The 57,284-nt window shown below is 43.8% G+C and carries 58 protein-coding genes (2 of these 58 running past the window's edge); 32 read left to right on the top strand and 26 right to left on the bottom strand.

The features are described from left to right. Positions 1-242, top strand: the end of a protein-coding gene (locus tag AAAH86_RS04310) for a YceI family protein (RefSeq protein WP_343486268.1). The gene continues 283 nt to the left of window position 1, outside the view; the window shows 242 of its 525 coding nt (coding positions 284-525); the start codon falls outside the window, past its left edge; the stop codon is at positions 240-242. A gap of 153 nt (positions 243-395) precedes the next feature. Here AAAH86_RS04310 and AAAH86_RS04305 read toward each other — a convergent pair whose 3' ends face one another. Then, the gene (locus AAAH86_RS04305) at positions 396-767 is read right to left on the bottom strand and encodes a hypothetical protein (protein WP_343486267.1); all 372 of its coding nucleotides are present in this window, start codon (positions 765-767) and stop codon (positions 396-398) included. A 256-nt stretch (positions 768-1,023) separates the two neighbouring features. Here AAAH86_RS04305 and AAAH86_RS04300 point away from each other — a divergent pair, with 256 nt between their 5' ends. Then, positions 1,024-1,986 carry a TerC family protein gene (locus AAAH86_RS04300; RefSeq protein ID WP_343486266.1) on the top strand — a complete coding sequence of 321 codons (963 nt, stop codon included), beginning with the start codon at positions 1,024-1,026 and terminating at the stop codon, positions 1,984-1,986. 8 nt (positions 1,987-1,994) lie between these two features. Here AAAH86_RS04300 and AAAH86_RS04295 read toward each other — a convergent pair whose 3' ends face one another. From AAAH86_RS04295 to AAAH86_RS04245, 11 genes are all read right to left on the bottom strand, one after another. Further along, positions 1,995-2,429 carry a hypothetical protein gene (locus AAAH86_RS04295; RefSeq protein WP_343486265.1) on the bottom strand — a complete coding sequence of 145 codons (435 nt, stop codon included), beginning with the start codon at positions 2,427-2,429 and terminating at the stop codon, positions 1,995-1,997. Then, positions 2,426-2,680 (bottom strand): phosphopantetheine-binding protein, encoded by a 255-nt coding sequence (locus tag AAAH86_RS04290; RefSeq protein WP_343486264.1) that lies wholly within the window; start codon positions 2,678-2,680, stop codon positions 2,426-2,428. The genes AAAH86_RS04295 and AAAH86_RS04290 overlap by 4 nt, the downstream gene beginning before the upstream one ends. 6 nt (positions 2,681-2,686) lie before the next feature. Then, on the bottom strand, positions 2,687-3,961 hold the full coding sequence (locus AAAH86_RS04285) for a beta-ketoacyl-[acyl-carrier-protein] synthase family protein (RefSeq protein WP_343486263.1): 1,275 nt from the start codon (positions 3,959-3,961) through the stop codon (positions 2,687-2,689). Further along, positions 3,951-4,397 (bottom strand): FabA/FabZ family ACP-dehydratase, encoded by a 447-nt coding sequence (locus tag AAAH86_RS04280; RefSeq protein ID WP_343486830.1) that lies wholly within the window; start codon positions 4,395-4,397, stop codon positions 3,951-3,953. The genes AAAH86_RS04285 and AAAH86_RS04280 overlap by 11 nt, the downstream gene beginning before the upstream one ends. Positions 4,398-4,399: 2 nt before the next feature. Next, positions 4,400-5,188, bottom strand: a complete 789-nt coding sequence (locus AAAH86_RS04275) for an SDR family oxidoreductase (RefSeq protein ID WP_343486262.1) — start codon at positions 5,186-5,188, stop codon at positions 4,400-4,402. Between the two features lie 166 nt (positions 5,189-5,354). Beyond that, a complete protein-coding gene (locus AAAH86_RS04270) occupies positions 5,355-6,410 on the bottom strand; it encodes a type III polyketide synthase (RefSeq protein ID WP_343486829.1) in 1,056 nt (351 codons plus the stop codon). Positions 6,411-6,412: 2 nt separating this feature from the next. Further along, positions 6,413-7,126, bottom strand: a complete 714-nt coding sequence (locus AAAH86_RS04265; protein ID WP_343486261.1) for a methyltransferase domain-containing protein — start codon at positions 7,124-7,126, stop codon at positions 6,413-6,415. Further along, entirely contained in the window at positions 7,126-8,253 is a 1,128-nt protein-coding gene (locus AAAH86_RS04260; protein ID WP_343486260.1) for an NAD(P)/FAD-dependent oxidoreductase, read from the bottom strand. Before AAAH86_RS04260 ends, AAAH86_RS04265 begins: the two co-directional genes overlap by 1 nt. Positions 8,254-8,327: 74 nt before the next feature. Then, positions 8,328-9,020: an OmpA family protein gene (locus AAAH86_RS04255; protein ID WP_343486259.1), complete on the bottom strand. Its 693-nt coding sequence runs from the start codon at positions 9,018-9,020 to the stop codon at positions 8,328-8,330. 4 nt (positions 9,021-9,024) lie between these two features. Further along, positions 9,025-9,507, bottom strand: a complete 483-nt coding sequence (locus AAAH86_RS04250; protein ID WP_343486258.1) for a lipocalin family protein — start codon at positions 9,505-9,507, stop codon at positions 9,025-9,027. A 136-nt stretch (positions 9,508-9,643) separates the two neighbouring features. Then, complete coding sequence (locus AAAH86_RS04245) at positions 9,644-11,620, bottom strand: dehydrogenase E1 component subunit alpha/beta (RefSeq protein WP_343486828.1); 1,977 nt, start codon at positions 11,618-11,620, stop codon at positions 9,644-9,646. A gap of 381 nt (positions 11,621-12,001) precedes the next feature. Here AAAH86_RS04245 and AAAH86_RS04240 point away from each other — a divergent pair, with 381 nt between their 5' ends. The 7 genes from AAAH86_RS04240 to AAAH86_RS04210 all read left to right on the top strand — a co-directional run bounded on the left by AAAH86_RS04240 (position 12,002) and on the right by AAAH86_RS04210 (position 18,713). Beyond that, positions 12,002-12,952: a 2-oxoglutarate and iron-dependent oxygenase domain-containing protein gene (locus AAAH86_RS04240; RefSeq protein WP_343486257.1), complete on the top strand. Its 951-nt coding sequence runs from the start codon at positions 12,002-12,004 to the stop codon at positions 12,950-12,952. Between the two features lie 4 nt (positions 12,953-12,956). Further along, complete coding sequence (locus AAAH86_RS04235) at positions 12,957-13,484, top strand: hypothetical protein (protein ID WP_343486256.1); 528 nt, start codon at positions 12,957-12,959, stop codon at positions 13,482-13,484. 6 nt (positions 13,485-13,490) lie between these two features. After that, positions 13,491-13,820 (top strand): translation initiation factor, encoded by a 330-nt coding sequence (locus tag AAAH86_RS04230; RefSeq protein WP_343486255.1) that lies wholly within the window; start codon positions 13,491-13,493, stop codon positions 13,818-13,820. Positions 13,821-13,967: 147 nt separating this feature from the next. Next, a complete protein-coding gene (locus AAAH86_RS04225) occupies positions 13,968-14,900 on the top strand; it encodes a DUF1835 domain-containing protein (RefSeq protein WP_343486254.1) in 933 nt (310 codons plus the stop codon). A gap of 1 nt (position 14,901) precedes the next feature. Next, positions 14,902-15,777, top strand: a complete 876-nt coding sequence (locus AAAH86_RS04220) for a nucleoside phosphorylase (RefSeq protein ID WP_343486253.1) — start codon at positions 14,902-14,904, stop codon at positions 15,775-15,777. A 55-nt stretch (positions 15,778-15,832) separates the two neighbouring features. Continuing rightward, entirely contained in the window at positions 15,833-17,872 is a 2,040-nt protein-coding gene (gene ppk1, locus AAAH86_RS04215; RefSeq protein WP_343486252.1) for a polyphosphate kinase 1, read from the top strand. After that, positions 17,859-18,713, top strand: a complete 855-nt coding sequence (locus AAAH86_RS04210) for a substrate-binding domain-containing protein (RefSeq protein WP_343486251.1) — start codon at positions 17,859-17,861, stop codon at positions 18,711-18,713. Before ppk1 ends, AAAH86_RS04210 begins: the two co-directional genes overlap by 14 nt. Here the strand turns inward: AAAH86_RS04210 and AAAH86_RS04205 are convergent. Both AAAH86_RS04205 and AAAH86_RS04200 read right to left on the bottom strand, forming a co-directional pair. Further along, positions 18,710-19,141, bottom strand: coding sequence for a response regulator (locus AAAH86_RS04205; protein ID WP_343486250.1), 432 nt, complete (start codon positions 19,139-19,141; stop codon positions 18,710-18,712). The genes AAAH86_RS04210 and AAAH86_RS04205 overlap by 4 nt on opposite strands. A 61-nt stretch (positions 19,142-19,202) precedes the next feature. After that, positions 19,203-19,868, bottom strand: a complete 666-nt coding sequence (locus AAAH86_RS04200; protein WP_343486827.1) for a uracil-DNA glycosylase — start codon at positions 19,866-19,868, stop codon at positions 19,203-19,205. Between the two features lie 100 nt (positions 19,869-19,968). On the opposite strand from AAAH86_RS04200, the gene AAAH86_RS04195 reads away from it, so the two are divergent. The 9 genes from AAAH86_RS04195 (at position 19,969) to AAAH86_RS04155 (ending at position 29,219) form a co-directional block, all read left to right on the top strand. After that, positions 19,969-21,006, top strand: coding sequence for a dipeptide epimerase (locus tag AAAH86_RS04195; RefSeq protein WP_343486249.1), 1,038 nt, complete (start codon positions 19,969-19,971; stop codon positions 21,004-21,006). A 206-nt stretch (positions 21,007-21,212) separates the two neighbouring features. Then, a complete protein-coding gene (locus AAAH86_RS04190) occupies positions 21,213-22,250 on the top strand; it encodes a DUF1611 domain-containing protein (RefSeq protein ID WP_343486248.1) in 1,038 nt (345 codons plus the stop codon). 82 nt (positions 22,251-22,332) lie between these two features. Further along, positions 22,333-22,887 carry a hypothetical protein gene (locus AAAH86_RS04185; protein ID WP_343486247.1) on the top strand — a complete coding sequence of 185 codons (555 nt, stop codon included), beginning with the start codon at positions 22,333-22,335 and terminating at the stop codon, positions 22,885-22,887. Positions 22,888-23,030: 143 nt separating this feature from the next. Then, on the top strand, positions 23,031-23,714 hold the full coding sequence (locus AAAH86_RS04180; protein WP_343486245.1) for a fumarate hydratase: 684 nt from the start codon (positions 23,031-23,033) through the stop codon (positions 23,712-23,714). Between the two features lie 94 nt (positions 23,715-23,808). Then, the gene (locus AAAH86_RS04175) at positions 23,809-24,573 is read left to right on the top strand and encodes a DUF3307 domain-containing protein (RefSeq protein ID WP_343486244.1); all 765 of its coding nucleotides are present in this window, start codon (positions 23,809-23,811) and stop codon (positions 24,571-24,573) included. Positions 24,574-24,614: 41 nt separating this feature from the next. Next, a complete protein-coding gene (locus AAAH86_RS04170; protein ID WP_343486243.1) occupies positions 24,615-25,505 on the top strand; it encodes an alpha/beta hydrolase in 891 nt (296 codons plus the stop codon). Beyond that, positions 25,505-27,697, top strand: coding sequence for a DNA mismatch repair protein MutS (locus tag AAAH86_RS04165; RefSeq protein WP_343486242.1), 2,193 nt, complete (start codon positions 25,505-25,507; stop codon positions 27,695-27,697). Before AAAH86_RS04170 ends, AAAH86_RS04165 begins: the two co-directional genes overlap by 1 nt. 270 nt (positions 27,698-27,967) lie before the next feature. Next, positions 27,968-28,609 (top strand): SDR family oxidoreductase, encoded by a 642-nt coding sequence (locus AAAH86_RS04160; protein ID WP_343486241.1) that lies wholly within the window; start codon positions 27,968-27,970, stop codon positions 28,607-28,609. 202 nt (positions 28,610-28,811) lie between these two features. Continuing rightward, complete coding sequence (locus AAAH86_RS04155; RefSeq protein ID WP_343486240.1) at positions 28,812-29,219, top strand: thiol-disulfide oxidoreductase DCC family protein; 408 nt, start codon at positions 28,812-28,814, stop codon at positions 29,217-29,219. Here the strand turns inward: AAAH86_RS04155 and AAAH86_RS04150 are convergent, their stop codons facing one another. The 4 genes from AAAH86_RS04150 to AAAH86_RS04135 all read right to left on the bottom strand — a co-directional run bounded on the left by AAAH86_RS04150 (position 29,220) and on the right by AAAH86_RS04135 (position 33,750). Then, on the bottom strand, positions 29,220-30,392 hold the full coding sequence (locus AAAH86_RS04150) for a flavohemoglobin expression-modulating QEGLA motif protein (RefSeq protein WP_343486239.1): 1,173 nt from the start codon (positions 30,390-30,392) through the stop codon (positions 29,220-29,222). It abuts the gene before it with no gap. Further along, on the bottom strand, positions 30,389-31,213 hold the full coding sequence (locus AAAH86_RS04145; protein WP_343486238.1) for an N-formylglutamate amidohydrolase: 825 nt from the start codon (positions 31,211-31,213) through the stop codon (positions 30,389-30,391). The genes AAAH86_RS04150 and AAAH86_RS04145 overlap by 4 nt, the downstream gene beginning before the upstream one ends. Continuing rightward, entirely contained in the window at positions 31,206-32,237 is a 1,032-nt protein-coding gene (gene gshB, locus AAAH86_RS04140) for a glutathione synthase (protein WP_343486237.1), read from the bottom strand. Before gshB ends, AAAH86_RS04145 begins: the two co-directional genes overlap by 8 nt. A gap of 187 nt (positions 32,238-32,424) precedes the next feature. Beyond that, entirely contained in the window at positions 32,425-33,750 is a 1,326-nt protein-coding gene (locus tag AAAH86_RS04135) for a dicarboxylate/amino acid:cation symporter (RefSeq protein WP_343486236.1), read from the bottom strand. A 120-nt stretch (positions 33,751-33,870) separates the two neighbouring features. Between AAAH86_RS04135 and AAAH86_RS04130 the strand changes: the two genes are divergently transcribed. Together AAAH86_RS04130 and AAAH86_RS04125 are read left to right on the top strand one after the other, a co-directional pair. After that, the gene (locus AAAH86_RS04130) at positions 33,871-34,170 is read left to right on the top strand and encodes a type II toxin-antitoxin system ParD family antitoxin (protein WP_343486235.1); all 300 of its coding nucleotides are present in this window, start codon (positions 33,871-33,873) and stop codon (positions 34,168-34,170) included. Beyond that, positions 34,157-34,450 carry a type II toxin-antitoxin system RelE/ParE family toxin gene (locus tag AAAH86_RS04125; RefSeq protein WP_343486234.1) on the top strand — a complete coding sequence of 98 codons (294 nt, stop codon included), beginning with the start codon at positions 34,157-34,159 and terminating at the stop codon, positions 34,448-34,450. Before AAAH86_RS04130 ends, AAAH86_RS04125 begins: the two co-directional genes overlap by 14 nt. 7 nt (positions 34,451-34,457) lie before the next feature. Here the strand turns inward: AAAH86_RS04125 and aroC are convergent, their stop codons facing one another. After that, a complete protein-coding gene (gene aroC, locus AAAH86_RS04120) occupies positions 34,458-35,522 on the bottom strand; it encodes a chorismate synthase (protein ID WP_343486233.1) in 1,065 nt (354 codons plus the stop codon). A gap of 183 nt (positions 35,523-35,705) precedes the next feature. Between aroC and AAAH86_RS04115 the strand changes: the two genes are divergently transcribed. Further along, positions 35,706-36,611 (top strand): UDP-2,3-diacylglucosamine diphosphatase, encoded by a 906-nt coding sequence (locus AAAH86_RS04115; protein WP_343486232.1) that lies wholly within the window; start codon positions 35,706-35,708, stop codon positions 36,609-36,611. On the opposite strand, the gene AAAH86_RS04110 is transcribed toward AAAH86_RS04115, so the two are convergent. Further along, positions 36,567-39,479 (bottom strand): FAD-linked oxidase C-terminal domain-containing protein, encoded by a 2,913-nt coding sequence (locus AAAH86_RS04110; protein WP_343486231.1) that lies wholly within the window; start codon positions 39,477-39,479, stop codon positions 36,567-36,569. The genes AAAH86_RS04115 and AAAH86_RS04110 overlap by 45 nt on opposite strands. Before the next feature lie 84 nt (positions 39,480-39,563). Here AAAH86_RS04110 and AAAH86_RS04105 point away from each other — a divergent pair, with 84 nt between their 5' ends. Together AAAH86_RS04105 and AAAH86_RS04100 are read left to right on the top strand one after the other, a co-directional pair. Next, the gene (locus AAAH86_RS04105) at positions 39,564-40,058 is read left to right on the top strand and encodes a hypothetical protein (RefSeq protein WP_343486230.1); all 495 of its coding nucleotides are present in this window, start codon (positions 39,564-39,566) and stop codon (positions 40,056-40,058) included. 94 nt (positions 40,059-40,152) lie between these two features. Continuing rightward, complete coding sequence (locus AAAH86_RS04100; protein WP_343486229.1) at positions 40,153-41,265, top strand: TlpA disulfide reductase family protein; 1,113 nt, start codon at positions 40,153-40,155, stop codon at positions 41,263-41,265. A 74-nt stretch (positions 41,266-41,339) separates the two neighbouring features. Here AAAH86_RS04100 and AAAH86_RS04095 read toward each other — a convergent pair whose 3' ends face one another. Continuing rightward, a complete protein-coding gene (locus AAAH86_RS04095) occupies positions 41,340-42,992 on the bottom strand; it encodes a hypothetical protein (RefSeq protein WP_343486228.1) in 1,653 nt (550 codons plus the stop codon). Between the two features lie 111 nt (positions 42,993-43,103). Next, the gene (locus AAAH86_RS04090; RefSeq protein WP_343486227.1) at positions 43,104-43,754 is read right to left on the bottom strand and encodes a rhomboid family intramembrane serine protease; all 651 of its coding nucleotides are present in this window, start codon (positions 43,752-43,754) and stop codon (positions 43,104-43,106) included. A 49-nt stretch (positions 43,755-43,803) separates the two neighbouring features. On the opposite strand from AAAH86_RS04090, the gene AAAH86_RS04085 reads away from it, so the two are divergent. From AAAH86_RS04085 to AAAH86_RS04075, 3 genes are all read left to right on the top strand, one after another. Then, positions 43,804-44,706, top strand: a complete 903-nt coding sequence (locus AAAH86_RS04085) for a lipid A biosynthesis acyltransferase (RefSeq protein WP_343486226.1) — start codon at positions 43,804-43,806, stop codon at positions 44,704-44,706. A 4-nt stretch (positions 44,707-44,710) separates the two neighbouring features. Further along, positions 44,711-45,514 (top strand): helix-turn-helix domain-containing protein, encoded by an 804-nt coding sequence (locus tag AAAH86_RS04080; protein ID WP_343486225.1) that lies wholly within the window; start codon positions 44,711-44,713, stop codon positions 45,512-45,514. A 155-nt stretch (positions 45,515-45,669) separates the two neighbouring features. Then, positions 45,670-46,053, top strand: coding sequence for a VOC family protein (locus tag AAAH86_RS04075; protein WP_343486826.1), 384 nt, complete (start codon positions 45,670-45,672; stop codon positions 46,051-46,053). Here AAAH86_RS04075 and glmM read toward each other — a convergent pair. After that, complete coding sequence (gene glmM / locus AAAH86_RS04070) at positions 46,050-47,438, bottom strand: phosphoglucosamine mutase (protein WP_343486224.1); 1,389 nt, start codon at positions 47,436-47,438, stop codon at positions 46,050-46,052. The genes AAAH86_RS04075 and glmM overlap by 4 nt on opposite strands. Positions 47,439-47,509: 71 nt before the next feature. Between glmM and AAAH86_RS04065 the strand changes: the two genes are divergently transcribed. The 5 genes from AAAH86_RS04065 (at position 47,510) to AAAH86_RS04045 (ending at position 52,116) form a co-directional block, all read left to right on the top strand. Next, the gene (locus AAAH86_RS04065; RefSeq protein WP_343486223.1) at positions 47,510-48,103 is read left to right on the top strand and encodes an acyl carrier protein phosphodiesterase; all 594 of its coding nucleotides are present in this window, start codon (positions 47,510-47,512) and stop codon (positions 48,101-48,103) included. Continuing rightward, the gene (gene ggt, locus AAAH86_RS04060) at positions 48,091-49,776 is read left to right on the top strand and encodes a gamma-glutamyltransferase (RefSeq protein WP_343486222.1); all 1,686 of its coding nucleotides are present in this window, start codon (positions 48,091-48,093) and stop codon (positions 49,774-49,776) included. The genes AAAH86_RS04065 and ggt overlap by 13 nt, the downstream gene beginning before the upstream one ends. 158 nt (positions 49,777-49,934) lie before the next feature. Further along, positions 49,935-50,855, top strand: coding sequence for a hypothetical protein (locus tag AAAH86_RS04055; RefSeq protein ID WP_343486221.1), 921 nt, complete (start codon positions 49,935-49,937; stop codon positions 50,853-50,855). Further along, positions 50,852-51,550 (top strand): hypothetical protein, encoded by a 699-nt coding sequence (locus AAAH86_RS04050; RefSeq protein WP_343486220.1) that lies wholly within the window; start codon positions 50,852-50,854, stop codon positions 51,548-51,550. The genes AAAH86_RS04055 and AAAH86_RS04050 overlap by 4 nt, the downstream gene beginning before the upstream one ends. Before the next feature lie 35 nt (positions 51,551-51,585). Then, positions 51,586-52,116, top strand: coding sequence for a DUF3124 domain-containing protein (locus tag AAAH86_RS04045; RefSeq protein WP_343486219.1), 531 nt, complete (start codon positions 51,586-51,588; stop codon positions 52,114-52,116). Between the two features lie 72 nt (positions 52,117-52,188). On the opposite strand, the gene AAAH86_RS04040 is transcribed toward AAAH86_RS04045, so the two are convergent. The 3 genes from AAAH86_RS04040 to AAAH86_RS04030 all read right to left on the bottom strand — a co-directional run bounded on the left by AAAH86_RS04040 (position 52,189) and on the right by AAAH86_RS04030 (position 56,767). Next, a complete protein-coding gene (locus tag AAAH86_RS04040; protein WP_343486218.1) occupies positions 52,189-54,672 on the bottom strand; it encodes an MG2 domain-containing protein in 2,484 nt (827 codons plus the stop codon). A 218-nt stretch (positions 54,673-54,890) separates the two neighbouring features. Further along, positions 54,891-55,964: a transporter substrate-binding domain-containing protein gene (locus AAAH86_RS04035; protein ID WP_343486217.1), complete on the bottom strand. Its 1,074-nt coding sequence runs from the start codon at positions 55,962-55,964 to the stop codon at positions 54,891-54,893. Positions 55,965-56,005: 41 nt separating this feature from the next. Beyond that, positions 56,006-56,767 carry a LexA family transcriptional regulator gene (locus AAAH86_RS04030; protein WP_343486216.1) on the bottom strand — a complete coding sequence of 254 codons (762 nt, stop codon included), beginning with the start codon at positions 56,765-56,767 and terminating at the stop codon, positions 56,006-56,008. 170 nt (positions 56,768-56,937) lie between these two features. On the opposite strand from AAAH86_RS04030, the gene AAAH86_RS04025 reads away from it, so the two are divergent. Beyond that, positions 56,938-57,284, top strand: partial view of a putative DNA modification/repair radical SAM protein gene (locus tag AAAH86_RS04025; protein ID WP_343486215.1) — the 5' portion only. It continues 928 nt past the right edge of the window; the window shows 347 of its 1,275 coding nt (coding positions 1-347); it begins with the start codon at positions 56,938-56,940; the stop codon falls past the right edge of the window.

Here is a 57,284-nt window from a genome sequence, read left to right as displayed (position 1 = left end):
AAGATGACCATCCGCAGATTCGCTTTAAAAGTGAAAAAGTTGCTTCAGATGACGATAAGCTTATCGTTAAGGGCACATTGACCATGAAAGGCGTTTCAAAGCCCATGACCATTACCTTTCAAAAAAAGGAAAATACGCTGACTGGTCGCTCTTCTTTATATACTTCGGATTTCGGTATCAACATCAAAAAAAAGCGTGAGGATAATCTTGTGAAAATCAAAGTGGTTTTTGATACGAACTAAACCTTTTACTATCCAGTTAAAAGTTAAGACCTTGCAATTTTTATTTCAGCTACTACTTTAGTTTCTATAAATACTTTGGCCACGAAAAGTTATTGGGTTATTCATTAAGCTATTTGGGCATTCCGACTAGATAACCAATAACTTAGTTTATACTCAGTCATCATTGATGACAACAGCTTTTTCGGTCTGCGCTTGTTGCTTTTCCTTTAAGGACATCACAAACTTTTTCAACCGTAATGAAAACGGATTGTGCATCACATCGTGACTCAACTTCTCTTTTTGCCTTTGTTTTAAATCAGAACTTGAAATAAGCCGTAACAAGCGCTCTCGTTTTTTTTTGCTCTGCTCATGGCTCTTTTTTAGGTCAAGCCCAGATATGGCCAACGAGCTGTCAAATCGGTCAATGACATCCAATGAATCTTGTGCTTGTTTTTTTTGGATCATTACCGATTTGGCGGTCACTTGTGCAGTCATGGTGGTCACCCCCAAAATGACAAAAAGGAAAGGTAAAAGTTTCTTTTTCATTAGGTTGATACAGTGTTCTGTATACCAATATATTACATTTCAAAAAAACGACCATATTTTGGAGAAAAATGGGTTGTTCAAAGACGTAAAGTAACCGTGCATCGATTTTTTGTACGACCTTGATAAGCCAGACCTGTTCGTTTGAAAATGTGTATCAGGTCATTTTCTTTTTTAATGCGATACGGAACAGAATTTTGGATTCTTACTTTTGTGCCTTCAAAAATTAGCCAATTGAAAAAGTTTAAATGAGTTCATTATGTGGGTATGGATACTTTTCATTGCCGTTGTCATCGTTTTTCTTGCCCTTGATTTAGGGGTTTTTCACAAGAAAGAACATGTAATTCGAAGCAAAGAAGCAGCGATATGGACGACTGTTTGGGTGTCAATAGCACTGGGGTTCAGCGGAGTCATCTATTGGCTCTTTTCCAACGGGTTGGTAGAAAATCCAACTGGGCTTACCCCCAACAATGCTGTGCTAAAATATGTTACAGGGTATCTGATAGAGCTTTCCCTGAGCATTGACAATGTTTTTGTGATTGCGGTCATTTTCGCTGCCTTTAACATTCCACCCCTATACCAGCATCGGGTACTGTTCTGGGGTATTTTGGGCGCCATTGTCTTTCGGGGGTTGATGATTGTCTTTGGGGTCGCTTTGATCAACAAATTTGAATGGATTATTTATGTCTTTGGAATTTTTCTATTGTGGACGGCCTATAAGATGCTAAAGTCTGATGATACGGATTTCGACCCAAAGAGTTCTTGGATATTTCGGCAAATCAAAAAACTATACCCCATCACAAACACCTTGTACGGCAACTCTTTTTTTGTAAACCGCATGGGAATCACCGCGGCCACCCCCCTATTCGTTGCACTGATCATCATTGAGCTCACCGATGTGCTCTTTGCATTGGATAGTATTCCTGCAATCTTGGCCATCACCGCTGACCCCTTCATCGTGTTCAGCTCCAACATTTTGGCCATTCTCGGCTTGCGTTCCATGTATTTTTTGGTCTCACGGATGTTGGAAAAATTCCGTTATATCAACTACAGCTTGGTGGTCATTCTGGCATTCGTGGGACTCAAAATGCTCTTTTCACATCAAATTGAAATACCAGAGTGGGTTTCGTTGACGGTCATCTCCGTAGCACTGATAGCAGGTATCGTGGCTTCCTTGGCCATCCCCGAAAAAGAACATGAGCTTCCGGTCAGTGGTGAGTGACAAGTGACTTATCCAGTTTGGCCCTTGAAAATAAATCGGTACAATTTGCCGACGGCCCAATTGCCCAATGGAAAATACAACGCAAAGAACAACGCCATGCCCAAGGCAAAGTTGCGTTCGGTAAACAATTGGTCAATGATGTTGTTCGGATACGCATAGGAAGTCCCCAAAACATATCCCCCGAACTCCAACAATCCCATGGCGATGAGTCCGTAGGCATACTGTGTGTGAAACGGTAAACCCCTGAGCAGCAGTGAAATCGGCACCATATAGAGAATGTAACAGGTAATGACCTGCCACCAATAGGTGAATCGCGCGATTTCAACTTCGATGCCAAACTGGTTCATGCCCAGGCCCCAAAGAAAATAGACCACGCAGTACAGGGCAATCAACCGTTTGTCCACATTGAGTTTTTGCTTGGCCCAAGCCAGAAATTCCTTCATTCTTTCTTGTTGATTTTGGTATCAATAATGTTCAGGGCATCCTGCACAGTCTTCATCCCATCCATATCCTCATTTTCCAGTTGAATGTCAAAGGCATCCTCTACATCGAGCACGATATCCACCAAATTAGCCGAATTGATGTTCAACTCTGTCGTAAAATCACTTTCAGGTTTAATGTCATCCACAGAGACATCGTCGGGCAAATACGTGCCCACAATCGCCTTGAGGGCTTCGTAACGGTCTTTATTCATAGTACACTAGTCGCTAAAGCTGCTAAAAATAACACAGGCATTGACATCGCCAAAGCCAAAACTGGCCTTTGCCATAATTTTTGGTGCAATAGTCAAGGTTTTATGTGGAATTTTATTCGGATGGACGAGTTTTTCAATTTCAGGATGCACATCTTCACAATTGATGGTGCCGTATATTTTTTTGTTGTGGATTTGCAATACGGTTCCAACGGACTCAATACTGCCCGCCGCAGCCAAACAATGCCCGAAATTCCCTTTGAAGGAGTTCACATACGGAAACCTTTCTCCGGATAGGTTCAAAGCGGTACTCCAGTTTTCAATCTCGATGGGATCTTTGGCCGTGGCCGTCAAATGACCGTTGATGGTATCAATGGCATTTGTCTCTACGGAAGCATCTCTCAAAGCCCCTTTGATACACTGTTGTACCGCCTCGCTGTTGGGCGCGGTCATGCTGCCCCCATTTCGTTGCCCGCCGCTATTGATGCACCCTCCCAATACTTCGGCATAGATTTTTGCACCACGCTCTTGGGCACTTTGCAGGGATTCCAACACCAATGCCCCTGCCCCACTCCCTGGGACGAATCCCGCTGCTGAGGCGCTCATCGGCCGACTGGCCCTCTCAGGGTTTTCGTTAAATTTTCTGGGCAAAATGCGCATCGCGTCAAAACCGCCCCAGACATACGGACCGCTATCGCTGCAACTGCCGACCAGCATTTTTTTGGCCTTGCCCAATTGTATGCGTTCATACCCCATCAAAATGGCCTCTGTACCCGTCGTACAGGCCGAGGAGTTTGTGGTCACTTGGTTTCCCGCACCGATCATTCCCCCTAAAAATGCGCTGATGCCGCTGGCCATGGTCTGCACTACGGCAGTGCTGCCCAAACGCCTGACCTCACCCGCATCGACCTTGTGAATGGATTCCCGAAATTTGTCGACACCCAAGATTCCGGTGCCGAAAATGATTCCACAATCCCAATCGGGTGTCTTGGTTTTCTCAGCCTCGAAACCTGCATCCTTCCAAGCATCCATCCCTGAAATCACGCCATAAATCAATCCGCTTGCGTTCAATCCTTTGAGCTGCACATTGGTGAAGTAATCATTTAGATTAACAGTTTCAATATTCGGTTTTCCAATAACTTGGCATGAAAAATTGAGCTTTTGCAATTCTGATGAATGTGCAATGCCACTTTTTCCTTCGGAAAGCAATTCATCGAGTGCTTGAAGTCCGACCGCACCAGGGGCACAAACGCCCATCCCCGTCACTACTACCCTATTCATCATCGGTTGTGCTTTTTAGCATGCCCGACAATGTTCCCCTGCAGACCAATTTTTCTTTTTCATTAAACATTTTGACCTTGCATTTCAGTTTCTGAAAGCGATAATACACCTTTTCAGATACCACGGTCACCATCTCATCCGGATAGACAGGCAACAAGAACTCCATTTCACTGCTCGAAAAGGCGATTTGCAGGTTATTTTCAGTGGTCTTATCCCCCAGATAAATTCCCAAACAGACCAAGCCTATCTGTGCACAACATTCGGTCAAAATGACTCCTGGTGTTACGGGTCGGTCCGTAAAATGGCCTCGGTAAAAATCTAAATCCTTTTGAAAGGTATATCTGCCCTTGGCGCCGTTTTCATCAACATGCAGCAGCTCATCCACAAACAAAAAGGGTTTTGAGTAGGGTAATTTGGATATGATTTTAGTAGGATTCATGGTCATCGCAAGCTCTCCCCCCCATCCACTTTGATCACGGTGCCCGTAATCCATTTGGCCTCCTCTTGGCATAACAAAAACACGGCATTGGCGACATCTTCAGGGGTCGTCAACCGCCCACTCGGGTTTCGCCGCAAGGCACTTTTCTTCAGTGCCTCATGCCCGGGAATCATCAGAAACGCCTTGGTTTCTGTCGCGCCTGCCTGAATACAGTTGGCCTTAATGCCCATCGGGGCGAATTCCAACGCAATACTTCTGGTCAAAGCCTCCAAAGTTGTCTTGGCCGCTGAAACGGCCGCATAACCAGGCCATGCCTTTGCGTTGCCCTCACTGGTAAAGGAAATGATCCGCACATCTTTGCTAAAGAGATGGGAATCGACCAATGCTCTGGTCCAATCGTAGAGGCTCAGGGCCATGGCGTTCAACGTAATCTGAAAATCCTGGTGGTTGAGCGTTTCCGCTGTCTCTGAATGCATGGGTTTTAGACTTCCCTTGGCGATACTGTGTACCAACACCTTGATTTTGCCAGAGGCACCCAATAGTTCTTTTATTTCTTCAACGACTTCCGTTCTTTTTTCAGGATTGGTAGCATCCACGTTAAAGCTTTGCAATTGAACCCCATTTGAAGTGATTTCTTCAAAATGCGTTTCAATATCCTCTAAATCAGACTTTCTATCCCTATGAACAATCAAAATATCATATCCGCTTTGGGACAATTTTTTTGCCGTGGCCAAACCCAATCCACTGCTTCCGCCCAATATCAAGGCCCATTTTTGATGTTTTTTGTTCAAAACAAGTTATTTTGAAATTCTATGGATATTGTTTGCCAATTATTTGAAAGTACGAAATATGAAGTTAGAAGTACGAATTAATAATAATTTCGGTTACATCTAAATTGTTTCAGCTAGAATTAGAAGCAATTCTACATTCGTAATTCAAAATTCTACATTTAAAGAATTACCACTCCAACAGCACCCGTTGTGCCGAAAATCCCGGGCCGAAACTCAAAACGAGTCCCTGCTCGCCTTTTTCAAGTTTTTTCTCAAGGAAGCGCTCCAACACATAGAGCACGGTGACGCTGCTCATGTTGCCAAAGGCCCTCAACACTTCACGGGTATCTTCGATAGACTTGCCCAAGTTACCAAACAATTCATCAACGGTCTGCACAATTTTTCTGCCCCCCGGATGAAAAATCAAATGATTGACCTTTTCGATGGAACTGCCATACTTTTTCAAAAATGGATGCACAATAGCCCCAAAATGCGCTGAAATCACCTCGGGCACCGCAGGGTCCAATATCATTTTGAGGCCTGTATTGGTCAAATCAAAGCCCATCAAGTGCGTGGCATCCTCAAAATGGTACATCTCTTCACCGATGATGGCCGGTCCCACATTTTCTTCTTCGGATGACAACAGCACACAGGCTGCACCATCACCGAAAATAGCGGCACTGACCATGTTTGCCATTGAAAAATCATTGAGCTGAAACGTAGCGGTCGGACTTTCAACAGCCACCACCGCAGCGCGTTTGTTGGGATTGCTTCGTAAAAAATTTGTGGCATAAATCAATCCTGATACGCCAGCGGCACAGCCCATTTCAGTGACCGGAAGCCGTACCACATCTTGCCGCAGGCCCAAATCGTTGATGAGATAGGCATCCAGAGAAGGGATCATGATGCCCGTACAACTGACCGTGATGATATAATCGAGCGAATCGGGTGCCCAGCCTTGGGCTTTAAAGGCATTTTGGAGTGCCGTACGCCCCAAGGTTTTCATTTCACGCACATAAATGTCGTTTTTTTCTTGAAAGGAGGTTGCCGTGAACACTTCTTCAATGTCCATGATACCGTATCGTCGGTCAACGCTCGCCCCCTCAAAGATTTTGATGACTTTTCTACGGAATCGCTCTTCTTGCCCACCAAGCCAAAACTCAACAAACGGAAGTATATCTTTTGTGTCGCGTGAATATTTAGGCAATGCCTTTGCGGCATTTACAATGCGAACTTGCTGCATGATCAATTGGGTCGTTGGTTTTGAAGCGTCCATACATAACGGAAGGCCCATTTCCATTTCACTTCATACATAACACCCGGTATTTTCTTTGAAAATGCAATCAACTCAGACTTTTTGAATGCCCGCTTTATGGATACCAAACCATCGTTCTTTGCCACATTGGTCTTCATGAACATCATACTGAATAGCCGAAACAGCATACAGGCCAAGCGGCTTCTTTGCAAATCATTGATGATGACTCCAATTTTTGCTACGCCGAGCATCGTTTTCAGGAGCGACGGAATGGACGAATTTTCAAAATGATGCACTGTCAGCGTGCAAATGACGATATCACAACTGTGATTCTCTGTATTCAAGTGCATGATATTTCCTTTTTGATAAGCAATCTCAGGGAAATTTAAGGATTTTTCCCTCGCCAATTCGATAATATCATCACGAAGTTCGATACCCGAAAAATGACCTCTAATTCCCGCTTTTCTGAACGCGGTGGCCAATGCCCGCAGCATGTTTCCATCGCCGCACCCAGCATCTAAAATCGTATACGATTCTTTTTTTGTCTCATAGACCCAGTCCATCACTTTTTGCACCGTTATGGCGTTGCCGCCCAGCAACCGGTTGGTCTTATTGATATCTTCGAAGACCATTTTTAGCGTTTCGACGCCTATATCCGGAGCATCCATCAGTTCGGTCTCTGTGCTGCGCAGGGTCAAATCCATTAATTCAGTATTGGTTCACCATGTGTTCGTAAAATAAGGTATTGCAGCATCCTTTCTGATTGTGCCAAAGTGCCAATGGCAAATTTTGACAGGGATTTGCTCAGAAGAACAGTCTGTAATTGCCTACCCATCCACAGGCGTTTTTGAAAATTCTTTTTCCATAGTGAAGCATATTCTTTTTCGACGTTTGTAACGGAAAAATTCTGCTGTGCCGAGTGCTTTTCAATGGTTTCAGCAGCAATTTTTGCACTGTGAATGGCCATGGCCATGCCATTACCGCAAAGCGGATGTATCATTCCCGCACTATCGCCCAACATCAGCACGTGGTTTTCTACAGGCTTCTTTTTTTGAAAGGAAATCTGAGCGATTGCCAAAGGCTTTTCGAATTTCGGTCGGGCCTTGGATAGAAAATGGTCTAAAATTGGATTGCTGCCCACTACCCTTCTCGTAAAAGCATCCACACCTTTCTCTTTTTGGAAGCTTTTGTAGGCCGCTAAATAACAAAAGTTGACACTGCCGTCCTCGGTTCGGGAAAGCCCCCCATATCCCCCGGGAAAAGCGTGCAAACCTACAAGATGCGTTTCATGTTCATCGAACACATAATGACACTTGACCCCCAACCATGGGGAATTTTGCTTTATGAAGCTACGATTGAGTTTTGTGTCAAGATTACTGCGCTTTCCGAAGGCCCCCAAAGTAATTTTAGAGGTTAGTTTATGCTGATTTTTTGTGGTGGTGGTGAAGTATTCACTGCCATACTGAACATCTTCCACAGCATCAAAAAGAAAATCCACGCCTGCATGAACACATTGGTCATACAGTGCTTTATCAAAAGTATGACGACTCAAACCGAAGCCACCCAAGGGCAAATGTACTTTTATGGCTTCCCCATTTTGGTCACTCAATTGCAAGGTATCGATGTTGACCGCATTCAAATCACGAAAGCTGATACCCAATTGTTCCAAATAGGGTTTTACCTCATTGGAAACATACTCACCGCATACTTTGTGTCTGGGGTACCGATGTTTTTCAATGACCAGAACGCTACAACCTAATTTTGACAGATGCAATGCTGCCGTAAGACCTGCGAGTCCACCCCCCAAAACAATCACCTCGTAATCGCACATTGTATGAAGATAGTGTATAAAAACAAAAAATCCCGATCGTTTGATCGGGATTCCCATACTAATTTTTAAAGGATTTACCCTTTGGTTTCTTGCATGGCCTCCTGCTTTAGCGCATCGCTGGCCACAATGGCCAGCTCTACCCTCCTGTTCTTTGCCTTGCCCTCACTGGTTTCATTGCTGGCCTTTGGCTGGGTTTCACCATACCATTTTGTGGTCAATCGGCTAGCAGCAATACCTTGATTATTTAAATAACTGCTTACGGATTCAGCCCTGCGCTGTGAGAGGCTCCAGTTGTAATCCTCAGGCCCGGCACTATCGGTGTGGCCTTCAACCAGTACATTGGTTTTTGGATATTCTTTTAAAATATCAGCCAATTTATTCAGTGTTTCCGCTGATGTGCCCTTAACGTTTGATTTATTGGTATCAAAATAAACCCCAGCATCTTCGTTGAAGGTCACGTTGATGCCCTCACCCACACGGGTCACTTCAGCCCCTGGAATCTCTTCTTCGATACGTTCGGCCTGACGATCCATGCGGCTACCGATGTATCCGCCAGCGGCACCACCAACGGCAGCACCGATAATGGCTCCCAATACGGTATTTCCTTTTCCAACATTGTTTCCAATAACACCACCAATGACCGCACCCCCAGTGGCGCCTATGACAGCTCCTTTTTGGGACTTATTGGCATTCTTTGTGGCATTGCACCCTACAACCAGACCAAAAACCACAAGCATGGCAGTTGTTTTCAATATATAGCCTTTCATATTTTTATTTTTTTGAGAATTCGTAAACTACGGTGACGGATTGTCCATCGACCGATACATTAGACTTTAGTGTCATGTTCTGTTCCGTAAGGTTGGCAATGTCAAGTCGATAACCTGCTCCGCCTGAAATATCCTTTCGGTTTTCATCAATGAACTTGAACTGCAATTGACTGAGCCGATTTTCTGGCTCTACGACCGACCACCTAAAAAAGCGGTCGCCGCCTTGACAGAGACTGCCATTTTCAATGGTGTAGCGCCCGGTACTATTATTGTCCCTGAAGAACCAATCACTGCCCTCAAAGCAAATATCGCGGGCATCACCAAAAAGAACGGATTGAAAATTGCCTGTGCTGTTTTCGTACGAAACATTATCCAACGACCAAGTGCCACTGAAAAGGTTTCGTTGTGTTCTGGCAGATTTGCTGACCGTACATGAGGTAACGACCATACAAATTGCGAGGAACAAAACTTTACTAGTTGTTTTCATTATAAGATTTGATTTGTTTGCAGTACATACGTTTGTGCACCGCTGTTTGATGTTAATCGATTGTTAAGATTCAACAAAAATATAGGCTGCGGATGGATGACATTACCCAAAACCGTGGGAATATTGACGCGAATGCTCAATAGGCCAATAGCTCCAGTATTGCCTGTTCAAAACGCTTTCTGGGGAGAAAATTCTCTTCCAAATTCTTGGCAAACGGAACCGGAGTATCGAGGCTTGCCACTCGTTTTACGGGAGCGTCAAGGTGCTCAAAGCAATTTTCCATGACCATGGCAGCTATATCGCTTGCCACTCCACCGAACATCGTATCTTCTTGTAAAATGATAAGTTTGCCCGTTTTTTTTACAGATGCATAAACAGCCTCAACATCCATGGGAACCAGTGTGCGAAAATCAATCAAATCGGCATCAATTTCTGGGTGCTTTTCCAGCGTTTCCAAAGCCCAATGCACTCCCGCGCCATACGTCACTATGGAAATGGCATCACCTTCCCGTATCAAATTGGCCTTACCAAAAGGAAGGGTATAATAATCCGTGGGCACATCGCCATACACGCTACGGTACAATCCTTTGTGTTCGAAAAACAGTACGGGATTTGGGTCATTGATGGCCGTTGCCAACAAGCCCTTGGCATCATCGGGAAAAGCAGGGTATACCACCTTTAGCCCTGGAGTCTTGGAAAACCACGCCTCGTTGGTCTGTGAGTGAAAGGGACCAGCTCCCACTCCCCCGCCACAAGGCATTCTGATGACCACATCGGCGTTTTGACCCCAACGGTAGTGCACTTTCGCCAAATAATTCACAATGGGGTTAAAGCCCGAACTCACAAAATCGGCAAACTGCATCTCCACCACAGCTTTCATACCGTTGATGGACAGCCCCATGGCCGCTGAAACGATGGCCGATTCACAAATTGGCGTGTTTCGCACCCTGCTGCGTCCAAAATCTTTGGTAAAGCCTTCCGTGATTTTAAAGACGCCGCCATATTCGGCAATGTCTTGCCCCACGATGACCAGATTGTCATGTTCTTGCATGGACTGGTACAAGCCTTTGGATATGGCATCCACAAAACGAATATTTTCTTTTTTTTCTAAAGGATTAACTTCTTGATATACAAATTCTTTAAACACATCATCTAACTCTTTTGTTTCATCAAAAGAAACAGCGGCTTCGTCAATGGCAAGCTTTAGATTCTCTTCAATTTCTTGCGAAATCTCTTCTTTTAACGATTCGATTTTAGCACTATTCAGTATGTTTTTCTCCAACAAAAAATTCTCAAAATTTGCAATGGGGTCTTTTTGTGCCCATTCCTCCATCAACTTTTTGGGCACATATTTGGTGCCGCTGGCCTCTTCATGGCCACGCATGCGAAACGTTTTGAACTCCAAAAGCACAGGTCGTGGTCGTTTTCTAATGGCCTTGCAAAGCTCGCTTACTTTTTCATAGACCTCGAGAATGTTGTTGCCGTCAATGATTCGCGACTCCATACCATAGCCCTTGGCACGGTCCGCCAAATGTTCACAGTTGTATTGCTCGTTGACAGGTGTTGATAGTCCATAACCATTGTTTTCAATGCAAAACAGTACGGGAAGCTTCCATACCGAGGCCACGTTCAACGCTTCGTGAAAATCTCCTTCACTGGTGGCACCCTCACCCGTAAAAACGGCGGTGACACGCTTTTTCTTCCGTAGTAAATCCGCCAAAGCGATACCATCGGCCACACCCAATTGGGGCCCCAGGTGCGATATCATACCAACAATGCGATGCTCTTGGCTGCCAAAATGAAAACTTCGGTCACGCCCGTTGGTAAATCCGCTCGCTTTGCCCTGCCATTGCGAAAAAAGGCGGTCCAAAGGCACCTTTCTGGTGGTGAACACCCCGAGGTTTCGGTGCATGGGCAGCACATATTCATCTTTCTTCAACGCACTTGTCACCCCTACCGAAATAGCCTCTTGCCCGATGCCGCTGAACCATTTTGAAATCTTGCCTTGTCGCAGCAATATCAGCATTTTTTCCTCTATCATGCGAGGTTTCAGCATTCGCGCATACAGTGTAATCAGGTCTTTTTCAGTATGGTTTCCGATATGGTATCGCATGGTCTTTTTCAATGGCTTCAAATGTAGTAAAAAGCAAATCGTGGAAACTTAATTTGTTTTGTTGCTTTCTGATTGTTGGAGACTAATCTCACGAATTTTCACTAATGGCCGTGCACGTGATATTTGAACTTGTATTTGCCGTTTGAGTTTATGTTTAAAAGCTGTTTCACTGAGTTTCGCAGAGATGCGCTGAGTTTCACAGAGAAGCCACGGTGTAACCATTCGTCATTCTAAATTCGTAATTTGATGGACACGAATTTTCACGAATTGTTCTTGAGTTTGAATTTTATATTTGAGTTTGTGCTTGAAATTTGAGTTTGTATTTGACACTTGAACTTGCAATTTCATTCCGTACCTTTGATAGCATCAAAAATCATAGCCATGAGTGTCATACCCAGTGTGAATCTAGAGGATTTTGTCTCTGGCGACCCAGAGCGCAAGAAGAAGTTTGTCAAAGAAATCGGTGCCGCTTTCGAGGATATCGGTTTTGTTGCGCTGAGCGGACATTTTCTATCCGATGAATTGGTTGAAAATCTCTATTCAGAAATCAAAAAGTTCTTTGCGCTTCCGCAGGATGTGAAAGAGAAGTATGAAATTGAAGGCATCGGTGGGCAGCGTGGGTACACTTCCTTCGGAAAAGAATCTGCTAAAGGCCGTAAGGAAGGTGATTTGAAGGAGTTTTGGCATTTTGGGCAGTATGTGGATGATGATCCGAAGCTGGAAGCTGAATATCCCGATAATGTGGAAGTCGAAGAGCTGCCCAAATTCAACGAAGTGGGCAAAGAGACCTATCAAATGCTCGAAAAAACAGCAAAATATGTGCTCAGGGCCTTGGCACTGCATTTAGATTTGGAGGAGACCTATTTTGACGAGTACATCAAAAATGGCAACTCCATTTTACGGCCCATCCACTATCCGCCCATCACTGAAGAACCAAAGAATGCTGTTCGTGCCGCAGCCCATGGCGACATCAACCTGATCACGTTGCTTATGGGTGCCCATGGCAAAGGCTTACAGGTTCAAAACCACAAGGGGGAATGGGTAGATGCCATCGCTAGGCCAGACCAACTGATGATCAATGTCGGCGATATGCTTTCACGATTGACCAACAACAAATTGAAGTCGACCATTCACCAAGTGGTCAATCCGCCACGGGAACTATGGGGTACATCGCGGTATTCGATTCCGTTTTTCATGCATCCCATCAGTGAAATGCCATTGAATTGTTTGGATAACTGTGTGGATGAAGACCATCCCAAGCAATTTGCAGATACAACCGCCGGCGAATTCTTGCACGAGCGTTTGATTGAACTCGGATTAGTAAAAAAATAAGATCATGGGAAAAAAGATTACACTACTATTTGTCTGTTTGGGCTTGACCCTGAGTTTGAACGCCCAAGAAAGCAATGACGACTATTTGGAAAAGGTAAAAACTTTAGACAGCACACTGAAAACACTGTACGGGGTCATCTCGGGCGAAAAGGGTGAGGAAAGAAATTGGGAGCTTTTTAGATTTCTGTTCCATCCAGGGGCCAAACTTATTCCCACCGGTAAATCCAAAGAAGGTAATGTTGGCACACGTTTTATGTCACCAGATGATTACATAACAAATTCCAGCAAATGGTTTGTTGACAATGGTTTTTTTGAAAAGGAAATCCATAGAGAAGTAGACACTTTCGGAAACATTACCCAAGTGTTCAGCACATACGCCTCTTTTAAGAGCGAAAGCGATAAAGAGCCGTTCATGCGGGGCATCAACAGCATTCAACTGCTGAATGATGGCGAACGGTGGTGGGTGGTCAATATTTACTGGACATCGGAAAATGAGGAAAACCCCATTCCCGCAGCATACCTCCCAAAATAATTTTCAGTGGATCTACACGACCAACTCAAGAATCTTTTTCCAGACCACGTTCCGAGTGAAAAGCCCGGAAAGAGTGAGCAAAAACCCAAATTCTGGCTGCAAGATGACCCCATCATCTGCAAATATGAAAAGCGCAAGGGCAAGCCCGTGACTATTTTGGAAGGCTACAATGGCGCCGATTCAGACTTCAAAAAGTTGGCCAAAGCACTGAAAACACTGCTCGGGGTCGGGGGAAGCCATAAAAATGAACAGATCATCATCCAAGGGGATTACCGCGACAAAATCATGGCATTTCTCAAAGAACACGGGTTTTCGGTAAAAAGGGTCGGAGGTTGAATTTATGGAATTGGCAAAGAAAGAATTCGAAACATTCAAGATTGTTAAATTTAGTGCCTGAACGCTAAGGTTTTAGATAATTTATTTTTGTTTTTTTGTATTTACCCCTACATTTATCAACCTAACCGACGAAAACTACATCCGAAAATGAAATCACTGTTGCACATTACCAATGGGGACAGTTTCACGAGTCGTTTACAATCACTACCACTTAAAGGAGATATCATCACTTGGCGTGAAATGCTTTGCGAAGGCAAGACATTGAGTAATGTGGGCAGTGAATCGTTCTGGAAAACACGATTCGAATTTCTCAACAAGAATTACAAGGTTTCCAAATCGTGGTTTGTTGAGAAAACCCTGAAAGAATACCGTTCGCTTTGCAACCATAAGCAGCAGGACCAAATCGTACTCTGGTTTGAATATGACCTCTTCTGCCAAGTAAACATGCTGGCCGTGTTGAGTTGGTTAAAAACACATCGCAGGTATGCAGAAATCTCTTTGGTCTGCAGTGGCAACGAAGATGAGACCGATAAACTTTATGGGCTTGCAGAGCTCACCGATGAACAGTTATTGACGTTGTACGAAAACAAAACAATACTCTCGCAGAATGATATTGAATATGCCGACTACGTTTGGCAATTGTACTGCAGCGACAACCCCATCCGTTTAGAGAACCTCAAGGATTACAAAAATTTTCAATTTGATTACCTGTCAGATGCCGTTCAAGCGCACCTCAAGAGATTTCCAGCCATAAAGAACGGTCTCAATAATATTGAAAATAATATTTTAAGGTTGGCCGAGGAAGAAAAACCAAGATCAAAAAAAGAGTTTTTGGGCAAAATACTTGCAAACCAAGGTGTCTATGGCTTCGGCGACACACAGTACGGTCGCTTACTGACTTCAATGAAACCTTTGTTTTCATCGTTTAATCCAGTGAAATTGACCCAAAAAGGCAGGCAGGTACTCGACGGCAAAACAAACTATTACGCTGATATTCGCGATAATGAATCGTATCTGGGCGGCGCATTGAAGTACAGCTTCCTTTACAACTCTGACAATAACAGAATTCTAAAATTATAGTATGCCATTAAGCGAGTCAGAATTGATTCTGAATCCCGATGGCAGCATTTACCACCTCAATCTTCATCCTGAAGACATTGCACAAACCATCATTACGGTAGGTGATCCTGAACGGGTGAAATCGGTTTCGAAGCATTTTGATTCTTTGGAGGTTGCCAAGGGAAAAAGAGAGTTTCTGACCCACACAGGTATTTTGGGTGGCAAGAGAATCACTGTTGTATCCACTGGTATCGGCACTGACAATGTTGATATTGTTCTGAACGAGCTGGATGCCCTGGTCAACATCGATTTTTCCTCTAGAGAGGTCAGAAAAGACAAAATCCAATTAGATTTTATCCGTATTGGCACTTCGGGGGCCATTCAGCCTGATATTGAAGTTGATTCTTTTTTGTTGAGCGAGCATGCCATTGGCCTTGACGGTCTATTGCATTTTTATCAAAGCGAATCAGTCCAAAATGGGGAAATGGGTGCTGCTTTTTCGGTACACTTAGGGCTAGAAGGTGAAAAAATACGCCCGTATGCGGTTGACTCAGACAAAGAACTGGCATCGCTTTTAAATTCAAATCGTATACGATTTGGTATTACCCTTACCAATGCCGGTTTCTACGGTCCACAGAGCCGAAAAATGCGTCTAACGCCCAAGTTTGACGATTTCAACCAGCATTTGGCCTCGTTTCAATACGATGGAAAGAAAATCACCAACCTTGAGATGGAAACTGCCGGAATCTATGGTCTGGCAAAGCTCTTGGGGCATCGGGCCGTCTCATTGAACGCCATTTTGGCCAACCGTGCCTCCGGTGGTTTCTCAAAAAAACCACAGCAGACCATCGACAGTCTCATTACGTACACTTTAGAAAAGATTGTTCAGCACTTTTAGCTTAACATTAGCTTTAAATGCATTGTCGGTCGATTCTATATTTTTGCAAATCCGTATGCAAAAAGGTGCGTTTAAAAATCGTGATGTCAACTGGCTCTACTTCAATGAGCGGGTGTTGTTGGAAGCCCAGAATGAAGCCACTCCCCTATTGGAAAGGCTCAAATTCTTGGCCATATTTTCCTCAAATCTCGATGAATACTTCAAGGTGCGCATATCCCAGATGCGCCAATTGAAATCTGTGGAGAAAAGTCTTAGAAAAAGACTGATCCTCAAGCCCAACAAGAAACTCAAGTTCATTCTAAAGACCGTTGACCGCCAACAACAGCTCTTCGGTGAAACATTTCGGGCGATTTTAAAGGCGCTTGAAGGTCAGGGCATCCACTTCAAAAAGCCGGAGGAACTGACCCAGGACCAAAGAGACCTGCTGGCATACCGATTTACCAAAGAAATGATGGCTGATTGCACCATCCATACAAAAATCAATCCCGACAAATTGCAAGATGGCAGCATTTATATGGTCTGCCAATTTGAGGATGATAGCTATGCCCTTGTGCATGTGCCGAGTGGCAAACACCAAAGATTTACTGGGATACCTGGCGGGGAACATGACTATATTTTTATTGAGGATGTCATCAAGATGAGCCTTTCGCAACTCTTTTTGAATCGAAAGACCAAGCAATCGTATGCCATCAAACTGTCAAGAGATGCAGAGCTGTACCTTGACGATGAGGCAGATACCGAGTTGGCAGAAAAAATATACCAGTCATTGCCGCAGCGCAAGTCCGGCCAGCCCACCCGCCTGTTGTACGATGCCAACATGCCGAAACATTTGCAACAAAAGCTCAGGATCGATTTGCAGTTGGGCGAGGCGGATATGTTTCCCGGTGGAGAATATCATAACCTTTCCGATTTTTTCGGGTTTCAGGGCCCAGAGGATGCAGAACACCTCAGGTACGAGCCAAAACCACCCCTCGACCACCCAGTTTTATCCTACACTGACGATTTTTTTCGAGCAATTTTGGAGAAAGACAGGTTGATACATCCGCCCTATCAGTCCTTTGCCGTTGTGGAGCGATTTTTCGAAACTGCTGCGTCGGACGCCGATGTGACCTGCATGATGATTTCACTGTACCGAATAGCAAAATCATCAAAACTTACCGATGCCATTTTAAAAGCACTTGACAACGGTAAAAAGGTGGTCATTTTTGTAGAGGCGCAGGCCCGCTTCGATGAAAAGAACAATATTGAATGGGGCCGCACTTTTGAGGAGAAAGGGGCGCAAGTGGTCTTCAGTGTGCCGAACATCAAGGTGCATTCAAAAATCGCAATGGTTGAGCGATTACAAGACGGTGAAATAATGCGTTATGCCTTTATCGGCACTGGAAATTTCAACGCCAAAACGGCGAAAATCTATTGTGACCATGGTCTTTTTACCGCAAATAAGAAAATCACAGGTGATCTGAACCAAGTTTTTTTACTACTGCAACGCGAATTGATTGCGCCGAAGCTCAAATACCTATTGGTGTCGCCCTTTACGACAAGAAGCACTTTTTTGGAGCTGATACACAATGAGATCTTCAATGCCCAGGCGGGTAGACCGGCCAAGATTACGGCCAAGATGAACAGTCTGGAAGACTCGAAAATGATTGAGGCACTGTACAGGGCCAGTGAGGCCGGGGTCGAAGTACGACTGTTGGTGCGCGGGTTCTGCTGTCTGATACCAAAAACAAAAGAGGTGTTGCCTGAATGTGGCAAACCCATTTACGTGACCAGTATCATAGACCGTTACTTGGAGCATGGCAGAATTTATCTCTTTGAGAATGATGGGGATGAAAAAATGTACATTGGCTCGGCGGATTGGATGACACGAAATTTGGATAAAAGAGTCGAAGTATTGGCCCCCATCCTCGACCCAAACGTATTTGCGGAACTAAAGGATATTTTGCAGCTGCAGCTCAACGATAACGTGAAGGCCCGAGTCATTGATGCAGAAGATTCGAATACATTGGTTGAAAAAAGGAACAATGAGCCTGAAATCAGGTCGCAATACGCTATCTACGAATACTTAAAGGCAAAGCTGGATGAAGACCATTAGAATTATTGGTGTGCCCGAGCATTTTAACCTTCCATGGCATTTGGCCATTGAAGAAGGGGCTTTTAGAGACCGTGGCATCGATTTGCAATGGACGGACATTCCCGAAGGCACGGGACGCATGTGCCAGATGCTTGAAAAGCAAGAAACCGATTTGGCGATTATTCTTACCGAGGGCATCCTGAAGAGCATAGCAGAAGGCAATGCCGTGAAGTTGGTGCAAGAATATATCGCTTCACCCCTGCTCTGGGGCATCCATGTATCCTCAGAAAGCGATTTTAAGGCCTTAGAACAGCTCAAGAACAAAAAAGCGGCCATCAGTAGGTTTGGCAGCGGAAGTCACCTTATGGCCTATGTAAATGCCCGAAATCAGGGTTGGAATACCGATGCCCTTTCCTTTGAAGTTGTCAATAATTTAGATGGTGCTGTAAAGGCACTTTCAGAGGGCAAAGCGGATTATTTCATGTGGGAGCGTTTCACCACAAAGCCTATCGTTGATAAGGGAGTATTCAGAAGGTTGGGCGACTGCCCTACCCCCTGGCCCTGTTTTGTGATTGCAGCTACCGATCAATTTATCGAAAATTCATCGAGTACCTTGAGGCACGTCCTTGAAATCATCAATCTGTATACCCGTGAATTCAAGAGCATCCCCAGCATTGATCGTACGTTGGCCAATAGATATGGGCAACAACTGGAAGACATTCAACTTTGGCTCTCAAAAACAAGATGGAGCCAACAACAAATCAGTGCAGCTACCATCAATGAAGTCTATGATATGCTGACCCTGTTGGATTTGGTCGAACAACGCAAAAGTGCCAAAGAGGTGCTGTTTAACGTTGATTAATCTTGTTTTTCGGCCAAAAAGTTGGGAAAATGCCTGTTGATCACCTTTCTAAATTGGTCGTCGGATAACGGTTTTAGAAGGCATTCCTTAACGGAAGCATACTTCAAAGCCCTTTTCTTCACCTCGTCTGTGCTGTGGATGGATAGTACGGCCAACAACACTTTTTCCTTTTGAGCATCGCTGAATTCTTTTTCATAAGCCTCAAGAAATTGCCATCCGTCCATGATGGGCATTTCAATATCCAAGACCAAGAGGCAATTGCCAAAACCCGGGTCGTCTAAGTGCGCCCTTAGAAAATCTAGGGCCTCTTCACCATTATCAGCTGTGTTAACCTCAAGTTCAGGAGTCAGGTTTTGTAGAAAAATCTTATTAAGGAAAATGGTGGTCTCGTCATCGTCCACCATCAATACTGAGTTTAATTCGGACATAGTAGCGTTTTTGTCTGATTTCTTAAGGCAAACGTAGTAATTTTCCGATTATTTTGTAAACCTACCAATTGATTTCTTCCTTTCCCATGCCCCTGAGCAACTGATTGGCCTTGCTAAAATGCTGGTTTCCGAACCAAAGTCCACGATTGGCGCTGAGTGGCGAAGGATGGCCCGATGTCAATATGTGGTGCTTGCTTTGATTGATGAGCACTGCCTTTTTCTTGGCAAATCCGCCCCAGAGTAAAAAAACAATGCCTTCCAACGTATCAGAAACCGTTCTGATGACGCCATCTGTAAAGGTTTCCCACCCTTTGTTTTGATGGCTTCCTGCCTGATGTGCCCTGACGGTCAGGGTGGCATTGAGCAAGAGCACGCCCTGTTCGGCCCAGCGTTCCAAATTGCCACTTTTCGGATAGGGCACACCAACATCCACCTTAATCTCCTTAAAAATATTGACCAATGAGGGGGGGTGCGGAATACCGTCCTTCACCGAAAAACAGAGTCCGTTGGCTTGATTGGGCCCATGATAGGGGTCTTGACCGATGATGACCACTTTCGTATCGTGAAAGGTACAGTGGTCAAAGGCTGAAAAAATATCCTTTCCCTTGGGATAACAGGTATATTGCCGATACTCCTGCCTAACAAATTCGGCGAGTTGTTGAAAATAGGGCTTTTCGAATTCTGGTTGTAAGTGGGTTTTCCAGCTGGGGTCAATGTTCACGTTCATATTCTCGGGTGTTTCCACAAAAATAATCCTTGGCCCACTTTTTTCTTGAATTGCTCACGAAATTAAAATACATTCGATGGCATTGAAATCGAAGTAGTGTATGAAAGTTGCATTCAAGCAGGTGTATTTAAAAAAGAGGTTTCCCTTACGGATAAGTCGTGGGGTTCGAGACGGACAAACCAATCTTTTTGTGTCCGTTACCAAAGATGGTCATACGGGATGGGGCGAAACATCGCCTGGCGAAAGTGAAGGAGCCGCAACCGCCGAGGAAGCCCAACGCCAACTGGAAGCTTTTTTGGCAGAAAATGGCAATCTCGAGATGCCTCATATCGTATACGATTCTGCATCGGAACACGGATTGGCCCCATGTGCACTGGCCGCACTGGATATCGCCCTGTGGGACCTAAAAGCAAAGCAGGCCCAAATGCCACTATACAGATTGCTGGGTTTTCCCAAGCCCACAAAACCTACTTCCATCACCTTGGGAATCATGAGTCCTGAAGAAGCACGGGAACGTTTGCCGTTGATTCTGGAAGAAATGGACATCAAAACCCTAAAAGTCAAGTTGGGCAATCCCGAAGGTATCGAAGCTGACAAAGCCATGTATCAAGAAGTATTGCAATACCATAAAAAACACCCAATTTCCATACGGGTCGATGCCAATGGGGGTTGGAATGTCAATGACGCGAAGCACATGATGCAATGGTTGGCCGAACGCCACTGCGAATATGTGGAACAGCCCTTGGTCGAGGGGGGCGAAGCAGACCTTCCCCAGCTGTTCAAGAACAGACCCTTGCCGATTTTTGTGGATGAGAGCTGCCGTTTTGCCACGGACATCCCAAAATGGGCCGATAATGTCGATGGTGTAAACATGAAGCTGATGAAATGTGGTGGCATTACTGGCGCCTTGCGTATCATTGCTACGGCACATGCCCATAAACTCAAAACGATGATTGGCTGTATGGGTGAAACCTCCATTTCTATTGCGGCGGGCGCCGCAGTTTCGGGTATGCTCGACCATATTGACCTGGATTCACACCTGAATCTGAATCCCGATCCTTGCGAGGGTGCACCATTGGTCAATGAAATCACAATGCCACTTGATGTTCCAGGCCATGGAGGAAAGTTTAAAAGTTAGAATGTTGAAATACGAAGTATTAAATATGAAATGCGAAGTATGAAATGGGAAATTGGGAAATGGGAAGTGCTAAATCTGAAAAACAAAAAAATTGTCCCTTTAAAATGTACACGGTTTGATTGGAACTTTGGAAAACGTGATCATTGTCCCCTTGAGGGGACAGTCCGCCACAGGCGGACAGGGGTGTCGTATAAATAGCAGTCAAAATGTTTAATTCAAGCCAAAAAATCTGCATCTATATGGAAGGCGCGCTCGACAACGACTCGGGCAAGATGGGCTTTGGGCTCATGCGCTTCTCAAAACACCCCATTGTTTGCGTTATTGATTCTCATTATGCGGGTAAAACGGTTCAAGAAGCTGTGGGATTATCGTATACGATTCCTGTTGTAGCTACTGTGGATGAGGCTGTTGCGATGCATTCAGAAATTATGGTATTGGGTATCGCTCCCAGTGGTGGCAAGTTCCCTGAAGAATGGGACAAACCCATCAGCCACGCCCTAAAAAACGGACTTTCATTGATCAACGGACTGCACGACGACCTCAATAAACGCTTTGGGCATCTGCTAAACCACAATGTTATTTGGGATGTTCGAAAACCCAAGCCCTCCTACCCCATCGCCACGGGCAAAGCGGCTCAGTTAAAGAACAAACGGATTCTGATGATCGGTACCGATATGGCTGCGGGCAAGATGACTGCTGGTCTCGAACTCTATGCTGCACTCAAAAAGAAAGATATTAACGTAGGTTTTGTGCCCACGGGACAAATCGGTATCACGTTGATGGGCAACGGCATTCCCCTTGATGCCATTAAGGTAGACCAAGCAGCGGGCGCGGTTGAAGAAGCCGTGTTGGAGCAAGCGGACAAAGACATTGTCATCATTGAAGGACAAGGGTCCTTGGCGCACCCAGGAAGTACGGCTACCCTACCCTTGATACGGGGCTCACAGGCGACCCACTTTATTTTGTGCCACAAAGCCTTTCATGACCATTTGCGTTATCCCGTCTCGCATGTGCCCATTCCCCCATTGGATGAGTTTATCAAACTCAACGAGGCCGTGGCCAACGTCTGTGGGTCGCAACAGCAAGCCAAGACTATTGGCATTGCCCTGAACACTTATGGTATGGACGCAAAAACCGCCCAAAACAAAATTCATGATATACAACAGCTTACTGGTTTACCAACAACCGATGTGGTACGGTTTGGAACGAAAGAGTTAAGTCAAGCAATTCAAGGCGTCATTTAATTTTAATAAATCATCAATTAAGTTGAAGATCTAACGACCAAATTAAAATTTTGATGTTCTTTGTCATAATTAGCTTGCTATTATGAAGATTCTTAAAATTTGGGCATCAAGCGTTTTGCTGTTGAGTTCATGTACGACTTCTGATACAGAAAATGTTGAAGTAGAGAATAGGCTGGACACCCTTCAGGAAGAGTTATCAAATCCTGATGACGACATTATAGTAGAATCGTTCAATCTGCATAAAAACTCATCGATTGCTCTTGATGATTATGGCTTTGCGTACATTACCACGGGAAAAAAATTGGTTTTTGAATACTCCTACTATTTAGACCCTGCGCCAAGTTGGGTTGATGATGAGAATACTGAAATTATAGTTTTTGAAGTCGACCCTGCACTTGAAAATTTTGTTTTTCAAAATAGCGACTTGATTTCCAGTAGTACCTTTTTTACAAATCTATGTTTTTGCATTGTTGATAAAAGTATTGCAATAGAAAACGGAAAAATCCAAGGCTTAAATGTTGGTACTGATGTTTGGGAATTGGATATCAATGTAAATTTTGAAGAATTTAATTATTCTACAGAAAAGTTCGAAGAAAGGAATATTACTATAACAGGGTTATTCTCTTTAGAAAATTAGTTTCAATTCTTTTAAGACATGCCCTATTTCATAAGCTTGCTACAAAAGCATAAGCTCTCAGGCTTATATCAATTATTTATAAGCTATTAAACTTATATTTATATTTTATAAGTTCTTAAACTTATATTTTGTATCTTTGCCGTATGAACTATATTGTCATATCAGGTGATGTGGTGGCTTTTACCAGTCTATCGAACGCACAAAAAGAAGTTTTGGAGGCCCGTTTGCGGTCATTGAACATTGCTTTGGCTATGAAATTCAACACCTATGCACGCTTGGTCAAGGGTGATGCCTGGGAGTGCGTGGTGCCCAATCCCGAAGATGGACTTACAGTGGCCCTATTGGCTAAAAGCTGGGTGAAATCGTTTACCGTTTCCCCCAAGGATAAAGAAAATCGTCTCAAGAACTTTGAAGTCTATGGCATCCGTTTGGCCATCGGGTACGGGCCATTAAAACGTTTTGACCCTGAACGGGGCATCATCGATGGGGAGGCCATCTATCAATCGGGCCGTAAGATCAATGAAGAAGGCAGCCATGGCAAAGAACGGGTCGTCATCAAGAATACGCTGTTCTTTGAATCAGGCAATTCCGCACTCAACCAAGAAATGGAGCCGTTGATGGCCTTGCTAGACCATACCATCAACAAAGCGACCGAAAAACAGAGTTTGGTACTCTATCACAAGTTGTTCGGCAAGAGCGAGCAGGCCATTGCCGATGAACTGGGTATTTCACAATCTTCGGTAAACCAGCACTCTACAAGCTTGGGATGGAACGCCATTGAGAAGGCAGTAGTGTTTTTTCGTGCTAGAATGGCAGATATGACTTAAATTGAGGTAGTTAATCGTTAAAAGTTAATAGTTGCATCCCAATAACGATTAACCAATAACTATTAACTTAGATTTTCTCAATTACAATGACACCATGACCTTAACCCAACTGTTACTACTACAACTCCTCGCCCACCTACTCACCGATTTCACCTTTCAGTCTGCCAAAAATGCGAAGGACAAGAATGAAAAGGGCTTTAAGAGCAGCTATCTGAAATGGCACGTGCTTGTTATGTTCGTAACCTCTTGGGTGCTTTCGTTCCAAATCAAGTTTATATTCGCTGCACTATTCATCGCACTGACCCACTGGTTGATTGATGGATTTAAGCCTATGGTGGCCAAAAGCAAATGGGTGGGCAAATACGCCTTTTTTATCGATCAGGCCCTGCACCTACTTTTTCTGGGGGTCACGGTGCTCGTTTTTGCAAAGTGGGTGCCTTTGGAGCCGATTGTGGGCATTGAGATTCCCGAGGCATGGTTGGCCATTTTGATTGCCTTTGTCTTTTGTGGAAAGACCACCAATATTCTCATCAAAGAAATCTTTTTGGTATTCGATTTAAAGCTAACCAATGGCGTAGCAGCTGAAAATCCCGAACGGATGGAAGACCTCCCCAATGCAGGTAGGGTCATCGGACTAACGGAGCGTTGGCTGGTGCTGGTTTTTGTATTTATCAACCAATTTTCTGCTATTGGTTTCCTATTGGCGGCAAAATCCATTTTACGCTACCGAAGTGAGCAAGAGGAGGGTTTTAATAAAACGGAATATGTGCTGATTGGCACCTTGTTGAGTTTTGCTTTTGCTATTGGAGCGGCCATTTTTGTTAAACTACTCTTTCACCCCGGAGGTATTGGTAATTAGTATCTTTGCAGCTGCCTAAAAGGTCATAAATACATTTCGAAATGCGTTTTTTATACTTTCAATTCTTTCTCCTCATTTTCTGCGGCCTTATTTCCGCACAAGAATTAAAGCAAATCAATGACTTGGCCTATGTTCAAGAGGGAGATTCGTTGCAACGTTTGAATCTGGTGCTTCCTGAGGCATGCAATCAATGTCCATTATTTATCTGGATAGGTGGCGGCGCATGGTCGTATGGTGACAAGGATATGGAAATGGACTTGGCAAGACAATTTGCCACTAACGGAATTGCCGTGGCGAGTATTGGCCACCGTCGTAGCCCAGCAACGTGGCGAAATGCTGAATTGGATGAGGGCATACAGCATCCCGAGCATATCAAAGATGTGGCAAAAGCAGTAAAATATCTGTTTCACAACTCCGCTGAATATGGTTATAGCCAAGATCGTTTTTTTATAGGTGGATATTCCTCAGGGGCACATCTGGCCGCACTTCTTGATTTAAATAAAACTTATTTGAAGGAAGTTGGGCTGCCGCAAAAGCTTTTCAAGGGGGTGGTTCCGATTTCCGGAACGTACGATATTGTCGACTACCACCAAACCTTTAAAAATGGCGGTAATCCTGAACTGGCCGTTTTGCATGTGGAAGCCGTTTTTGGGGATTCAGAAGCTAGGTTTTTAGAAGCCTCGCCCATACAATATTTAAAGAGCCTTCAAAGCCCGATATTGTTCATGAGCGATGCCACTATTGCAAAATATACTGAACATCTTGAAAAGGAGCTTGAAAAAACACCCTTTACCAATTATCGTGTGATTTATGATAAAGGCCGAAGCCATGGCGAATTATGGCAGCACCTATCAAAAGACAAGGTGAGTGAACATCGAAATCACATTGTCGACTTTATTCTAAACGGAAGATTACCGAGTTCAGTCAAATAATGGGCCAAATACACACCAAAACGCTTCAAGACCTTGAATTTCCTACCGTGCTCGACCACTTGGTCGGTCGCTGCAATACCGAATTGGGCAAAAAGTCCGTAGCTGAGATCAAGCCCATCGATGACAAAACGGAACTCTTCAAGGTGCTGGGGCAGACTTCAGAGTACCTTTCCTCCTACACCAATGAAAATCGCATTCCCAATCACGGATTTGATGCCATCAATGGCGAATTGAAATTGTTGAAAATTGAAAACACGGTGCTGGAGGTTTCTGGATTTCGCAGAATCGCTTCCTTGTGCAACACGGTGGCCATTCATAAAAAATTCCTCAAAAAGTTTAAGGAGTACTATCCGTTGTTGTTCGAACTGACGGAAGCTTTGGAAGAGAACACTGCCATTCCCGAAGAGATTGGCAATGTTATCGACAAATTTGGGGAGATACGCGATGATGCCTCCGTTTCTCTGAAGAATATCCGCAGAAGCATCAATGAGGTCCGATCAAAGATAAACTCCAGTTTCAACGGCGCATTGCAGCGTTACCAGACAGCAGAGTTTTTGGATGAAATCCGTGAATCCGTGGTCGAGAACCGCCGTGTCTTGGCCGTGAAGGCGATGTATCGCAAGAAAGTACGCGGTACGGTCATGGGCAACTCCAAAACGGGAAGCATCGTGTACATCATTCCAGAGGCAACGCTGTCACATACCCGTGAGCTGAACAATTTGGAGTACGACGAAAAGGAGGAAATTCAACGCATTCTTCTCCAACTTACAAACTATATACGCCCCTATTCCGAATTACTTGCCACGCATCAAGACTATTTGGCACACATTGACATTACGGCGGCAAAAGCCAAATATGCTTCTGAGATGAATGCCATACTGCCCGAAATCAATGAAGAGAAGCGGCTGGAACTGATTGATGCCTATCATCCCCTGCTCTACCTTTCCAATGAGCGAAAAAATGAAAAAACATGGCCGCAAACCATCGAACTGCATCCCGAAAACCGGATTATTGTTATTTCAGGCCCCAATGCGGGAGGAAAAAGTATCACCTTAAAGACCATCGGACTACTTCAAGTAATGCTTCAATCAGGACTTCTAATCCCCGTTCATGAAAGGAGTTCAGTGTGTTTGTTCGAAAAGATTTTGACGGATATTGGCGATAACCAGAGTATCGAGAACCACTTGAGCACGTATAGCTACCGTCTGAAAAACATGAACCAATTTTTGAAGAAGTGCAATGACCAAACACTTTTTCTCATCGACGAATTTGGTACGGGTTCTGACCCAGAACTCGGGGGTGCCTTGGCAGAAGCTTTTTTAGAGGTTTTTTACGAACGTAATTCCTACGGGGTCATCACTACCCACTATGCCAACCTTAAATTATTGGCCAACGAACTGCCTCACGCCACCAATGCCAACATGTTATTTGACAATAGAACGCTCGAACCGACCTTTAAACTAGTCTTGGGAGAAGCGGGAAGCTCATTTACGTTTGAGGTGGCCCAGAAAAACGGTATTCCCTACTCCCTCATCAACAAGGCCAAGAAAAAGATAGACCGCGGCAAGGTTCGCTTTGATGCCACCATCTCAAAACTGCAAAAGCAGCGCAGCAAAATGGAGAAAACGGGCTCACGCCTTCAAGACGAAGAGGCAAAGGCCCGTGAAGAAGCAGAACGGCTGGAAAAACTCAATGCCAAGGTCAAATCAAAACTGGAGAACTACCAAGAACTTTATGACCATAACCAGCGTATGGTTCATTTGGGCAATAAGGTCAGCGATGCCGCAGAAAAGTATTTTCATGACCAGAAGAAACGCCCATTGATCTCTGAGTTGCTTCGCATCGTAGAAACGGAGAACAGCAAACGAAAGAAAACCTCTGCGAAGGAAGCAAAAGCCAAGAAAGCGGAAAAGAAACAAACTGCAAACGAATTACAGCAGAAAATCGTCAAGGTCAGGGAACAGAAAAAGGTGGAAAAGAAAAAAGCCATCCAAAAAGAGCAGAACAAGCCCAGACCCGTTTTTAAGATTGGTGACCGCGTGCGCATGCATGATGGCAAGGCCGTTGGCAGCATTGACAGATTGGAAAAAAATAAGGCCGTGGTCAACTATGGCATGTTTACCACCAATGTAAGCGTGGATCAGTTAGAGTTGGTGGCCCCTTCCAAACCTTCTCCCAAGGGGAAGGCCTGAATTTGATCATACCGTAAATTCAGGATTATATTATTATTGTCTTTTCGAAATCAGTAAAGGGATTGAGAAATCTCATCTTAGCCTTAGTTCGGATAGTGCGATGCTCATAAAAAAGAAATTGCAGCTTGACAAAGAGACAGATTTGACCAACTTCTTGAACACCCTCTAACAAAAATCAAGCTTTACGTTCAAATACGTTAAGATAAAAACCATTCTCGGCCATAGATTGCAAACATTCGTACTAGTTTACACACAATAAAAAATATGAATATGGAAAATATATTAGTGGCTGGTGCAAACGGGAATACCGGGAAGCAAATAATAAATCTTTTGGCCAAGTCTCAATATTTTAAACCAGTTGCCATGGTGCGTGAGGAATCACAAATAGAGCAATTCAAGATTAAGGGAATTGATGCAGTGCTGGGTGATTTGGAGAAAGATATATCCCACACCGTAAAAGGTATTGACAAAGTCATATTTGCTGCAGGTTCAGGGGGTAAAAAAGTAGTTGAAGTTGACCAAGAAGGTGCCAAAAAATTAATTGATGCCTCAAACAATGCAAACATCAAAAAGTTCGTAATGTTAAGCTCGATGGGGGCCGATGAACCAGGACAGGCCAATGAGTTACAAGAATACCTACAAGCCAAGCACAATGCCGACGAATACCTCAAAAAAAGTAATCTTAGGTACGCCATTGTAAGGCCTGGCTCCCTCACCAACGACGACGCAAAAGGTACAATTGAAATAGCCAAAAAACTTGGCCACAGAGGAGAGATAAGTCGCGCTGATGTAGCCCAGACCTTGATCTGTTCATTGCATGATAATGGTCCATCCGATAAAACGTATGAAATCTTGAACGGAGAAACCTCAATAAGTGAAGCCCTAGATTCAATGGTGTCAGAGGAAAAATGAAAGGTTTGCCACTTTGACCATGACCGTAAGACCAACCTTGGCCCCCTGAATTGTTGGGCAGCCTGCGTATACTGGTTTTTCTTTCCGCTCCGTCGTATCTTTGCATTGTGGATGAATAGATTCCCGTGTCCGCTTAAGGCGGACAGGTTCGCGGGATTGGGAATTTGAACAAAGATTTCCATCTTCAAGGAAATGAAAATTTATGGCTGACTCAAAAAAAATCATACTTTTTGACGGGGTCTGTAACCTCTGCAACGGGGCCATTCAATTTGTCATCAAGCGTGATAAAAAGGATGTCTTTCGCTATGCTGCCCTGCAAAGTGACATCGGTGAACAGCTCATCAGAGAACATCAAATTGATACCTCAAAGGTAGATTCCATTATTTTGATAGAACCGGGCATGGCGTATTATGTCAAATCAGATGCCGCTCTGGAAATCGCCAATGAGTTTGGCGGACTTTGGAAGGCACTGCAGGTTTTTAAATGGATTCCGAAGAGTTTTCGAAACATCATTTATGATTTTGTGGCCAAAAACCGCTATAAGTGGTTTGGAAGAAAAGACCAATGCATGATTCCTACCCCAGAATTACAGGCCAAGTTTTTGGGATGACTATTTCAGATTATTTAGGATAAAGTCCAGCGTACTGTTGGTGTTCAGTTTTTGGTCAAAAGAATGGCTTTTATGGGTTATTTTTTGAACCAACCCCAGTTTTCGCAAGTATTTGATGTTTTCCACATCATCCAAAGAGACTTTACCCATAAAAAGCACTTCCATGTTTTCTTCTTTCTTGTAGCACTTGAAGATTTTTCTGAGCCCGCTAAGATATAACCTGTCTTTCGTGAAACCCCCACCTCTGTGGGCTCGAAGGGTTATTGAAAACGCCTCTTCGCGATCCAATTTGTACTTGTTGTGAATCAAATCAAAGGTGTCAGCAAAGCTGTATCCCTTAATAAGACTATCCGAAGCCATGACCCTGTGGGCCAGTTCTTTCAGCCGTTTTAGTGTAAGCGCACCGCCCATGTACTCGCTCAAGATGGCAAGCCCCTCTTGGGTCTCCACATTTTTGGGCATCCCGTTTGAAAATATCTTCAAAGGTTGTTCCAACCCATTAAAAGTCGTTACCAAGTGTACTCCGATTTCGTGGTTCGCCAAGGTCAGCAATTGGTTTTTGCTGAACTTGCTGTTTTTTTTGATAATCAGTGTTTTTGAGCTGTTGCTTACCATGGCATCGGCAGCAATATGGGTTGAAAAGCGCACCTGTAGGGGAAAATCATACTGTTGGGAAAATTCCATGAAATATTCCTTGGCTTCCAGTGGTGTGAACACCTTCTCCATATCCATCGAAAGTGGCTCATCTTCGTAGTGCAAAATAAATTGGGCATTCTGCACGTCTTTTTCCGTAGGTGTGCCATACACACTGAGGGAGTTGTAATAAAAACGCTTTCCCTTGCCAATTGTCTCAATGCACTGAATCATGTTTGAATAGTAGTTGATGACGTCGGTATACATTTTCCGAACGGTATCATCTTGAATCCTTTCCAACCGTTGGGCAAAAAAGAGCCGCTGTAATTTGAAGGGGTTAAATTTGACCTTTGGGTACTTAAATTCAGGCTCAATGCTATATTTGGAGGCAAAAAAGCGGTGCTTCTCTTTTTCAATGTTCTGCGGATTCACATAATTCAACAGCTCGATGCGTTTGACCAGTCGGTCAAGGTTCGCGTCGATTTCGAAAAGGTCGGCATAGTATTGTTGCAGTGCCTGTCGCTCTTTTTCTTCTATCATGGGGTGCTCGTGAATTCTTTGACTTGCAAAGGTATCAAATCTCGCAATTGGTTTTCTACCGATTGCACCACTTCTGGATAAATTACCTCTGAAAGCTCATCACAATACACTTTTGCTATTTCAGTGGCCAAAACAAGGGTTTTATTAAAATTCTGGGTGATGTATTTTAGAAAATAGCCGTTTCCTTGGAAGGTGTCATTGATTTTTGAAGTGGATTTGATTTCGTTTGGCAGTTGCATCTGCCCTAATTTTATGCTCCAGTCATGGGCAATTTGGCCAAAACGGTCATTGTCAATATTGGCCGTACCCAGATTCCACGTGGGCACTTCCCTCTCCCAGCGCTTCCAATTGTAACTGTGCATATCGAACACCAGTACTTTTTTGTGGAGGGATTCCAATTTTGAAATCAGTGTGTTGACCACCATATAAAAAGCCCGATGTTTTGCTTGGCTCATATCGATCTCTTTGGTGGCCAAAGGATTCCTCCACAATTTTTTCCCCCAGGCATCCTCATAGATGGCGGTTTGAGGGGCGCGATTCAGGTCATATTCAAAACGACTGTCCATTCCAGCAATGACTATGGGGTGTGTTTGTACCATTTGCTTGGTACAGGGATCCTCTTCATACCAGCGTTCGTATTCCGTATGGATACAGTTTTCCCAAAGGGATTTTCTGAATTGATGCCCATCATGCACCGCGCCACAGACATAGGGTACGTATTCTTCGATTTTTAGGGTAAAAGAATAGTCAGAAGAAACGGCTTCAAAAGTTTCCCCCTTTTCAATCTTATCGATGATCTCGGCAACGGGAAGCTTAAGCATCCTCAACCTCTTTTCGAAGTCGTGAGCGCCTATCAAAAGCCTGTAGCTTGTCCAAGACCTTACTCTCAATGAAATCGATGACCTGACATTGGATCTTGGTCTTATAGACCTTGTTCATATAGGTAATCCCACCTGGGGACATCACATTGACCTCTACCAATTTGCCGCCAATGACATCAATCCCCACAAAATAAAGTCCATCTTTGACCAATTTTGGGCCAATTTGCTTGCACAATGCTTTTTCATGTTTGGTCAAGGAGTGTTTTTCAACGGATCCCCCCGCCGACACATTCGAACGGTGGTCATCATTACCGGGTCGCCGCCGCATGGCTCCAATCGGCTCACCGTTCAACAATAAAATACGGATGTCACCTTCATCAGCACCTTCAATGTATTCTTGAAGTATAACGTAGTTGGATGTTCCATCTGAGTTGGTTACATAAAAGTCTAGCAATGATTTGATATTGCTCATTGCAGACTTCTCTATGAGGATGACCCCTGAACCCCCAAACCCGTTCAGTGGTTTTAGAATCATCTTTTCCGCTGGGGATTCCTTGATCTGTTTGACCAAATAATTCTTGTTCTTGGAAACATGGGTCACAGGAATGATGTTGCTGTGGCTATCGCCAAAAGCCGCCGTGTAGAGCTTGTTGTTTGCTTCCCGCAATCCCTGAAGGGAGTTGACAATAAAGACATCGTCTTTCACGGAATCCAAAAAATTGAGCATCAAGGGGTCCAATGGCGGATTGGCGCGCATAAAAATGACGTCAAAACCTGCCAGTGGAAGCATTTCTTCACGAATAGTGGCCTGTTTGTAAAATGATTTAAGGCTGCTGGGCACTTTATCCAATCGATTGATGACCGTACAAAAAGCCGAAGTGACACTGTTTCGTATGGTCAAGTTTGCTGGAGTACAGATTGCCACCCCGTGGGTGCGCTTTACGCACTCGTGAATCAGTGCAAGGCTGGTGTCGTTTTCTGGGTCGATTTCTTCCCATGGGTACATTAGAAAACAGATGTTCATGGCAGTTGAGTTAATGGTTAAAAGTTAATGGTTATTGGGGGAAGTTCAAAAATCCATTGAAATTATTAGCATAAAATATGTACATATTCCTGGATTTGGATTATCTCTTTTAAATAACATTCCCGATAGGGATATAATTTTTTATATTCCCTGAAAACACTATTAACTAATAACTTTTAACCAATACCTACTTCACTTCTTCATAGTGGTCGTCCCAATTTTTCACCTTGGGCTTTCCAAGTTTTCCAACTGATTTGGCCACCATCATTGATACGGTAGCATCACCGGTCACGTTTACAACCGTACGGCACATATCCAACGGCCTATCGACCGCAAAAATCAAGGCCAGACCAATGGCCAGTTTATCTGCCGGAAAGTTGATGGATTCCAGTACAATAACCAACATGACCATGCCCGCCCCGGGTACGGCGGCCGAGCCAATAGAGGCCAAAAGCGCAGTCAATACAATGGTCAACTGCCCTGACAAATCTAACGGAAAGCCGAGTGCCTGGGCGATGAATACTGCTGCCACACCTTGGTAGAGACTGGTGCCGTCCATATTAATGGTGGCTCCGACCGGAAGCACAAAACTGGAAACCTCTTTGTCAACACCAATATGCTCTTCAACCCGCTCCATGGTCACCGGTAAGGTGGCGGCACTTGAACTGGTTGAAAATGCCAGCAATTGTGCCGGACTAATCTTGCTCAAAAACGTCAACGGATTATAGCGTGTAAAGGTCGAGACCACAATGCTGTAGAAAACAATCATCAACAAAAGGCCCAAAATCACCACCCCAGAGTATTTCAACAAAGCCAACAACAGTTCAGGGTCACTAGATGATACCACCACGCCCGCCAAGAGGGCAAATACGGCATAGGGTGCCGTGAGCATGATCAAATCGACCATCTTGAGCACCACTTCGTTCAGGGAATCAAAAAAGGCTTTCAGCGGCTTTGAATCTTTTTCACCGATGAGCAACATTGAAATGCCCAGAAAAATAGCAAAGAAAATGACCTGCAGCATCAAACTGTTATCGGTCATCGCATTGAGGGCATTTTCAGGCACCATATCGACCAAAAATTGTAGCGGCCCGCTTTCTTTTTGGCGCGAGGCCTCTTCCAACTTATCGGTCACTCCTTTGTCGGTAGCGTAGGTTTCCGTCAATTTATCAATCGTGTCTTGTGAAATGCCTTCGCCAGGTTGTATGGCATTGACCAAAAGCAACCCAACGGTTATGGCAACCACGGTCGTACAGATATAGATGACAATCGTTCTGAGACCGATATTCCTGAACTTTGAGATGTCCTTTAAATCAGAAATACCTTTGATGAGCGATGCCAAAATCAAGGGAATGGCAATCAATTTCAACAAATTCACGAAGATGGTCCCGAACGGAGTAATCCAATCCGTTACAAAATCACGACCCCAATCAGGATAGGTCATGACAAATCCGAAAACAATGCCCAGCAACATTCCAATCAGGATTTGCCAATGCAGTTCCAATTTTCGCATAGTTTAGTTTTGTGTGGTAAGATACTTTTTTAAATACGAAATGAGAAATACGAAGTTTGAAGTAGGAAATACGAAATGAGAAGTATGAATGATGATTCGGGAAAGACAAAAATTTAATATATGATTACGGATACAACTGGTGCAAATATTAGCTATATTGCACCATATTTTCAAATCATGGATACCATAAGAAAATCTATAACCTTTACAAACCAACAAGACAATTGGATAAAATTGCGTGTTCAGAGCGGAGATTTTACTAATGATAGCGAGTACATTAGGGATTTAGTCCGCAAAGACCAACAAGAAAACGCGAAACTGTTGGAACTTAAGAATGCAATTGATATTGGTTTACAAAGCGGAAATAGTCCACTAAAAGTTTCTGATATCATCCAACAGGTTGATAGTGGCAAACTATAAATTATCCTCACAGGCCCAATTCGACCTAGTCGGCATCTATAAGTACGGAATAAAATATTTTGGGCAACAACAAGCTGTTTCGTACTTGTATGAATTAGAGGATTTTATGCTTGAATTGGCAACTAGGCCAGAGCTGGCAAAAGATGCGTCAAAACTAGGTGAGACATTAAAGTATTACAACTTCAAAGCACACGTCATTTTCTACTTTCATGAAGATGGTGATGAAATTTTCATTATCCGAATACTTGGAAAACGGATGGACTTTGTTCAACACCTTTAATGTTCGCCTAAACCTTATTCGTTCTTGCCATCAACACATAATCTGCCAAGACTAATGCCGTCATGGCCTCAACAATCGGCACTGCGCGCGGCACCACACAGGGATCATGCCTTCCTTTACCTTGGGCTTGAACTTTTTCACCATCTTTGTTGATGGTTTCATAACCCTGTAAAACTGTCGCCACGGGTTTAAAGGCCACACTGAAGTAAATATCCATACCGTTGCTGATACCGCCCTGAACGCCTCCGCTATAGTTTGTAGTGGTGGTGCCATCTTCGTTGAACTGGTCGTTGTGTTGGCTACCCTTCATTTTCACGCCACCAAATCCGCTACCATATTCAAAACCTTTGACCGCATTGATGGAGAGCATGGCCTTGCCCAACTCGGCATGAAGCTTATCAAAAACAGGTTCGCCGAGTCCGATTGGTACATTTTGTGCCACGCAGGTAATCACACCTCCTATGGTATCCCCTTCTTTTTTGATGGATTTGATATAATCCTCCATTTTCTGGGCCATTTCAACATCAGGGCACCGCACGGGATTGGACTCAATCTTTGAAAAATCCAGTTCTTGATACGGTTTTTCCAATTTCATTGTACCCACTTGTGAGACAAACGCATGGATTTTGACTTCCTTTAGAAATTGCTTTGCAACGGCCCCGGCAACTACCCTACTCGCCGTCTCACGTGCCGAACTGCGCCCGCCACCACGATAATCACGAAAACCATATTTTTTATCATACACATAATCGGCATGTGAAGGGCGGTACGAATCCTTGATATGGGAGTAATCCTTTGACTTCTGGTTGGTATTGTGAATGGCAAAGCCTATTGGCGTGCCCGTGGTCTTTCCTTCAAAGATTCCAGAATAAAATTCAACGGTATCGGGTTCTTTACGCTGGGTCACAATGGCTGATTGTCCGGGCCTCCTTCGGTCGAGGTCCTGTTGTACCACTTCGAGATTCAATTCAATGCCAGCTGGGCATCCATCAATGATTCCACCAATGGCCTTGCCATGTGATTCGCCGAATGTGGTTAGTTTAAAAAGGTGTCCGAAAGTATTCCCTGCCATCTAAAAGAATTAGCTGTAAAGGTAAATCTTATAATTTTTCTATGAAACACGTCCGCTTAATGTTAAAATAACATTTGGTATAAAAAGTACAGTTATAATTTACAATATGCTCATACAGACTTAGCGTAGATTTGATTATAAGTTTATTCCCACGCCTTTATTTTGCATGTTAAACCACGTAGTTTGAAAAAAAGGAAGATTGAACTGGCCATAATATCAGATGTACATTTAGGTACCTACGGCTGCCATGCGGATGAACTCATCGCCTATTTGAACAGCATACAGCCCAAAAAACTGGTCTTGAATGGCGATATCATCGACATTTGGCAATTCAGTAAGCGGTATTTCCCCCCGTCACATCTAAAGGTGTTGAAGAAAATCATCGGTTTGGCATCCAAAGGCACCGAGGTACACTACATCACGGGCAACCACGATGAAATGCTGCGCAAATTTGCGGACACCCAAATCGGAAATTTCAAGATTGCCAATAAATTGGTGCTCAATCTGGATGGAAAACGTGCCTGGATTTTTCATGGCGATGTATTTGACGTTTCCATCCAAAATGCAAAATGGCTGGCCAAGCTCGGCGGTTACGGTTACGACATCCTTATTCTAATGAACAGGTTTGTGAATTGGTGGCTCGCCCGTATGGGCAAGGAGAAATATTCCCTATCCAAAAAAATAAAGAACAGTGTCAAGGGTGCAGTGAAATACATCAATGATTTTGAGAATGTAGCTGCTGAACTTGCCATTGAGAACGGGTATGACTATGTGGTCTGCGGACACATTCACCAACCCAAGAAAGAGCTTATTGAAAACAAATACGGTAAGACCGTCTACCTAAATTCAGGGGATTGGGTCGAAAACCTCACGGCTCTTGAATATTCGTTCAAACGTTGGAAGGTCTACCAGTACAACCACGATAAATTGTCACCGTTCTTTGCTGATGAGGATATCAAAGAAATGGATATCAACGAGCTCATTGCCTCAATAACCGACAAAACAGATATCGATATTGAGTTTGATGAAGAACCTGGGGAAGCCTCACCCAAGAAGGAGGGCCTCTCTCAAGATACTGACGGGGTGTAGCGCTTTTTTGCCCGTACCATCATAAATCTGGTGCCTACAACTCGTGCCATTTGCAGCGATGATGGTATCTTCGGAGGCTTTTCTTACGGCTGGAAACAGCTTCAACTCCCCGATTTGCATACTCACATCATAATGTTCATGTTCATAACCGAAAGAACCTGCCATACCACAGCAACCAGAGGGAATGATAGAGACGGAGTAATTGGCAGGAAGGTTAAGCACATCAAAGGTCACTTTTTGATTTGACAGTGCTTTTTGATGGCAATGCCCGTGAATTTTAATGGTTCTGGCCTCGTCGGTAAATTTTGAAGCATCCAAATTGCCCTTTGTGACTTCTTGCGCCAAAAACTCCTCCACCAAAAAGGATTGTGCGGCCAACCGTTCTACTTTAGACGTGTTAGCAACCAATCGTCTGTATTCATCCCGAAAAGTTAAGATGGCCGAAGGCTCCAAACCCAATATGGGTGTCTGGGAATCTATAATTTCGGTTAAGTTTTGAAGGTTTTCTTGTGCCAATCGCTTCGCTTGGCTTAAAAAGCCTTTTGAGATATGTGTGCGGCCGCTTTCTGCAAAAAACAATTTCACATCATACCCCAGATATCGAAGCAGTGTAATGGCATCTTGCCCCACTGCAATATCCAAATATTGGGTAAACTCATCAATATAAAGAACGATTTTATTTTTTGTAACTTCTTGATTTGAAAATCTTTTAAGGTATTTATCAAAATCAAAACTATAAACTTTTGGGAAGCTTCTTTTAGGTGCCACACCGACTGTTTTCTTCAGCAAATTTGACAAAACCTTTGAGCCGTATACAGCGTTGGTGACACTTGCCATTTTACTGCCAAAGGCATTGAGTTTTGTATTGTAAGCAAAAAGTTTGTTGCGCAATGAATATCCATTTGCTTCTTGATACTGGTACTGAAACTCTGATTTTAATGCAGCCACATCTACATTGCTGGGGCATTCTTTGGCGCAGGCCTTACAGCTTAGGCATAAATCGAAAACTTCTTTTAACTCTTTATGGTTGAATCGATTGGCACTGTTCGAATCGGTCAAAAACTCACGCAGCGCATTGGCACGGCCCCTTGTGGTGTCTTTTTCATTTTTGGTGGCATGGTAACTTGGGCACATGGCCCCAGAAAAGTGATGGGTCTTTCGGCAATCACCGCTTCCGTTGCATTTTTCAGCGGCCCGTAATATACCCTCGTTATCAGAAAAATCGAGCAAGGTTTCAATTTCAGGCTCTTTTCTGTCTACTTCATACCGAAAAGCGGCATCCATGGGATAGGCATCCACAATCTTTCCAGGATTCAATATGCCATTGGGATCAAAACAACTTTTTAACCGTCTAAAAAGTTCATAATTCTTTTCACCTACCATCATGGGGATGAATTCTGCCCGTACAATACCATCGCCATGTTCACCACTAAAACTACCCCCGTATTTTTTGGTCAAGTTGGCAACATCGGTGGTGATAGCTCTAAAAAGTTTGACATCCTTCTTCTTCTTAAGGTCAAGTATAGGCCGTAAATGCAGCTCGCCCGCCCCGGCATGGGCATAGTAGACCGCTTTTTGCCCGTAGTGTTCCATGATTTGTGAAAACTCCAGAATAAAATCCTTTAAATCTTCCAAAGCGACGGCGGTATCCTCGATACAGGCCACTGCTTTTCGGTCACCCACCATGTTGCCCAAAAGTCCGAGCCCAGCTTTGCGAAGCTCCAACGCCTTGTCAATTTCATCACCATGCAAGACTGGGCTTGCATAGCTTAATCCAGATGTTGTAATCGTATCTTGTAGTTTGAGAAGTTCATTTTCTAGTTCCAATTGTGAAGTTGCTCTCACTTCAAGCATCAAAATGGCCTCGGGGTCACCATTGACGAAAAATCGGTTGGCCTGCTGTTGCAGGTTGTTTTTGGTGCAATCCAAAATCACCCTGTCCATCATTTCACAGGTGTATAGATTATGCCGCATGACCGAAGCCACATCGGTCAGGCAATCTTTCAGCGTGTGGTAATGGGTGGCCACCATAGCGGAAACTGGAGGCGGCAAATCATCCAACTGCAAGATGATTTCTGTGGTAAACGCCAAGGTGCCCTCGCTTCCGCAGAGCAGTTGGCAGAGGTTGATATCGTTTTCTTCGGATGCAAATAGCGAACTGTCCAATAGCGCATCCACGGCATAGCCCGTATTTCTGCGATGTATCTGGGGTTTGGGGAATTGGCTACGGATTTCCTCTTGTGCTTCTTTTTTCGAGAGTTCATCGTAGAGCATCTTGTAAATTTGGCCCTCTAAAGTCGCTTCTTTTGTTTTTTGGTGGAATTTTTCTTTTGAAAGGGACTGAAACACAGCTTCACTACCGTCAGCCAAAATCGTTTTCAGGGCAACCACCTTATCCCTTGTGACCCCATATTGAATGGAAGTCGTGCCCGAAGAATTGTTGCCGACCATGCCCCCAATCATGCAGCGATTAGAGGTAGAAGTATTCGGCCCAAAAAAGAGACCGAACGGTTTTAAATACCGATTGAGCTCATCACGAACCACCCCAGGTTGCACGATGACTTGCTTCTTTTTTTCATCGAGGTGCAAAATCTTGGTGAAATGTCTCGAAACGTCGACCACAATGCCTTCGCCGACACACTGCCCTGCCAAAGAGGTACCTGCAGTTCTTGGAATAATGCCTACACCATTCCCATTGGCAAAGCGAATGATTTTTTTGAGGTCTTTTTCGGATTTGGGAATCGCTATGGCAAGAGGAATCTTGCGGTATACCGAGGCATCTGTGGCATAGAGCGCCTTTGTCAGACTATCGGTTTGCAAAGTGCCTTCGAGGTCATTTGAGAGCGATTGCAACAACGATTTATTCAATTCGGAACAATTTTTGAGCCAGAGAATGAGTTATACAAAAAGCTGAACAAAGCTATCTTTAAATTTTAAACAAAAGAACAACTTATGAAGTTTACCACATTTTTATTTCTTGCTTTTTTATTTGCAACAGCCACTTTAAGTGCGCAAAGCATCTCAGAACATACCTTGGGCCTACGACTGGGAGACAGTGACGGCTTTGGTGCTGAAATTTCGTACCAAAAGTCTATTGGGCGGTTGAACCGGGCCGAATTCAATTTGGGCTGGCGCGATAGCCGTAATTTTGATGCCTTCAAATTGGCCGGGGTTTACCAGTGGGTCCATAATCTGGATGGAGGTTTCAATTGGTATTATGGTGTTGGTGGCGGTGTCGGCAGCGTTGATTTTGAACCGAGACCCGATGACAATGACGATGATGGCCTGTTCGTGTTTGCTGCCGGCGATATCGGCATCGAATATGATTTTGATATCCCGTTGTTGCTGTCACTGGATTTTAGGCCCGAAATAGGATTGGTGGGCTATGATGGCTTCAATGATAATTTTGATTTCGATATCGCACTGGGCATTAGATACCAATTTTAGAAATCCTTTCGATAAAACCCAAGCCCTTAATATCTGTTAAGGGCTTTTTTTATACGCTGTGCAATCAGTACCTTTGCCGCTCAAAAACAATGAAATGACAAAAAAGTTAACGGCATTATTTTTTATTGGCATGCTCATCACGGCATGTTCCACCAAGTCAGAAAGCTTTGTTTTAAAAGGTGATTTTGAAGGTGAACTTGAAAATGGCACCAATGTGTACTTAAGGACATCCGATTCGTTGAACCAAATTGTGGATGTTGATACCGCCCAGACGCTAGACGGCACCTTTCAGTTTGAAGGAAACCAAGAAATACCCCATTTGCATTATGTTTTTGTTGATGGAACGCGGGGAAACATTCCCGTAATACTTGAAAATGGAACGATTGAACTCACCTTTCACAAAGACAGTCTAGAAATGGCCACCCTTGAGGGCACGGTACAGAATGAGCTTTTTATGGGCTTTTTGGAAGAATCAAGAAAGCACCGTGACATGGTCTTAGATATGCAAGACGATATTCGAAAGGCCTCAGCAGAGCGTGATACCGTTGCCATGAGTTCATTGCGGGATGAATACTTTGAATTGCAGCAAAAGGCCAGGGACTTGAATGTTGACTTTGTGAACGAAAATCCCAATGCGTTGATTTCAGCCTTGATTTTAGAGAATTTGATGCAAACTAAGGCCATACCCAACAAAAAAATAGACTCATTGTATCAGACCCTGACCCCAGAAATCAAAAAAACCCAACCTGCAAAGAACATTCAAACCCAGTTGAACAGGTCGGTAGCCACCAATATTGGGCAGAAAGCCCCAGATTTCTCAGGCCCTACCCCCATGGGTGACAAAATAGCATTGAACGACGTAGAGGGCAAACTGGTATTGGTCGATTTTTGGGCTGCTTGGTGCAGACCATGCCGTGCTGAAAATCCCAATATCGTTTCAGTATATGAAAAATACAAGGATAAGGGATTCAATGTGTTGGGAGTTTCTCTTGACAGAAAGAAAGAAGATTGGGAAAAGGCCATTATCAATGATAGTCTATCTTGGAGCCATATCTCGAATCTAAAATATTTTCAGGATCCTATTGCCCAATTGTACAATATCAACTCCATTCCAGCCTCCTTTTTGTTGGATGAAAATGGAGTGATTGTTGCAAAAAACCTTCGCGGCCCAGCCTTGGAGGCAAAAGTTGCTGAGCTGATCCAGTGAAAACATTAGGATACCAAAAAAATGAAAAGCCCCGAATGAATCGGGGCTTTTTGGTTTGGTTACGTTAGTTTGGCTTAAAATTTATCCTGTACGTCATCAAATGTTCCCATGACGGTCACATTATCACCACGTTCAACATTTCCAAAGATATTTACACGTGAATCACTTCCGATAAACTCTAGTGTTGCTCCATCTTCAAGAACAAGGTCACCGTAGATGGTCAGACTTCCTTCTACTCTGAAGGTGCCATTTTCGCCCACGGTCAAATTTCTTCTTCGACTGTTTCTGGCCACTATCAATGTACCGTTCATCTCTAAAGTAGCGTCGTCGCCTATGTTGACTCCATTTCGAACCGTCCAGGTGCCGCAGATCAACAATTCACCATCAACGGTCAATGAACGAAGTCTTTTTCCTCTATTGCCACTATTATAGGCGTTTTGCTGACCACTATTTACCGATAGGTTTGAAGAACCCCTATACTCTTGGGTCGAAGCACATTCGCCATCAAGGCTATCGGAGGGCTTGTTCATCTTAATGATTTGAAGACCATTTCGGCCTGAGGCAGCAAAGATGTAATCTCCTTTTGACTCCACATAGTTGATGGAGCCGTTCAGCTTAATGATTCCGACTAAATCGCTACCTGCTGCAGCGATACCGTCAGACAGGCACAAACCTGCACCACCGTTGGCCATCAAAAGAACATCTTCATTAACGGCAACTGCGTTGGTCACGATATCTGATTGTGCTACATTGTCAGGATTGATAGGAATGGCAACCCGTTCTAGAAAAGAGCCTGTGTTCAAGTCATAGACCCCTGCACCTGCATCACCTTCAGATACCATCACCTTGGTAGGTGAAATGGCCAAGGTTCGTTTATCAGCCACCCTAAAGTCTGCATCAATCGGAATGCTCGAAAGCTCAGCCAAATTGTTATCAAGAATTCGAACACCGAAATCGGCATCCAACAATCCTATTTTATTGTCGCGCACATCAATAGAGCGTAAATCGGTGTACGAGGCATCATCAATGGCTTCCATCGTATTTTTATTGTATCGGGTCACAAAACCGTCTTTACCACTGGTCACGATGACCTCATTGCCATTGGTCTCAACGTCCGTGGCAACAAATCCTTCCTGAAAACCATACAGAATACCTGCGCTCAGGTTAAACCTTCCGTTTTCGACCTTAATTTTAGCCACAAAAGAGTTCGCTGTAGCTAAAACCGACTTTTCAGAATCTACACCACCAGCTGCATATACATAGCCATCTTCATACTTTACCGAACTGATGTCAGCATTGGTGTAGTATAAACGTCCACTCACATACGGACTGTTCGGGTCGGCTACATTGACAATATCGATTCCACCGGCATATTTCGCATCAACGGTATTGTACGACACATACGCAAAATCACCATCTACATGAACATGGGATGCTGTTAGATTTTGGGCGTTGGTATATGAAGGTGGGGAAATTTGGGCCACCAAAGTAAGCGGATAATCGCCCGCCTGCTCATCAGCAAACCGCGCAAATTTTCCTGTAGTCTGGTCTTCACTGAAGATATCCAATACTCCGGCATTGTCCATTGACAAACTGTTATCAAGCACTGATTGGTTAGTTTCCACTTCTATGGAGTCTTGATCGGTCTCAAAAATGACCGTCTCGTCAGAACAGGAAACATAGAGCAAAATAGTGGCACATAAAAATGCAGATAGGATACGTTTCATAACTTAAGCAGGTTATACTAAAATTCGACCCCGAAAATACATTGGTTCAGCAGCTTGCGCCTAACTTTTGTTGTCAAATGCCCTTACTTTGTTGTAAGAAAAATACCCGTGTCAGATTTTTCCTAACTTTTGGAGAACAAAGAGCGCCAAAATGGGAAGTGCCAATAGAATGACCATCATGGTCTGGTCAACGAGTAGCGAGGGTCTAAATAGCAGGGTAGTGACATAGCCCCCGACAGCACCGCCAAAATGTGCCGTATGGCCAATATTGCCCAAGCGATTTTTCATTCCGTATATGGAGTACAGCAAATACCCGATACCCAAAACATAGGCTGGCAAGGGAATTGGAATGAACAACAGCCCCAATTGCATGTCTGGCTGCAGCAGAATTGCGGAAAAAAGAATACCGGTGACCGCACCACTTGCCCCTACCGCAGAATAAAAGGGTTCATTGCGGTGAAAATAAAGGGCCAATAGACTACCGGCGAGCAGACTGATAAGATAGATGATCAAAAACTTTATGGGATTGAACCATGAAATCACCACATTGGCAAAGAAATACAGCGTGAACATATTGAAAAACAGGTGGGCAAAGTCCACATGAAGAAAACCCGAAGTCAGGGTACGTTCTTTTTGCCCTCCCAAAATCGCACCGATATTAAACTTGTAACGTTCAAAAAACGAAGCATCGTTCAATCCTCGTAGGGTTACCAAAACATTTGCTGCGATAATGGCTATGGTAGCAATGTGCAAGTTGTACATGGGCACGGTTTGGGGTCAAATATAGCTATATTTGCGCACACGTTTTACTATGCAATTACTGGGTTATATTATCGCTTATCCTTTATTATGGCTGGTCTCAAGACTTCCGTTTCGATTACTCTACCTGCTTTCTGATGGCGTTTATTTTTTGGTCTATCGTGTTTTCGGATATCGTAAAAAGGTGGTTCGGGGCAATCTCAAATTGGTGTTTCCAGAAAAATCCCAGAAGGAAATCCTATCCATCGAAAAAAAATTCTACAGGCATCTATGCGATATGTTTTTGGAAATGATCAAGACCATGAACATGACCAATGAAAAGATGTTGGGCAGGTTTCATGTGACCAACCCAGAATTGATCAACGGCTATGCGGCGAACAATCAAAGTGCGGTATTGCTAGCCGGGCACTATGCAAGCTGGGAATGGCTTCTGGGCATCAACACTAAATTGGCCCCCAAAGCGATTGCCATCTACCAAAAGGTAAACAACAAATATTTTGACAATCTTGTTAAGCGAATTCGCGAAAAATTCGGCACAACATTGATTCGTACCAACGAATCAAGAGAAATCATTGCCAAAATGGCCGACAAGCAACAAACTTTTGTGTTGGGCATTGCAAGTGACCAATCCCCTATGTTGAACAGGCAACGCCATTGGGCAGAATTCATGGGAATCAAAGTGCCCATTCATGTAGGGGGGGAACAACTGTGCAAAGCACATAATCTGATTCCTATATTCTTAAGGGTCAGAAAACTCAAGCGGGGGCATTACGAGGCCAGTTTTGAAGTGCTTTTCGAAAATCCGCAAAAAATTCCTGACTATGAAATTTCTGAAGCGTTCATGGATAAATTGGAAGAATGTATACGTGAAGCCCCTGAATATTACTTCTGGACGCACAAGCGGTGGAAACACAGGGATAAAATACCTGCAGAACTTCAAAAAGCAAAAGCTTGAACCGGTGCAAAATTCGATACGCCAACTTTTCATTCCCTCACAGCCAACCATACGGTCTTCTGAAAGGTCAGTACAATACCATGAGGTGCTGCCAGCCAAGCCATTACTTTCGTTTATATACTGCTATTGGCGTTTGCGTACTACACAAGCTATAAAAAACGGGTTCAATTATCGTGTAGTGGCCGATGGATGCATCGATATTTTTTTCTCATTAAAATCTCCCAATGAGAGTTTTGTGATGGGGTTTTGCAAGAAGTACACCCAATTTGAACTTGATGAGACCTTTGATTACATCGGTATCCGTTTTTTGCCTACCATGTTTCCGCAAATATTTGGCATTGATGGTAGAGCACTGAGCAATCGTTATCTGAAATTGACCGATGTAATTCCGAAAGTGGCCACATTCATCGAGGATTCGTTTGATGTTTCAAGTGATTTCAGTGAAATAGTGGTTAAACTCGATATCTTTCTAATATCTCAGATCAAGAGTGCCTCATTTGATTGGGACAATAGACTCTACAACGCTTTGGGCACCATTTTTAAAAGTCAGGGCACATTGAACATTGAAGCGTTGGATACCGGAATCAGTCAACGTCAGCTCCGAAGAGTTTTTCAATATTATATTGGCGACTCCCCCAAGACTTTTGCCAAAGTGGTACGCTTTCAAAACATCTTAAAGGCAAAGCCCTCGACCAAAAGCCTTCGCGAGAACAAACTGTTCTTTGATGTCGGCTTTTTCGACCAATCTCATTTTATCAAAGACTTTAAAAAATTCTACGGCGTCACCCCTACCCAGGCCTTTCGGTAGTTTTGTCCGTTTTTTACTATTTGCCATCTTATCTGGCCCATAGTTTTGTGTCAATAAATTCTTTGGTCATGAAAAAAATTGTCACAATCCTAATGTTTAACCTCATCTTTTTCGCCGCCTTTGGCCAAGGTGAAAAAGATGCAAAATCGATCACCATGAAAATGAATGCTGGAATCATCACTGAAAAAATGGAAGCAACCAAAAGGTTCTACACTGACGTTTTAGACTTCGGTGTCACTTTTGAAAATGAATTTTATCTGTTGATGCACACGCCAGGCCATCAGGCAGAGTTGAGCTTTTTATTGCCCAACCACCCCACACAACAGCCCATTTTTCACACACCGTTTGAAGGTAAGGGCATGTACCTGACCATTGAGGTCGATGACGTAGATGCACTGTATGCGAAAATCAAGGAAAAAGGAATCGCCATTGCTGTAGAAATTCGTGATGAGCCTTGGGGCGACCGTCATTTCTCAATCGTAGATCCCAATGGCATCGGTATTGACCTGGTACGGTACACCGCACCTACGGAGGATTAAAGTCCCGCAACTTCTTTAATCTCTGAAATAATGCGATCGGCCAGACCATCTGCTTCGGTTTGGCTTTTTGCTTCCGTATAGATTCTGATAATGGGCTCGGTGTTCGATTTTCTCAAATGCACCCAATTCTCGGCAAAATCGATTTTGACGCCATCGATGGTTGAAATATCCTCGTTCTTATATTTTTCTGCCATTCCCTTAAGAATACCATCCACATCCAAATCAGGCGTCAATTGTATCTTCTTTTTGGCCATGAAATAGCTGGGATAACTGGCACGGAGCTCCGAAACAGTGCCCCCCTTTTCAGACAACAACATCAAAAACAAGGCGGTGCCCACCAAAGAATCACGGCCATAATGACTTTCAGGATAGATGATACCTCCATTGCCCTCACCCCCGATAATGGCATTGGTCGCCTTCATTTTGGCCACTACGTTTACCTCGCCCACAGCGGCAGCCTCATAACTGCCCCCATGCTTTTCGGTAATGTCTCTCAACGCCCGTGAAGACGAAAGGTTCGAGACCGTGTTGCCCTTGGTCTTGCCCAGCACATAATCGGCGCAAGCGACCAAGGTATATTCTTCGCCGAACATTTCGCCCTCATTGTCAATAAAGGCCAAGCGATCTACATCGGGATCTACGACAATGCCAAAATCCGCTTTTTCTTTGACCACCAATGCACAGATGTCGCTCAAATGTTCCTTCAAGGGTTCGGGATTATGTGGAAAATGCCCCGTTGGCTCGCAATACAGTTCGACCACTTCAACACCCAATGCTTCCATTAGTTTGGGGATGGCGATTCCGCCCGTGGAATTCACACCATCAACGACAACTTTAAACTTCTTTTGACGTATCGTGTCCGTATCTACAAGTGAGAGATCCAGCACTTCATCCACATGAATGTCGATATAGGCATCGTTTTTTGTGATTGTGCCCAAATCATCGACTTCAGCAAAATTGAAATTTTCCCGTTCAGCCAATTCGAGGATTTTTGCCCCTTCTTCCGCATTCAAAAACTCCCCTTTTTCGTTCAAGAGCTTAAGGGCGTTCCATTGTTTTGGGTTGTGGCTTGCAGTCAAAATGATTCCCCCGTCTGCTTTCTCAAGCGGTACTGCGATTTCAACCGTGGGTGTGGTTGACAACCCTAAATCCACGACATCAATTCCGAGTCCGACCAAGGTCGAAACGACCAAATTTTGGATCATTTCACCAGAAAGCCGGGCATCACGACCGATGACCACCATCAATTTTTCCTTGTCCGTGTAATTTTTTAACCATGTGCCATAGGCAGCAGCAAACTTCACCGCATCAATGGGTGTTAGGTTGTCCCCTGGGTTCCCGCCGATGGTGCCGCGAATACCTGAAATGGATTTGATAAGCGTCATGTGTTCAAAAAGTTTGTGCAAATATATGGGGATGGATGGGATTCTATGTTTCGTCTTTGTAAATTCCGCTTGTGAACTTTCTGGCCCACATCTATCTTTCTTTTGACGATTCCCAAATCACTTTGGGCAATTTTTTTGCCGACCACATCCGTGGCAATCGTTTCAAGCACTATCCTGAAAAAGTACAAAAGGGCATCATACTGCACCGTGCCATCGATACGTTCTCAGATGCGCATCCCATTGCAAGGCAAAGCAGTAAACGGCTTCACAAAAACTACAGCCACTACAGCAGGGTCATCGTCGATATTTACTACGATCATTTTTTGGCGAAAAATTGGAAGCAGTACTCCCCCATTCCCCTAAAAACGTATGCTGAACGTTTTTATGACCTTTTGGAAGACAACTTTGATTTGCTTCCGTTGGGCACCAAACGCATGATGCCCTACATGATTGCCGACAACTGGCTGTACAATTATGCAAATTTGGCGGGAATCTCACGGGTATTGAACGGCATGAACCGACGTACCCAGAACCGTTCAAAGATGAACTTTGCCATTGTTGACCTTGAAACCCATTACACTGAATTTGAAAAAGAGTTTACCGCCTTTTTTTCGGAATTGATTACCTTTTCGCGAATAAAATTTAACCAACTATGCGAAGACTGATACTTCTAGTCCCTTTTGTATTCCTGATTCTTAACTGTAAAACAAAACCTGCCGAACCTACGGGATTAGTCACTGAAAAAGCCATGGTGGTCTCCGCCCGTGAGGAAGCCTCAAAAATCGGGGCCGATATCTTGAAAAAAGGTGGCAATGCCTTTGACGCCATGGTGGCCACTGAACTGGCACTTGCTGTCGCTTACCCATTTGCTGGAAATTTGGGCGGCGGGGGTTTTATAGTATATCGCAAAAATGATGGTGATGTAGGGGGATTGGATTATCGCGAAAAAGCACCGCTCTCAGCACACAAGGATATGTATTTGGATTCATTGGGCAATGTGATACCAGATATGAGCACCGTCGGGGCAACCGCCGTGGGCGTACCCGGTACGGTGGCGGGAGTGATGGAAGTACACCAAAAATTTGGTTCGTTACCCTTAAAAGAAATCATGCAACCCGTAATCGACTTGGCAAAACGAGGGGTCGTGGTCACGGAAAAACAGGCCAAGCGTCTTGAGAGCTACAAAGAACGTTTTATCGAGGTCAATGGCGAGTACACAAAATTTGCCTTGGGTTGCATTCCTGGCGATACCATTAAATATCCAAACCTGGCCAAAACGTTGGAAATAATCATGGCCAAGGGCCATGATGGATTCTACAAAGGTGAGGTGGCCCAAAAATTGGCTGCCTTCGTCCAAGAAAGGGATGGATTCATCACCGAAGAAGACTTGGCCAAATATGAGGCGGTTTGGCGGCAGCCCATCGTATTCAATTACAAAAATTTACGAATCATTTCAATGAGTCCGCCAAGCAGTGGCGGGGTGACCATCAATCAAATCTTTAAAATGATCGAACCGTATGACATTGGTGATTATGGCCATAATTCCATTGAAGCTATACAATTGTTCGTCGAGGCGGCGCGTCGTGCCTATGCCGACCGTAATTTTTTCTTGGGAGACCCCGATTTTGTTCAAATTCCTTTGGATGTACTATTAAGCCAAAGCTACCTCAAAGAGCGTATGGCCGATTTTTCCTTCGACAATGCGACACTATCCTCTGAAGTGTCACATGGTACTGTGGAGATTGTTGAAAGTATGGAAACCACCCACTACTCTATCGTTGACACCCACGGCAATGCAATTTCTGCCACGACCACCTTAAATGGTGGCTATGGTTCCAAACTGTACCATCCTGAATTGGGCTTTTTTCTGAACAATGAAATGGACGATTTTAGCGCCAAACCAGGGGTGCCCAACATGTTCGGCCTTATTGGTGCCGAGGCCAATAGCATCGCTCCCGAAAAACGGATGTTGAGCAGTATGACCCCTACCATTGTTGAAAAAGAGGGCAAACTTTTTATGGTGGTGGGTACCCCTGGTGGTTCTACCATCATCACCGCAGTGGCCCAGACCATTTTGAATGTACACGAATTTAATCTAAGCATGCAAGAAGCGGTGAATGCCCCGCGATTTCACCATCAATGGTTGCCCGATGCCGTAATTTTCGAGCCTGAAGGGTTTTCTGGGGAATTGAAAAACGAACTGAAATCGAAAGGCTACATCATCAACGAAGAGCGCACCCCCATTATCGGTAAGGTCGATGCCATTCGGGTGCTTGAAGGTGGCCGATTGGAAGGTGGTGCCGACAAACGTGGTGATGATACCGCTGTTGGTTTTTGATTCATTCACTCCTTGAGGAGCGTGGCCGCCGTAGGCGGACGGGAGGTGTTACTCAAAAAAGTAAAAAAATCAAGTGTCAAGCTCAAACACAAATTCAAAAATCAAACCCAATTTGTGATAATTAGTGCAATTCGTGTCCATAAATTTATTTTACTCGTGTGAAAAAATTTGATGTCGTCGTTTTGACCGATAGTCGTTATGTCAATCCAACTTCCAACGAAGCATATATTGAAAACCTGCTCCTCGAAGACCGCCTCGTGGTCGAATCACTACAAAAAGTGGGACTAAAAACCCTTCGGTTATCGTGGGATGACCCCGATTTTGACTGGTCAGAGACAAAATATGCCCTTTTTCGAACGACATGGGACTATTTTGACCGCTTCAATGAATTTTCAGCATGGCTGAAAAAGACGGCAAAGGTGACCCGATTTATTAATTCTGGAACGCTTATCAAATGGAATATTGATAAACACTATTTGTTGGATTTACATGCGAAAGGCATCAACATCCCCACAACACTGGTTGTAGAAACCGGTACCAAAACCACATTATTGAAGTCCATCCAAAAAGCAAAAAAAGAACTGGATTTCAATGGCGAAGAGTTTGTTTTGAAACCCTGTGTGGCCGGTGCGGCACGGCATACTTACAAATTCCACGAGTCAGACTGGCAAGAACATGAAAATGTGTTTCAACAATTGATTGTGCAAGAGGCCATGATGCTACAAGAATTTCAAAAGAACATTGTTTCAAAAGGTGAAATATCGATGATGGTGTTTGGTGGTACCTTTACCCATGCCATTTTGAAAATTGCCAAGCCGGGTGATTTCAGGGTGCAAGATGATTATGGCGGTACGGTGCATGAGTACCATCCAACAGAAAAAGAAATCCGCTTTGCAGAGTCGGTCGTAAAGGCTGCACCTGAGCTTCCCATATATGCCCGGGTCGATATCTTTGAAGACAATAATGGAAAGCTGGCCTTGGCGGAACTCGAAATCTTTGAACCCGAATTGTGGTTCCGTTTTAATCCCGAAGCAGCAGCCATCATGACAAAAAATATTAAAAACCGTTATTTTTCATGAAACGCTTCCTAAAAATTTCAGGAATACTTTTGGGCGCGGCAATTCTTGCCTTGGTCATTTTTCTTTGGATAAAACACGAACCGCTACCACAAGGTACCGCTGGCCCAAAAGCCGATGGCCTTGCCCAAAAAATGTTGACCGCATTGAACCATGATGCCTACAAAAGCACACGGTATCTGGAATGGTCATATCAAGGCGGACGGAACCAATATGTGTGGGATAAAGATATGGGGCGGGTTCAGGTACGTTGGGCCGACCATGTAGTGCAGTTGAATCTGGTGAACCCACAAAAGAGTGTCGCAAAGACCCATGAAAAAGTATTATCAGGAGAAGAAAAAACGGATAAAATCGACACGGCATTGAAAAATTTCAACAACGATTCCTTTTGGTTGGTGGCGCCGTACAAAGTGTTCGACAAAGGAACACAGCGCAGTATCGTCACCTTGGATGATGGCAGCGTAGGTTTGCTGGTCACCTACTCCAGCGGTGGCACTACCCCGGGGGACAGTTATCTTTGGCTATTGAATGAAAATGGCTTTCCCTATGCGTATAAAATGTGGGTGGAGATCATTCCCGTTGGCGGACTAAAAGCCACTTGGGACGATTGGATCATTACCGAAAGCGGGGCTTACCTGCCCAAATCACATGATCTGGGGCCGCTGACACTCGATATGGGAAGCGTCAGGGGCTACTGACTTTTTTTGGCCAATAATTATAGTTACCTTCAAACATGATGAAAAAATCAATTTATAGTATAAGCTTCTTTGTTTGCTTTGCGCTATTAATGGCATCTGTCTCTTGTCATCGGGAACCAAATGCAACAAAACCAAAGTCCACGGATTTTTCTTCAAGAATTAGCCCCATTCCCCAAAAAGACAGTCTCGAACACGGATTCTCCTATCTTTCCATCTATTCGCAGATTTACAGTTTTTCGGAATCGACTCAGCACGAGCTAACGGTTACGGTAAGCCTCAGAAATACGGATGAGCATAACTCATTTTATCTAAAAAGAGCTGATTATTTTGATTCGCATGGTGATGGCATCAAAAAGTACCTGAGAAATAGTATCGAAATTCAACCCTTGGAAACACTGGAAATCATTATAAATGAAAATGATATTTCTGGCGGCACTGGAGCAAATTTTCTTTTCGAATGGTTTTGCCAAAAAGGGGCTACAGAACCCATTTTTGAGGCAGTCATGATTTCTACCAAAGGACAACAGGGACTATCTTTTACCACAACTGCAAAACGAATTAAATAAGCACTCAAAGCTCAGAGAGGCCAAATTCTGCCAGAATAACCGTTACTTCTTAATTTCTACTAATTTATAATATTATTCCACCACAAACTGAAACGTTGCTGTAATAGGCTTTCCGTCTGTGGTTAAGCCTTCTACTTCCACAAGATAGTTACCTGTATTATCACCAGTAAAAAAACTAATGGGTGGTACTGAAGTGGGAGTCAAGTATATTTCGGGCTTCCAGAACAACGTAGTGCGATAATCAGGGCGACGAACACCTGTGGTCGGTTTAGAGTAACTCGGTGAATAAAATTCCCTAGCCTTGTAAAATCCTGGGATAGTCACTGTGGTAACCCCAGGTGACTGTTCTTGGTCCAACACCAAATCCAATCCCTTTCCTCTATCGGTATAAACGGCAATAACGCCGTTCGCTCCCTTTACACCATAAATTGACGCAGCGCCTCCAACCAAAAGGTCAACAAATTTCACAGTTCGCGGATTTATATTTTTCAATGCATCGAGTGGAACCTGTACCCCGTCAAGTAAATAATGTGGCTCTGTATCCAACTGAATACTATGGAGCCCACCTCTGACCCTAACTTTTTGGCTTGTTTCAAAATTGATAGTCTCAGCGCTATAATCCCCTTTTACCTGTACCCCTGGCAGAGTGTTGATAATGTCCAACACATTCAATCGTTCAAAATTTTTGATGGAATCCATGAAAAGTCTTTGGTCGGGTTTGCCGTGCAAGGTAATGGCATCAATTTTTTCATTGATAATTTCCAATTGGGTTTTTGGTTTTTCACCTTTGAGTACGACTCCTTCCAAACGTGTTATCGGCGAAGCTTCTTTAAGCTTAGCCTGATTACGGATATTTTCAAAATATTCATTATCCAAAATCGATTCGCTTGAAGCCTCTTGGACAATTTTATCACTGTTCGGAATGTTTTCAGGCCAAGGTGAATCGACCAAGATTGAAATGTTCTTCGCCTTTTTCTTGTTCTTGACATACGGATTGATTGCGTCCAATATGATTTTTATACTATCCTGAAATGCAAAAGGTCCAAAACTGAAATCACCGCTGACATTGGAGTTTTTTTGTTCTTGGTACATGCCCCCTTCTTCAAAAATACCTAAGGTGACCTGTACAGCTCTTGGTGACTTGATGTCATCATAACTGGTCGTCTTACCTGTTATCTCGATGCCCTTCTCGGGGCTATGATATTTTGATGGATTGACAGTACCATCCAACAATTGTTTCCATGTAAAGCGCCGCCATCCATGGGTCATCATCAGGGCATCCAACGCCAACCTTCGTTTTTCTGAACTGTCTTTAAAAAAATAACTTGGATTAGGTATATGGCCCTTTACATCAGAATCCAGCAACAACCAGCTTTTGATATCAGTTTCATTTATTCCATCAAAATGGTTTTTACCAATATTGAACACAGTCATCGAAAAGTTGCCCCCCAATTTTTTTCCATTAATGGTGGATAGGGCAACATCTAAATTGACCTTCTCACGTTTACCATAGTTTTTAGAAGCCGAAGTAACGGACAGTTTCACATCATTTTTCGGATTGTCAATAAATACCAAGCGTTCACAAATCGGCTCTCCCTCAGCAGTGAACAACGTAAAATGGGCAACACCGTCACTAAGGCTGTCGGTCAACAGCTTCAATGAATATTGCCTATTATCATTGGCTTTAGCCACATACTTAAAAAACGGATTGCCCCGTAAATGACCTAAAAGCACTGTGCCTTCAAGTCCGTCTATAGTGTTGGAATTGACCCGTAAAATCAAATGATCACCTTTATTTTCAACGCGAAGCACCATGCCTGATGGTAATGCACTTGGCAAGACATATTCCAAGGTGTCACCTTTAAAAGGAATGGCGGCATAGTATTTTTTATCCAAATCCGGAACAAATCCGCTGGTGCCAAGACCAAATTTATGGGTATTGATTGTTGCTATGGAGTCTCCTTCCCCATTCACAATCTTACCCCTTAACGTAACATAATTTCCCGAGGAATCGGCCGCCTTGATTCCGATAATGTTGAACAATCCAGCGACTAAATCGCCTCCTTCGGGGAAAAATTGAACATCGGGGCGCAATCCGTCCAAACCCATTTTATCGGATTCTAGAATAGCTGCATTTTTCTTGACGGCCCCAACCCAAATCTGTATGTCTTGCTGAAAAAATACAGGTTCTTTTTGATTGAACATGTATTTGGTATACGAACGCAGTGTATACTTTCCTTCACTAAGATTTTGGTCAATCACTAAATCGCCATGTGCAACCCCCTTTCCATTTGTATTCAATACTTTCTTTACGACAGGTCTATCGATGGCATCTAGTAGCTCTACATAGACCACATTGCTTTTGGTGCTTGCCAAATGATGTACCCCATCGACCAAATAGGTTTTGAACCAGATGGTATCTCCTGCAACATAGAGATTCTTGTCAGTATGCACATAGATTTTTTCAGGACTATCTTCTTTTACATACCGTTTAAGTTTGTCAACAATGCTGTCAAAAACAGAATTTTGTTGATATGGGATTTGAAATGCAAGCAATAATATTGCTGTTATAGCAAATATTGATTTCCTAAATGAAGAATTTGTCATTTTCTTAAATCCCATTTGAGGTTACGCGTGACAATTAATGACCAAAAAGGCAGCGAATATGTTGTATATCAAGAATTGTCATCATTTTTAAACTTAAACTAATTTCAAATGGATAGGGTAAACTCCGAAGAAAACTTACGCAGAAAAACCAACTAAAAAACTTTTGGTCAAAGTTCAGAGAGGCCAAACTCGGCCAAAATCACCGACCATTGTTGGGTTTCCATAATCTCAAGAATACGTTGCGAAATGGCCTGCTCCAGTTCTACGGCATCTTTTTTGATTCCAAAGGCGTAGAACTGTACATCAAACTTTAGGGGCAGCACCTCCAGTTTTTGAAGACTCGAATCTTTTTTGATGCGATAGCGAAGTATCGGGGCATCATAAATAAAAGCATCCAATTTATTGGCCTGCAATTCTTTTAGACCCGGCACCACACTCGAATATGTTTTTATATCCTTAAAGAAATGGGCATGAAGAAAATCATCAGATTCTGAACTTCTGATGGTGCCTACCCGACGTTCTTTAAAATCACCAAAGTCGGCTGCCTCACTATTCAACTGATTAACGGTAAGGCTTGAGGCAATACTTGCCGTAAGCCCAGAAACAAAAAGCAACCCACTGAACATCAGCCCTAAAGCGGCGATTTTTCCCATGCGTGTTTTTGGGGCCTTGTCACCGTAGCCCACAGTGGTCAATGTGACCACCGACCACCATAGTCCGTCCCATAGTCCTTTAAAACCAGGTCGAAAATGTTCGGGATTCTTCCGTCGTTCAAACATCCAAGCCAAAATTCCGAAGAACAATAAAATGATGAACAGCACGAGAAATCCCCGTAAAAAATTGACCTGAAAAAAAGAGGTTACAAACTGTTTGATTTTTTGGAAAGAAGATTGTTTGGCCACCACAATGGTCGAATGTGAAGCATAGAACGAATGGGTGAACTCCATTTCCTTGCTACGGGCACTGGTAATGGTCAACGGATTGATACTGACATCTATCTTTCCCGCTTTCAACGAATCCAACATCCCAGAAAACTGCATGGGCACCAGCTCATATTGCAAGTTTAGGTCTTCTGCGACGCGTTGCCATAACCAAATATTGATGCCTTCCAAAATTTCACCTTCTTGAATGATGAATGGAGCTGCTCGCGTATAGCCAACCCGTAACGGTTGAATCGAGTCTTGGGTAAAGGCAAGAGAAAAAAAGGAAAATAGAAAAACGAAGCAGAACGGCTTTTTCATGTTGTAGAGAGGTCGGTTAGCCCTTAAAGATAGGCAATCCGCTAATTTTTCACCTGCCCTACCTGACGTTTCAGCTCTTCCATTGATTGTTGTAATTGTTTCAGCAAACCGCGTTCAGATGAGGCATTGACATCAAAGGTAAGCTTGCTGCTCACTTCCCACATCTCTTGAATTTGAAAGGGTTTGATGTCATAAGGAGGATAGCTCTCGTTCAGCGAAACCAAGGTGACATTGTTCGAGTTGGGCCGTTTCTCAATTTTTTTGACCATTACGGAGTCTTGCAACACGACCACATACATTTTATTGGGGCTTACATGGTCAATATGCTCAATCGCACGGGCCATCACCCAATCATTGGGTTTCAGATTTGGCAACATGCTGTCGCCTTCCACCTGAAAGCCCCGATAGGTAGCATTTCGAAATTCGGGAATCGGCAAATCAAAGGCCGGTAATTGTTGATACCAGCTTGTGTCGGCAATGTTCTGCGGATAACCTGCAGCTGCCTTGGCATTGACCAACACCATATTGTCGTTTTCTTGGCTGTCGACCGTGACCACTTTAGGAATCACGCTGGTTCTTGAAGTATCCAAATGTTTTTGGTCGCTTTCGCCAAACAACCATAAGGGATTAATTTTATACTGTCGCAGCAATTCAGAAACCACCTTGCCCGAAAGTTTGGTTCGCCCGCGTTCAATATCTGCAGTGGTGTTCGACACCCCCAGATTTTTGGCAAACTCTGCTTGGGTAAAGCCCAAATCCCTTCTGATTTCGGCAAAGCGTTTTATGGTAAGTTCGTTTTCCATAAATCTTGCACTTCTCTTCATTCCCGCAGAGGCGGGAATCCACCTAAACAAGAAATCCAATAAATTCTAATCTTTATCAAATATATTGATTTTGGATTATTTCCAAAAATATTTATGGATTATTTCCATTTATTGGAATATTTCCATAATTTTGAATGGAATATTTCCAAATGAACTTCGAACGTATCAAAGAAAAGCTGAATATCCTTGCCGACGCTGCCAAATACGATGTTTCGTGCGCCAGCAGCGGCAGCGACCGAAAAAATAAGGGCAGTGGCTTGGGGAATGCTTCTCGAATGGGCATTTGCCATAGTTATACCGAAGATGGCCGTTGTGTTTCCCTATTAAAAATATTATTGACCAACCATTGCATCTACGATTGTGCGTATTGCGTGACCCGCAAGAGCAATGACGTGAAACGGGCCGCCTTTAAGATTCAAGAGGTGGTTGATCTGACCATCAATTTTTACCGCCGCAATTATATCGAAGGGCTCTTTTTGAGCTCTGGGATATTCAA

This window comes from Allomuricauda sp. d1, from assembly GCF_039592695.1.
Classification (GTDB): domain Bacteria; phylum Bacteroidota; class Bacteroidia; order Flavobacteriales; family Flavobacteriaceae; genus Flagellimonas_A.
The sequence above is the reverse complement of the archived record's forward strand: the minus strand, read 5'-3'. Positions and strand labels throughout refer to the sequence as shown.

What these genes read in the sequence shown, in the direction of transcription:
- AAAH86_RS04305 (WP_343486267.1), bottom strand. Translation starts at nt 767, where the DNA reads ATGAAAAAGAAACTTTTACCTTTCCTTTTTGTCATTTTGGGGGTGACC.
- AAAH86_RS04300 (WP_343486266.1), top strand. Translation starts at nt 1,024, where the DNA reads ATGTGGGTATGGATACTTTTCATTGCCGTTGTCATCGTTTTTCTTGCC.
- AAAH86_RS04295 (WP_343486265.1), bottom strand. Translation starts at nt 2,429, where the DNA reads ATGAAGGAATTTCTGGCTTGGGCCAAGCAAAAACTCAATGTGGACAAA.
- AAAH86_RS04290 (WP_343486264.1), bottom strand. Translation starts at nt 2,680, where the DNA reads ATGAATAAAGACCGTTACGAAGCCCTCAAGGCGATTGTGGGCACGTAT.
- AAAH86_RS04285 (WP_343486263.1), bottom strand. Translation starts at nt 3,961, where the DNA reads ATGATGAATAGGGTAGTAGTGACGGGGATGGGCGTTTGTGCCCCTGGT.
- AAAH86_RS04280 (WP_343486830.1), bottom strand. Translation starts at nt 4,397, where the DNA reads ATGAATCCTACTAAAATCATATCCAAATTACCCTACTCAAAACCCTTT.
- AAAH86_RS04270 (WP_343486829.1), bottom strand. Translation starts at nt 6,410, where the DNA reads ATGCAGCAAGTTCGCATTGTAAATGCCGCAAAGGCATTGCCTAAATAT.
- AAAH86_RS04265 (WP_343486261.1), bottom strand. Translation starts at nt 7,126, where the DNA reads ATGGATTTGACCCTGCGCAGCACAGAGACCGAACTGATGGATGCTCCG.
- AAAH86_RS04260 (WP_343486260.1), bottom strand. Translation starts at nt 8,253, where the DNA reads ATGTGCGATTACGAGGTGATTGTTTTGGGGGGTGGACTCGCAGGTCTT.
- AAAH86_RS04255 (WP_343486259.1), bottom strand. Translation starts at nt 9,020, where the DNA reads ATGAAAGGCTATATATTGAAAACAACTGCCATGCTTGTGGTTTTTGGT.
- AAAH86_RS04250 (WP_343486258.1), bottom strand. Translation starts at nt 9,507, where the DNA reads ATGAAAACAACTAGTAAAGTTTTGTTCCTCGCAATTTGTATGGTCGTT.
- AAAH86_RS04245 (WP_343486828.1), bottom strand. Translation starts at nt 11,620, where the DNA reads ATGCGATACCATATCGGAAACCATACTGAAAAAGACCTGATTACACTG.
- AAAH86_RS04240 (WP_343486257.1), top strand. Translation starts at nt 12,002, where the DNA reads ATGAGTGTCATACCCAGTGTGAATCTAGAGGATTTTGTCTCTGGCGAC.
- AAAH86_RS04235 (WP_343486256.1), top strand. Translation starts at nt 12,957, where the DNA reads ATGGGAAAAAAGATTACACTACTATTTGTCTGTTTGGGCTTGACCCTG.
- AAAH86_RS04225 (WP_343486254.1), top strand. Translation starts at nt 13,968, where the DNA reads ATGAAATCACTGTTGCACATTACCAATGGGGACAGTTTCACGAGTCGT.
- AAAH86_RS04220 (WP_343486253.1), top strand. Translation starts at nt 14,902, where the DNA reads ATGCCATTAAGCGAGTCAGAATTGATTCTGAATCCCGATGGCAGCATT.
- ppk1 (WP_343486252.1), top strand. Translation starts at nt 15,833, where the DNA reads ATGCAAAAAGGTGCGTTTAAAAATCGTGATGTCAACTGGCTCTACTTC.
- AAAH86_RS04210 (WP_343486251.1), top strand. Translation starts at nt 17,859, where the DNA reads ATGAAGACCATTAGAATTATTGGTGTGCCCGAGCATTTTAACCTTCCA.
- AAAH86_RS04205 (WP_343486250.1), bottom strand. Translation starts at nt 19,141, where the DNA reads ATGTCCGAATTAAACTCAGTATTGATGGTGGACGATGACGAGACCACC.
- AAAH86_RS04200 (WP_343486827.1), bottom strand. Translation starts at nt 19,868, where the DNA reads ATGAACGTGAACATTGACCCCAGCTGGAAAACCCACTTACAACCAGAA.
- AAAH86_RS04195 (WP_343486249.1), top strand. Translation starts at nt 19,969, where the DNA reads ATGAAAGTTGCATTCAAGCAGGTGTATTTAAAAAAGAGGTTTCCCTTA.
- AAAH86_RS04190 (WP_343486248.1), top strand. Translation starts at nt 21,213, where the DNA reads ATGTTTAATTCAAGCCAAAAAATCTGCATCTATATGGAAGGCGCGCTC.
- AAAH86_RS04185 (WP_343486247.1), top strand. Translation starts at nt 22,333, where the DNA reads ATGAAGATTCTTAAAATTTGGGCATCAAGCGTTTTGCTGTTGAGTTCA.
- AAAH86_RS04180 (WP_343486245.1), top strand. Translation starts at nt 23,031, where the DNA reads ATGAACTATATTGTCATATCAGGTGATGTGGTGGCTTTTACCAGTCTA.
- AAAH86_RS04175 (WP_343486244.1), top strand. Translation starts at nt 23,809, where the DNA reads ATGACCTTAACCCAACTGTTACTACTACAACTCCTCGCCCACCTACTC.
- AAAH86_RS04170 (WP_343486243.1), top strand. Translation starts at nt 24,615, where the DNA reads ATGCGTTTTTTATACTTTCAATTCTTTCTCCTCATTTTCTGCGGCCTT.
- AAAH86_RS04165 (WP_343486242.1), top strand. Translation starts at nt 25,505, where the DNA reads ATGGGCCAAATACACACCAAAACGCTTCAAGACCTTGAATTTCCTACC.
- AAAH86_RS04160 (WP_343486241.1), top strand. Translation starts at nt 27,968, where the DNA reads ATGGAAAATATATTAGTGGCTGGTGCAAACGGGAATACCGGGAAGCAA.
- AAAH86_RS04155 (WP_343486240.1), top strand. Translation starts at nt 28,812, where the DNA reads ATGGCTGACTCAAAAAAAATCATACTTTTTGACGGGGTCTGTAACCTC.
- AAAH86_RS04150 (WP_343486239.1), bottom strand. Translation starts at nt 30,392, where the DNA reads ATGATAGAAGAAAAAGAGCGACAGGCACTGCAACAATACTATGCCGAC.
- AAAH86_RS04145 (WP_343486238.1), bottom strand. Translation starts at nt 31,213, where the DNA reads ATGCTTAAGCTTCCCGTTGCCGAGATCATCGATAAGATTGAAAAGGGG.
- gshB (WP_343486237.1), bottom strand. Translation starts at nt 32,237, where the DNA reads ATGAACATCTGTTTTCTAATGTACCCATGGGAAGAAATCGACCCAGAA.
- AAAH86_RS04135 (WP_343486236.1), bottom strand. Translation starts at nt 33,750, where the DNA reads ATGCGAAAATTGGAACTGCATTGGCAAATCCTGATTGGAATGTTGCTG.
- AAAH86_RS04130 (WP_343486235.1), top strand. Translation starts at nt 33,871, where the DNA reads ATGATTACGGATACAACTGGTGCAAATATTAGCTATATTGCACCATAT.
- aroC (WP_343486233.1), bottom strand. Translation starts at nt 35,522, where the DNA reads ATGGCAGGGAATACTTTCGGACACCTTTTTAAACTAACCACATTCGGC.
- AAAH86_RS04105 (WP_343486230.1), top strand. Translation starts at nt 39,564, where the DNA reads ATGAAGTTTACCACATTTTTATTTCTTGCTTTTTTATTTGCAACAGCC.
- AAAH86_RS04100 (WP_343486229.1), top strand. Translation starts at nt 40,153, where the DNA reads ATGACAAAAAAGTTAACGGCATTATTTTTTATTGGCATGCTCATCACG.
- AAAH86_RS04095 (WP_343486228.1), bottom strand. Translation starts at nt 42,992, where the DNA reads ATGAAACGTATCCTATCTGCATTTTTATGTGCCACTATTTTGCTCTAT.
- AAAH86_RS04090 (WP_343486227.1), bottom strand. Translation starts at nt 43,754, where the DNA reads ATGTACAACTTGCACATTGCTACCATAGCCATTATCGCAGCAAATGTT.
- AAAH86_RS04085 (WP_343486226.1), top strand. Translation starts at nt 43,804, where the DNA reads ATGCAATTACTGGGTTATATTATCGCTTATCCTTTATTATGGCTGGTC.
- AAAH86_RS04075 (WP_343486826.1), top strand. Translation starts at nt 45,670, where the DNA reads ATGAAAATGAATGCTGGAATCATCACTGAAAAAATGGAAGCAACCAAA.
- glmM (WP_343486224.1), bottom strand. Translation starts at nt 47,438, where the DNA reads ATGACGCTTATCAAATCCATTTCAGGTATTCGCGGCACCATCGGCGGG.
- ggt (WP_343486222.1), top strand. Translation starts at nt 48,091, where the DNA reads ATGCGAAGACTGATACTTCTAGTCCCTTTTGTATTCCTGATTCTTAAC.
- AAAH86_RS04050 (WP_343486220.1), top strand. Translation starts at nt 50,852, where the DNA reads ATGAAACGCTTCCTAAAAATTTCAGGAATACTTTTGGGCGCGGCAATT.
- AAAH86_RS04045 (WP_343486219.1), top strand. Translation starts at nt 51,586, where the DNA reads ATGATGAAAAAATCAATTTATAGTATAAGCTTCTTTGTTTGCTTTGCG.
- AAAH86_RS04035 (WP_343486217.1), bottom strand. Translation starts at nt 55,964, where the DNA reads ATGAAAAAGCCGTTCTGCTTCGTTTTTCTATTTTCCTTTTTTTCTCTT.
- AAAH86_RS04030 (WP_343486216.1), bottom strand. Translation starts at nt 56,767, where the DNA reads ATGGAAAACGAACTTACCATAAAACGCTTTGCCGAAATCAGAAGGGAT.